The organism is Halobaculum sp. CBA1158, from assembly GCF_021431925.1.
Classification (GTDB): domain Archaea; phylum Halobacteriota; class Halobacteria; order Halobacteriales; family Haloferacaceae; genus Halobaculum.
On sequence record NZ_CP090371.1, the window covers coordinates 500,537 to 553,008 of the forward strand.

72 protein-coding genes (1 of these 72 cut by a window edge) are annotated in these 52,472 nt (G+C 68.5%); 25 read left to right on the forward strand and 47 right to left on the reverse strand.

Annotation, left to right across the window (positions count from 1 at the left end):
- Positions 1-9: 9 nt before the first annotated feature.
- The 4 genes from Hbl1158_RS02505 to Hbl1158_RS02520 all read right to left on the reverse strand — a co-directional run bounded on the left by Hbl1158_RS02505 (position 10) and on the right by Hbl1158_RS02520 (position 3,045).
- Positions 10-1,764: a cbb3-type cytochrome c oxidase subunit I gene (locus Hbl1158_RS02505; protein ID WP_234299452.1), complete on the reverse strand. Its 1,755-nt coding sequence runs from the start codon at positions 1,762-1,764 to the stop codon at positions 10-12.
- A 143-nt stretch (positions 1,765-1,907) separates the two neighbouring features.
- A complete protein-coding gene (locus tag Hbl1158_RS02510) occupies positions 1,908-2,309 on the reverse strand; it encodes a DUF6684 family protein (RefSeq protein WP_321169945.1) in 402 nt (133 codons plus the stop codon).
- Positions 2,310-2,395: 86 nt separating this feature from the next.
- Positions 2,396-2,773, reverse strand: coding sequence for a cox cluster protein (locus Hbl1158_RS02515; protein ID WP_234298501.1), 378 nt, complete (start codon positions 2,771-2,773; stop codon positions 2,396-2,398).
- 71 nt (positions 2,774-2,844) lie between these two features.
- Positions 2,845-3,045, reverse strand: a complete 201-nt coding sequence (locus Hbl1158_RS02520; RefSeq protein ID WP_234298502.1) for a hypothetical protein — start codon at positions 3,043-3,045, stop codon at positions 2,845-2,847.
- Positions 3,046-3,231: 186 nt separating this feature from the next.
- Here Hbl1158_RS02520 and Hbl1158_RS02525 point away from each other — a divergent pair, with 186 nt between their 5' ends.
- Together Hbl1158_RS02525 and Hbl1158_RS02530 are read left to right on the forward strand one after the other, a co-directional pair.
- The gene (locus Hbl1158_RS02525) at positions 3,232-4,341 is read left to right on the forward strand and encodes a GTP-binding protein (protein WP_234298503.1); all 1,110 of its coding nucleotides are present in this window, start codon (positions 3,232-3,234) and stop codon (positions 4,339-4,341) included.
- Position 4,342: 1 nt separating this feature from the next.
- Entirely contained in the window at positions 4,343-4,789 is a 447-nt protein-coding gene (locus Hbl1158_RS02530; RefSeq protein ID WP_234298504.1) for a TIGR04206 family protein, read from the forward strand.
- A gap of 57 nt (positions 4,790-4,846) precedes the next feature.
- On the opposite strand, the gene Hbl1158_RS02535 is transcribed toward Hbl1158_RS02530, so the two are convergent.
- Together Hbl1158_RS02535 and Hbl1158_RS02540 are read right to left on the reverse strand one after the other, a co-directional pair.
- On the reverse strand, positions 4,847-5,347 hold the full coding sequence (locus Hbl1158_RS02535) for a hypothetical protein (RefSeq protein WP_234298505.1): 501 nt from the start codon (positions 5,345-5,347) through the stop codon (positions 4,847-4,849).
- Between the two features lie 66 nt (positions 5,348-5,413).
- A complete protein-coding gene (locus tag Hbl1158_RS02540; protein WP_234298506.1) occupies positions 5,414-6,745 on the reverse strand; it encodes an FG-GAP repeat protein in 1,332 nt (443 codons plus the stop codon).
- A gap of 126 nt (positions 6,746-6,871) precedes the next feature.
- On the opposite strand from Hbl1158_RS02540, the gene Hbl1158_RS02545 reads away from it, so the two are divergent.
- The 7 genes from Hbl1158_RS02545 to Hbl1158_RS02575 all read left to right on the forward strand — a co-directional run bounded on the left by Hbl1158_RS02545 (position 6,872) and on the right by Hbl1158_RS02575 (position 12,798).
- The gene (locus tag Hbl1158_RS02545; RefSeq protein ID WP_234298507.1) at positions 6,872-7,954 is read left to right on the forward strand and encodes a hypothetical protein; all 1,083 of its coding nucleotides are present in this window, start codon (positions 6,872-6,874) and stop codon (positions 7,952-7,954) included.
- Between the two features lie 132 nt (positions 7,955-8,086).
- Complete coding sequence (locus Hbl1158_RS02550; protein WP_234298508.1) at positions 8,087-8,839, forward strand: VOC family protein; 753 nt, start codon at positions 8,087-8,089, stop codon at positions 8,837-8,839.
- A gap of 112 nt (positions 8,840-8,951) precedes the next feature.
- Positions 8,952-9,227, forward strand: a complete 276-nt coding sequence (locus Hbl1158_RS02555; RefSeq protein ID WP_234298509.1) for a hypothetical protein — start codon at positions 8,952-8,954, stop codon at positions 9,225-9,227.
- Entirely contained in the window at positions 9,224-9,415 is a 192-nt protein-coding gene (locus Hbl1158_RS02560) for a hypothetical protein (protein WP_234298510.1), read from the forward strand. The genes Hbl1158_RS02555 and Hbl1158_RS02560 overlap by 4 nt, the downstream gene beginning before the upstream one ends.
- Before the next feature lie 112 nt (positions 9,416-9,527).
- A complete protein-coding gene (locus tag Hbl1158_RS02565; RefSeq protein WP_234298511.1) occupies positions 9,528-10,718 on the forward strand; it encodes an AI-2E family transporter in 1,191 nt (396 codons plus the stop codon).
- An 87-nt stretch (positions 10,719-10,805) separates the two neighbouring features.
- Positions 10,806-11,486: a hypothetical protein gene (locus tag Hbl1158_RS02570; RefSeq protein ID WP_234298512.1), complete on the forward strand. Its 681-nt coding sequence runs from the start codon at positions 10,806-10,808 to the stop codon at positions 11,484-11,486.
- Positions 11,479-12,798, forward strand: a complete 1,320-nt coding sequence (locus tag Hbl1158_RS02575; RefSeq protein ID WP_234298513.1) for a hypothetical protein — start codon at positions 11,479-11,481, stop codon at positions 12,796-12,798. Before Hbl1158_RS02570 ends, Hbl1158_RS02575 begins: the two co-directional genes overlap by 8 nt.
- Positions 12,799-12,980: 182 nt before the next feature.
- Here Hbl1158_RS02575 and Hbl1158_RS02580 read toward each other — a convergent pair whose 3' ends face one another.
- The 4 genes from Hbl1158_RS02580 to Hbl1158_RS02595 all read right to left on the reverse strand — a co-directional run bounded on the left by Hbl1158_RS02580 (position 12,981) and on the right by Hbl1158_RS02595 (position 14,419).
- On the reverse strand, positions 12,981-13,388 hold the full coding sequence (locus Hbl1158_RS02580) for a PIN domain-containing protein (RefSeq protein ID WP_234298514.1): 408 nt from the start codon (positions 13,386-13,388) through the stop codon (positions 12,981-12,983).
- 1 nt (position 13,389) lies between these two features.
- The gene (locus Hbl1158_RS02585; RefSeq protein ID WP_234298515.1) at positions 13,390-13,650 is read right to left on the reverse strand and encodes an AbrB/MazE/SpoVT family DNA-binding domain-containing protein; all 261 of its coding nucleotides are present in this window, start codon (positions 13,648-13,650) and stop codon (positions 13,390-13,392) included.
- A gap of 125 nt (positions 13,651-13,775) precedes the next feature.
- Complete coding sequence (locus Hbl1158_RS02590) at positions 13,776-14,174, reverse strand: PIN domain-containing protein (protein WP_234298516.1); 399 nt, start codon at positions 14,172-14,174, stop codon at positions 13,776-13,778.
- Positions 14,171-14,419 (reverse strand): hypothetical protein, encoded by a 249-nt coding sequence (locus Hbl1158_RS02595; protein WP_234298517.1) that lies wholly within the window; start codon positions 14,417-14,419, stop codon positions 14,171-14,173. The genes Hbl1158_RS02590 and Hbl1158_RS02595 overlap by 4 nt, the downstream gene beginning before the upstream one ends.
- A gap of 266 nt (positions 14,420-14,685) precedes the next feature.
- On the opposite strand from Hbl1158_RS02595, the gene Hbl1158_RS02600 reads away from it, so the two are divergent.
- From Hbl1158_RS02600 to Hbl1158_RS02620, 5 genes are all read left to right on the forward strand, one after another.
- Positions 14,686-17,337: a BGTF surface domain-containing protein gene (locus Hbl1158_RS02600; RefSeq protein WP_234298518.1), complete on the forward strand. Its 2,652-nt coding sequence runs from the start codon at positions 14,686-14,688 to the stop codon at positions 17,335-17,337.
- Positions 17,338-17,435: 98 nt separating this feature from the next.
- Entirely contained in the window at positions 17,436-17,834 is a 399-nt protein-coding gene (locus Hbl1158_RS02605) for a hypothetical protein (protein ID WP_234298519.1), read from the forward strand.
- On the forward strand, positions 17,824-18,219 hold the full coding sequence (locus Hbl1158_RS02610) for a PIN domain-containing protein (protein ID WP_234298520.1): 396 nt from the start codon (positions 17,824-17,826) through the stop codon (positions 18,217-18,219). The genes Hbl1158_RS02605 and Hbl1158_RS02610 overlap by 11 nt, the downstream gene beginning before the upstream one ends.
- A 248-nt stretch (positions 18,220-18,467) precedes the next feature.
- Complete coding sequence (locus Hbl1158_RS02615) at positions 18,468-18,830, forward strand: helix-turn-helix domain-containing protein (RefSeq protein WP_234298521.1); 363 nt, start codon at positions 18,468-18,470, stop codon at positions 18,828-18,830.
- On the forward strand, positions 18,827-19,282 hold the full coding sequence (locus Hbl1158_RS02620) for a PIN domain-containing protein (protein ID WP_234298522.1): 456 nt from the start codon (positions 18,827-18,829) through the stop codon (positions 19,280-19,282). The genes Hbl1158_RS02615 and Hbl1158_RS02620 overlap by 4 nt, the downstream gene beginning before the upstream one ends.
- 137 nt (positions 19,283-19,419) lie before the next feature.
- Here Hbl1158_RS02620 and Hbl1158_RS02625 read toward each other — a convergent pair whose 3' ends face one another.
- Both Hbl1158_RS02625 and Hbl1158_RS02630 read right to left on the reverse strand, forming a co-directional pair.
- Complete coding sequence (locus tag Hbl1158_RS02625) at positions 19,420-19,860, reverse strand: PIN domain-containing protein (protein ID WP_234298523.1); 441 nt, start codon at positions 19,858-19,860, stop codon at positions 19,420-19,422.
- A complete protein-coding gene (locus Hbl1158_RS02630; RefSeq protein WP_234298524.1) occupies positions 19,857-20,132 on the reverse strand; it encodes a hypothetical protein in 276 nt (91 codons plus the stop codon). The genes Hbl1158_RS02625 and Hbl1158_RS02630 overlap by 4 nt, the downstream gene beginning before the upstream one ends.
- Positions 20,133-20,266: 134 nt before the next feature.
- Between Hbl1158_RS02630 and artA the strand changes: the two genes are divergently transcribed.
- Positions 20,267-21,304 (forward strand): archaeosortase A, encoded by a 1,038-nt coding sequence (gene artA / locus Hbl1158_RS02635; RefSeq protein ID WP_234298525.1) that lies wholly within the window; start codon positions 20,267-20,269, stop codon positions 21,302-21,304.
- Positions 21,305-21,337: 33 nt separating this feature from the next.
- Here artA and Hbl1158_RS02640 read toward each other — a convergent pair whose 3' ends face one another.
- The 15 genes from Hbl1158_RS02640 to Hbl1158_RS02710 all read right to left on the reverse strand — a co-directional run bounded on the left by Hbl1158_RS02640 (position 21,338) and on the right by Hbl1158_RS02710 (position 33,922).
- Positions 21,338-21,667 (reverse strand): hypothetical protein, encoded by a 330-nt coding sequence (locus Hbl1158_RS02640; RefSeq protein WP_234298526.1) that lies wholly within the window; start codon positions 21,665-21,667, stop codon positions 21,338-21,340.
- Positions 21,664-22,044, reverse strand: coding sequence for a hypothetical protein (locus Hbl1158_RS02645; RefSeq protein WP_234298527.1), 381 nt, complete (start codon positions 22,042-22,044; stop codon positions 21,664-21,666). Before Hbl1158_RS02645 ends, Hbl1158_RS02640 begins: the two co-directional genes overlap by 4 nt.
- 84 nt (positions 22,045-22,128) lie before the next feature.
- Complete coding sequence (gene dph5, locus Hbl1158_RS02650) at positions 22,129-22,941, reverse strand: diphthine synthase (protein ID WP_234298528.1); 813 nt, start codon at positions 22,939-22,941, stop codon at positions 22,129-22,131.
- Positions 22,942-22,986: 45 nt separating this feature from the next.
- On the reverse strand, positions 22,987-24,678 hold the full coding sequence (locus tag Hbl1158_RS02655; RefSeq protein WP_234298529.1) for a cobyric acid synthase: 1,692 nt from the start codon (positions 24,676-24,678) through the stop codon (positions 22,987-22,989).
- Positions 24,678-25,436: a cob(I)yrinic acid a,c-diamide adenosyltransferase gene (locus Hbl1158_RS02660; protein WP_234298530.1), complete on the reverse strand. Its 759-nt coding sequence runs from the start codon at positions 25,434-25,436 to the stop codon at positions 24,678-24,680. Before Hbl1158_RS02660 ends, Hbl1158_RS02655 begins: the two co-directional genes overlap by 1 nt.
- A gap of 113 nt (positions 25,437-25,549) precedes the next feature.
- Entirely contained in the window at positions 25,550-26,281 is a 732-nt protein-coding gene (locus tag Hbl1158_RS02665) for an adenosylcobinamide amidohydrolase (RefSeq protein ID WP_234298531.1), read from the reverse strand.
- Complete coding sequence (locus tag Hbl1158_RS02670) at positions 26,271-27,311, reverse strand: threonine-phosphate decarboxylase (protein ID WP_234298532.1); 1,041 nt, start codon at positions 27,309-27,311, stop codon at positions 26,271-26,273. Before Hbl1158_RS02670 ends, Hbl1158_RS02665 begins: the two co-directional genes overlap by 11 nt.
- Complete coding sequence (locus Hbl1158_RS02675; RefSeq protein WP_234298533.1) at positions 27,308-28,120, reverse strand: NTP transferase domain-containing protein; 813 nt, start codon at positions 28,118-28,120, stop codon at positions 27,308-27,310. Before Hbl1158_RS02675 ends, Hbl1158_RS02670 begins: the two co-directional genes overlap by 4 nt.
- Positions 28,105-28,890 (reverse strand): adenosylcobinamide-GDP ribazoletransferase, encoded by a 786-nt coding sequence (gene cobS / locus Hbl1158_RS02680; RefSeq protein WP_234298534.1) that lies wholly within the window; start codon positions 28,888-28,890, stop codon positions 28,105-28,107. Before cobS ends, Hbl1158_RS02675 begins: the two co-directional genes overlap by 16 nt.
- Complete coding sequence (locus tag Hbl1158_RS02685) at positions 28,881-29,870, reverse strand: CobD/CbiB family cobalamin biosynthesis protein (protein WP_234298535.1); 990 nt, start codon at positions 29,868-29,870, stop codon at positions 28,881-28,883. Before Hbl1158_RS02685 ends, cobS begins: the two co-directional genes overlap by 10 nt.
- Complete coding sequence (locus Hbl1158_RS02690) at positions 29,861-30,574, reverse strand: HAD family hydrolase (protein ID WP_234298536.1); 714 nt, start codon at positions 30,572-30,574, stop codon at positions 29,861-29,863. Before Hbl1158_RS02690 ends, Hbl1158_RS02685 begins: the two co-directional genes overlap by 10 nt.
- A gap of 1 nt (position 30,575) precedes the next feature.
- Positions 30,576-31,925 carry a cobyrinic acid a,c-diamide synthase gene (locus Hbl1158_RS02695; RefSeq protein WP_234298537.1) on the reverse strand — a complete coding sequence of 450 codons (1,350 nt, stop codon included), beginning with the start codon at positions 31,923-31,925 and terminating at the stop codon, positions 30,576-30,578.
- On the reverse strand, positions 31,922-32,959 hold the full coding sequence (gene cobT / locus Hbl1158_RS02700) for a nicotinate mononucleotide-dependent phosphoribosyltransferase CobT (RefSeq protein ID WP_234298538.1): 1,038 nt from the start codon (positions 32,957-32,959) through the stop codon (positions 31,922-31,924). The genes Hbl1158_RS02695 and cobT overlap by 4 nt, the downstream gene beginning before the upstream one ends.
- 417 nt (positions 32,960-33,376) lie before the next feature.
- Complete coding sequence (locus tag Hbl1158_RS02705; protein ID WP_234298539.1) at positions 33,377-33,697, reverse strand: hypothetical protein; 321 nt, start codon at positions 33,695-33,697, stop codon at positions 33,377-33,379.
- 24 nt (positions 33,698-33,721) lie between these two features.
- A complete protein-coding gene (locus tag Hbl1158_RS02710) occupies positions 33,722-33,922 on the reverse strand; it encodes a hypothetical protein (RefSeq protein ID WP_234298540.1) in 201 nt (66 codons plus the stop codon).
- A 60-nt stretch (positions 33,923-33,982) separates the two neighbouring features.
- Between Hbl1158_RS02710 and Hbl1158_RS02715 the strand changes: the two genes are divergently transcribed.
- The 4 genes from Hbl1158_RS02715 (at position 33,983) to Hbl1158_RS02730 (ending at position 39,552) form a co-directional block, all read left to right on the forward strand.
- On the forward strand, positions 33,983-37,297 hold the full coding sequence (locus Hbl1158_RS02715) for an N-6 DNA methylase (protein ID WP_234298541.1): 3,315 nt from the start codon (positions 33,983-33,985) through the stop codon (positions 37,295-37,297).
- Positions 37,298-37,391: 94 nt separating this feature from the next.
- Positions 37,392-37,751, forward strand: coding sequence for a helix-turn-helix domain-containing protein (locus tag Hbl1158_RS02720; RefSeq protein WP_234298542.1), 360 nt, complete (start codon positions 37,392-37,394; stop codon positions 37,749-37,751).
- A 6-nt stretch (positions 37,752-37,757) separates the two neighbouring features.
- Complete coding sequence (locus Hbl1158_RS02725; RefSeq protein ID WP_234298543.1) at positions 37,758-38,090, forward strand: type II toxin-antitoxin system PemK/MazF family toxin; 333 nt, start codon at positions 37,758-37,760, stop codon at positions 38,088-38,090.
- Positions 38,091-38,265: 175 nt separating this feature from the next.
- Positions 38,266-39,552, forward strand: a complete 1,287-nt coding sequence (locus Hbl1158_RS02730) for a tyrosine-type recombinase/integrase (RefSeq protein WP_234298544.1) — start codon at positions 38,266-38,268, stop codon at positions 39,550-39,552.
- Here Hbl1158_RS02730 and Hbl1158_RS02735 read toward each other — a convergent pair.
- The 9 genes from Hbl1158_RS02735 to Hbl1158_RS02775 all read right to left on the reverse strand — a co-directional run bounded on the left by Hbl1158_RS02735 (position 39,516) and on the right by Hbl1158_RS02775 (position 43,776).
- Complete coding sequence (locus Hbl1158_RS02735; protein ID WP_234298545.1) at positions 39,516-39,680, reverse strand: kinesin; 165 nt, start codon at positions 39,678-39,680, stop codon at positions 39,516-39,518. The genes Hbl1158_RS02730 and Hbl1158_RS02735 overlap by 37 nt on opposite strands.
- Positions 39,673-40,089 carry a hypothetical protein gene (locus Hbl1158_RS02740; protein WP_234298546.1) on the reverse strand — a complete coding sequence of 139 codons (417 nt, stop codon included), beginning with the start codon at positions 40,087-40,089 and terminating at the stop codon, positions 39,673-39,675. Before Hbl1158_RS02740 ends, Hbl1158_RS02735 begins: the two co-directional genes overlap by 8 nt.
- Entirely contained in the window at positions 40,079-40,309 is a 231-nt protein-coding gene (locus Hbl1158_RS02745) for a hypothetical protein (RefSeq protein ID WP_234298547.1), read from the reverse strand. The genes Hbl1158_RS02740 and Hbl1158_RS02745 overlap by 11 nt, the downstream gene beginning before the upstream one ends.
- Entirely contained in the window at positions 40,306-40,803 is a 498-nt protein-coding gene (locus Hbl1158_RS02750) for a ribbon-helix-helix domain-containing protein (RefSeq protein WP_234298548.1), read from the reverse strand. The genes Hbl1158_RS02745 and Hbl1158_RS02750 overlap by 4 nt, the downstream gene beginning before the upstream one ends.
- Entirely contained in the window at positions 40,803-42,134 is a 1,332-nt protein-coding gene (locus Hbl1158_RS02755) for a winged helix-turn-helix domain-containing protein (protein ID WP_234298549.1), read from the reverse strand. Before Hbl1158_RS02755 ends, Hbl1158_RS02750 begins: the two co-directional genes overlap by 1 nt.
- A gap of 109 nt (positions 42,135-42,243) precedes the next feature.
- Positions 42,244-42,384 carry a hypothetical protein gene (locus tag Hbl1158_RS02760; RefSeq protein WP_234298550.1) on the reverse strand — a complete coding sequence of 47 codons (141 nt, stop codon included), beginning with the start codon at positions 42,382-42,384 and terminating at the stop codon, positions 42,244-42,246.
- Positions 42,381-42,599, reverse strand: coding sequence for a hypothetical protein (locus Hbl1158_RS02765; protein WP_234298551.1), 219 nt, complete (start codon positions 42,597-42,599; stop codon positions 42,381-42,383). The genes Hbl1158_RS02760 and Hbl1158_RS02765 overlap by 4 nt, the downstream gene beginning before the upstream one ends.
- Complete coding sequence (locus tag Hbl1158_RS02770) at positions 42,599-42,985, reverse strand: PadR family transcriptional regulator (RefSeq protein ID WP_234299454.1); 387 nt, start codon at positions 42,983-42,985, stop codon at positions 42,599-42,601. Before Hbl1158_RS02770 ends, Hbl1158_RS02765 begins: the two co-directional genes overlap by 1 nt.
- A gap of 641 nt (positions 42,986-43,626) precedes the next feature.
- Positions 43,627-43,776: an antitoxin VapB family protein gene (locus Hbl1158_RS02775; RefSeq protein ID WP_234298552.1), complete on the reverse strand. Its 150-nt coding sequence runs from the start codon at positions 43,774-43,776 to the stop codon at positions 43,627-43,629.
- A 100-nt stretch (positions 43,777-43,876) separates the two neighbouring features.
- On the opposite strand from Hbl1158_RS02775, the gene Hbl1158_RS02780 reads away from it, so the two are divergent.
- The gene (locus tag Hbl1158_RS02780; protein WP_234298553.1) at positions 43,877-44,056 is read left to right on the forward strand and encodes a hypothetical protein; all 180 of its coding nucleotides are present in this window, start codon (positions 43,877-43,879) and stop codon (positions 44,054-44,056) included.
- Positions 44,057-44,058: 2 nt separating this feature from the next.
- On the opposite strand, the gene Hbl1158_RS02785 is transcribed toward Hbl1158_RS02780, so the two are convergent.
- A complete protein-coding gene (locus Hbl1158_RS02785) occupies positions 44,059-44,340 on the reverse strand; it encodes a hypothetical protein (protein ID WP_234298554.1) in 282 nt (93 codons plus the stop codon).
- Positions 44,341-44,546: 206 nt separating this feature from the next.
- Here Hbl1158_RS02785 and Hbl1158_RS02790 point away from each other — a divergent pair, with 206 nt between their 5' ends.
- On the forward strand, positions 44,547-44,924 hold the full coding sequence (locus Hbl1158_RS02790) for a hypothetical protein (protein ID WP_234298555.1): 378 nt from the start codon (positions 44,547-44,549) through the stop codon (positions 44,922-44,924).
- Between the two features lie 10 nt (positions 44,925-44,934).
- Here the strand turns inward: Hbl1158_RS02790 and Hbl1158_RS02795 are convergent, their stop codons facing one another.
- The 10 genes from Hbl1158_RS02795 to Hbl1158_RS02835 are packed head-to-tail and all read right to left on the reverse strand — an operon-like array spanning position 44,935 to position 49,014.
- Complete coding sequence (locus Hbl1158_RS02795; protein ID WP_234298556.1) at positions 44,935-46,020, reverse strand: AAA family ATPase; 1,086 nt, start codon at positions 46,018-46,020, stop codon at positions 44,935-44,937.
- A gap of 59 nt (positions 46,021-46,079) precedes the next feature.
- The gene (locus Hbl1158_RS02800) at positions 46,080-46,364 is read right to left on the reverse strand and encodes a hypothetical protein (protein ID WP_234298557.1); all 285 of its coding nucleotides are present in this window, start codon (positions 46,362-46,364) and stop codon (positions 46,080-46,082) included.
- Positions 46,361-46,597, reverse strand: coding sequence for a hypothetical protein (locus Hbl1158_RS02805; RefSeq protein WP_234298558.1), 237 nt, complete (start codon positions 46,595-46,597; stop codon positions 46,361-46,363). Before Hbl1158_RS02805 ends, Hbl1158_RS02800 begins: the two co-directional genes overlap by 4 nt.
- Positions 46,594-46,917, reverse strand: a complete 324-nt coding sequence (locus tag Hbl1158_RS02810; protein ID WP_234298559.1) for a hypothetical protein — start codon at positions 46,915-46,917, stop codon at positions 46,594-46,596. The genes Hbl1158_RS02805 and Hbl1158_RS02810 overlap by 4 nt, the downstream gene beginning before the upstream one ends.
- Positions 46,914-47,261 carry a hypothetical protein gene (locus Hbl1158_RS02815; protein WP_234298560.1) on the reverse strand — a complete coding sequence of 116 codons (348 nt, stop codon included), beginning with the start codon at positions 47,259-47,261 and terminating at the stop codon, positions 46,914-46,916. The genes Hbl1158_RS02810 and Hbl1158_RS02815 overlap by 4 nt, the downstream gene beginning before the upstream one ends.
- Positions 47,258-48,001 carry a hypothetical protein gene (locus tag Hbl1158_RS02820; protein WP_255764137.1) on the reverse strand — a complete coding sequence of 248 codons (744 nt, stop codon included), beginning with the start codon at positions 47,999-48,001 and terminating at the stop codon, positions 47,258-47,260. Before Hbl1158_RS02820 ends, Hbl1158_RS02815 begins: the two co-directional genes overlap by 4 nt.
- Positions 47,998-48,162, reverse strand: coding sequence for a hypothetical protein (locus Hbl1158_RS02825; RefSeq protein ID WP_234298561.1), 165 nt, complete (start codon positions 48,160-48,162; stop codon positions 47,998-48,000). Before Hbl1158_RS02825 ends, Hbl1158_RS02820 begins: the two co-directional genes overlap by 4 nt.
- Positions 48,159-48,284 (reverse strand): hypothetical protein, encoded by a 126-nt coding sequence (locus tag Hbl1158_RS17135; RefSeq protein WP_255764138.1) that lies wholly within the window; start codon positions 48,282-48,284, stop codon positions 48,159-48,161. The genes Hbl1158_RS02825 and Hbl1158_RS17135 overlap by 4 nt, the downstream gene beginning before the upstream one ends.
- On the reverse strand, positions 48,284-48,724 hold the full coding sequence (locus Hbl1158_RS02830) for a hypothetical protein (protein WP_234298562.1): 441 nt from the start codon (positions 48,722-48,724) through the stop codon (positions 48,284-48,286). Before Hbl1158_RS02830 ends, Hbl1158_RS17135 begins: the two co-directional genes overlap by 1 nt.
- A complete protein-coding gene (locus tag Hbl1158_RS02835; RefSeq protein WP_234298563.1) occupies positions 48,724-49,014 on the reverse strand; it encodes a hypothetical protein in 291 nt (96 codons plus the stop codon). Before Hbl1158_RS02835 ends, Hbl1158_RS02830 begins: the two co-directional genes overlap by 1 nt.
- A 196-nt stretch (positions 49,015-49,210) precedes the next feature.
- Between Hbl1158_RS02835 and Hbl1158_RS02840 the strand changes: the two genes are divergently transcribed.
- The 4 genes from Hbl1158_RS02840 to Hbl1158_RS02855 all read left to right on the forward strand — a co-directional run.
- Positions 49,211-49,486, forward strand: coding sequence for an ArsR family transcriptional regulator (locus Hbl1158_RS02840; protein ID WP_234298564.1), 276 nt, complete (start codon positions 49,211-49,213; stop codon positions 49,484-49,486).
- Positions 49,479-51,302: a hypothetical protein gene (locus tag Hbl1158_RS02845; protein WP_234298565.1), complete on the forward strand. Its 1,824-nt coding sequence runs from the start codon at positions 49,479-49,481 to the stop codon at positions 51,300-51,302. Before Hbl1158_RS02840 ends, Hbl1158_RS02845 begins: the two co-directional genes overlap by 8 nt.
- Positions 51,303-51,473: 171 nt before the next feature.
- Positions 51,474-51,767 (forward strand): hypothetical protein, encoded by a 294-nt coding sequence (locus Hbl1158_RS02850; RefSeq protein WP_234298566.1) that lies wholly within the window; start codon positions 51,474-51,476, stop codon positions 51,765-51,767.
- A 278-nt stretch (positions 51,768-52,045) separates the two neighbouring features.
- Positions 52,046-52,472 carry the 5' portion of a hypothetical protein gene (locus Hbl1158_RS02855; RefSeq protein WP_234298567.1) on the forward strand. The gene runs 35 nt beyond the window's last position, so only the first 427 of its 462 coding nucleotides appear in the window; its start codon is at positions 52,046-52,048; the stop codon falls past the right edge of the window.

The following is a 52,472-nucleotide window of genomic DNA, read 5'->3' on the forward strand; positions in this document are numbered from 1 at the left end:
AGACGCGACTCAGTCGTCGCCGTCGCGTCCGCCGTCGGTCTCGATCTCTTCGCCGCCGTCGGTTTCGATCTCCTCACCGCCGTCGGTGGCCGCCAGCGAGGTCTCGCGCTTGGCCTCGAACCAGTCCCACTCGGCGGTGTTGAGGTCGTACTCGTCGAGCCGCCACGGGTCGCCCGACTGCACGTGCGCGCCCTCCATCCACGAGACGGCGATGTTGTAGATCCAGATGATGCCGCCCACGAGGAGCATGAACGCACCGAGGGAGGCGACCTGGTGGAGCGTCGCGAACTGCGGGAGGTACGTGGCGTACCGCCGCGGCATGCCGCCGTAGCCCAGCAGCACCATCGCGAAGAACGTGATGTTGGTGCCGATCATCCACAGCCAGAAGTGCGCCTTCGCGAGGCGGCGCTGGTACCAGCGACCGGTGACCAGCGGGAACCAGTAGTAGATGCCCGCCATCCCGGCGAAGGTGATCGCGCCCATCACGATGTAGTGGAAGTGGCCGACGACGTAGTAGGTGTCGTGGAGCACGAGGTCGACGGGGATCGACGCCAGGAAGACGCCGGTGACGCCGCCGATGATGAAGTTGCTCACGAAGCCGATGCAGAACAGCATCGGCGCGGTGAGCCGGAGCTTCCCGTTCCACATCGTCGTGATCCAGTTGAACGTCTTCACCGCCGACGGAATGGCGATGGCCAACGACACCGCCATGAACGAGGCGCGCAGGCGCGGGTCTATCCCGGTCGAGAACATGTGGTGTGCCCACACGCCGAACGAGAGCACGCCGATCGCGAGCGTGGAGTAGACGACGAACTTGAAGCCGAACAGCTTCCGGCCGGAGAACCGCGGGAGCACGTAGCTGACGATGCCCATCGGCGGGAGCACGAGGATGTACACCTCTGGGTGGCCGAAGAACCAGAAGAGGTGTTGCCAGAGGATGGCACCGCCGCCCTCGACGGCGAAGAACGTCGTCGCGAAGTTGCGGTCGAGCAGCAGCATGACCAGCGCCGAGCCCAGCAGCGGGAACGCGAACAGGATGAGCCCCGACTGGGTGAGAATCGTCCACGAGAAGATGTCGAGGTTGGCCCAGGTGACCTCCTCGGCGCGCTCGGTGAAGATGGTCGCGATGAAGTTGATCGCCCCCATCGTCGCCGAGACGCCGGTGAGGTGCAGGCCCAGCAGCATGAGGTCGACGCCGACGTTCATCTGGTTACCGTTGCCGACGCCCGCCGACAGCGGCGTGTACATCGTCCAGGCGGTCTGGGCCGGGATGACGTCCGGCAGCGGGAAGAAGCCCGCCCAGATGAGCAGCGCGCCCGGCGGGAGCAGCCAGAACGCGATGGCGTTGATCCGCGGGAACGCCATGTCGTCGGCACCGATGACGAGCGGGATGAGGTAGTTCGAGAACGCCGCGATGATCGGCGTCCCGAACAGGAACAGCATGGTGATCCCGTGGCTCGTGAGCAGCGAGTTGTAGAACGTCGCCGACCCCAGCACCGCGGTGTCCGGGGTGAGCAGCTCCGCGCGCATCAGCATCACCATCAGCCCGCCGACGACGAACGCGATCGTCGCGTACAGGCCGTACAACAGTCCGATGTCCTTGTGGTCGACCGTCGTGAACCAGCGGATGAGTCCTGCGGGCTTCTCCGCGTGCCCGTAGCCGGACTCACCGACTGCGCCGCCGCCGGCTCCGAGGGGCGTGTACGAGCGCCAGTCCTCCACCCGCGAGAGGAACGCCGCCACGCCCAGGAGGAACGCCCCCATGAGCACGGTCAGCAGCAGTTGGCCGGTAATCTCCATACAAACGCCTCAGCGTCGGATCCACAAGAAAGATTCGGGTCGCCACAGCCGGACGACGCCGGGTCCCCGACGACAAGCGTGCGACCGCGACGCGGCCGCGACCGCTCTCACTCCTCGTCAGCGTCGCCCGCGTCCGTCTCCGCGTCGTCGTCCGCCTCGTCGCCCGCGTCCGTCTCGTCGTCGCCGGCGACATCGCCGTTCTCCTCGGCCTCGATGGCGGCCTCGGCCTCGTGTTTCGTCTGCGCGTCCTCCATCGTCGCCTGCCCCTGGAAGAACACCGACGCGCGCTTCTCGTCGCCGGCGATCGCCTTCCCGGAGACGTACGTCAGGATGGCGAGCGCGACGAACGGGAACGCGAGCAGTCCCATCTGGAGCACGCGGCCGTAGAAGTCCAGTCCGCCGAACGGGTCCACGAGGACGAACACCGCGACGAAAAACAGGATGATGCCCAGCGGGATCGCGTTGACCGTCAGATCCAGCAGGGTGTCCCTGTCGAAGATCTCTGCCATAGTCGCCAGTTACACACCGAAACCTAATACCTTGTCCATTCGGTCGATTCCGTCCGGGACGACTGGTGCAACGTGGTTGTCGTCGGTCACAACGCCGCGTCGGCGTCGCGAGCGAACAGGTCGCCTCCGAGCCCCGCGACGAACATGAGCACGCCCGCGCCGATCATCGAGTAGGCGCGCACCCCAAGATCGGCACCGACGGCGGGATCGACGTACAGCAGACCGCCGCCTCCGAGGGCGACAAGCACCGACAGCGCCGCCAGCGCCCGCCACGCCGAGGACGCGTACTCGGCCTCGCGGAGCATGCCCGAGATGGAGCCACAAAACAGGAACAGCCCGCCGACCGCCAGCGGCACCAGCCCGAAGAGGATCCCGATCTCGGCGATGGGCAGACCGAGCGCGACGAACAGCGGCCACGGGCTCGCCCTCCGGTACTCCTCGCTCAACCCGGGGTTCTCGTTCATACTCCACACGAAGGGGCTGTGCGCCCAAAGTCTGTCGGTCGCAACCTCGGTCGGTCGCGATCTCGGTACTCCTACGGCATGTTGACGCCGTGGCGGGCGAGGAACGCCGACAGCCGCTTGATCTCGACGGGACTCCCGATGATCCGGCACCCGTCCTCCGTGTCGACCACGCTGACGGTGAACTCCGACTCGACGGTCGACCGGATCCCGTCCAGTTCGCCCGACTGGAGCACGATCTGCGTGCTGTCACGGAAGCTGGAGGGATCGGACATGCCGTCCGTACATGCGACTGTTCGAGCGTGAGGTATAGTGCTACCGAAGTCGCGTGTTCGGCCGACGGCGTCGCCGTCGGCGGTTCCGACCGGACCGACCGCGGGCACGGCCACCCGTGGCGGTCGCGAACGCGATCGACCCGCGAAGGGAAGCGTTTAGGCGCGCGGCCGGCCGACCGTCTAGCGATGGGACTGGAGGACGAGATCGAGGAACTCCGCGAGGAGATCGCCGAAACCCCGTACAACAAGTCCACGGAGGCGCACATCGGTCGTCTGAAGTCCAAGCTCGCACAGAAGAAGGAGAAGCTGGAGAACCAGTCCTCCTCGGGCGGCGGTCACGGGTACGCCGTCGAGAAGACCGGCGACGCGACGGTCGCGCTCGTCGGCTTCCCCTCGGTCGGCAAGTCCACGCTGATCAACGCGCTCACCAACGCCGACAGCGAGGTCGGCGAGTACGAGTTCACCACGCTGAACGTCAACCCGGGAATGCTGAAGTACCGCGGCGCGAACATCCAGATCCTCGACGTTCCGGGACTGATCGAGGGGGCCGCCGGCGGCCGCGGCGGCGGCAAGGAGGTGCTGTCGGTCGTGCGCACCGCCGACCTCGTGGTGTTCATGCTCTCGGTGTTCGAGATCGACCAGTACGAGCGTCTCAGCCACGAGCTGTACGAGAACAAGGTCCGACTCGACACCGAGCCGCCGAACATCTCCGTCCGGAAGACGCACAAGGACGGCATTCAGGTGACGATGCGCGACGACGTGTCGCTCGACGAGCAGACGGTGAAAGACGTCCTTCGGGCCCACGGATTCGTCAACGCCGACGTGACGATCCCCCACGACCTCACGATCGACGAGCTCATCGACGGCGTGATGGACAACCGCGAGTACCTCCCGTCCATCGTCGCGGTGAACAAGGCGGACCTCATCGACGAGGACTACCTGCCCACGGTCGAGGCGGACCTCCGAGAACACGGGATCGACCCCGACGACGCGATCTTCATCTCCGCCGAGGAGGAGAAGGGACTCGACGTGTTGAGAGAGCGCATCTTCGACGCGCTCGGGCTCATCCGGATCTACATGGACAAGCCGGGCCGCGGCGTCGACCGCGAGGAGCCGCTCGTGCTCCGCGAGGGCGACACCGTCGGCGACGCCTGCGAGAAGCTCGGAGGAAGCTTCGACGAACGGTTCAAGTTCGCGCGCGTCTCCGGCCCCTCCGCGAAACACGACGACCAGCAGGTCGGCCAGAGCCACGAACTCGCCGACGAGGACGTGCTCCGGATCGTCGCCCGCAAGTAGCGTGCTCGACGCCTTCTCCCGCCGTCCGGCGGCGACGCCGCGCCGGGTTCTGCTCGCGGTCCTCGCGTGCGGGCTCCTCCCGTGGTCGATCCAGGTGTTCGCCGACAGCGGCGTTCCCTTCCTCCGGTTCGTGTGGGGCGGGCTCTCGTTCACGCCCGTCATCTACGCGCGGACGCTCCCCGAGTATCTCGCGCTGTCGGGGTCGCCGCTGGTGTTCCCGTGGGTCGTCGCCGCCGCGTGTTGGCTGCTCGCGGTCGCCTCCGCGTCGCTGGCGTTTCTCGACCGCGAGGACCCCCGCGTCACCGCCGGACTGCTTGTGCTCGCGGGTGCGGTGAACGCCTCCGTCGCCGTCCGGTTCGGGATTCAGCCGCTGCGGACGGGCTACCCGGTCGGCACCGTGGCGCTGTGGACGGTCGCGGCGTGGCGCTACCGGGCGTGGACGCGGTGATGAACGGGCCGGCGACGCGCGGCCGGGATCGATCGTCGCGATCGCGTAGGGGGTAACTCACGGTTCCGACACGTCGTCGTCGGCCGCGACGCGCCGGACGTTCTCGTGGTACCGGTCCTGACGCCACACGTCCCAGATCAGGTCGGTGAGGACGTGGACGTACAGCACTACTGCCGTCGCGAGCGCGGCGGCGGTCGCGGTCACGCCGACGCCGGCGGTCGCGAGCGCGTCGCCGACGGTCCACGCCGCGGCCACAGCGACCGGGGCGAGCACGGCGTGGCTGAGGAGTCGATGCAACGGCCAGAGGTCGCCCGGGTCGAACAGCTCCGACTGGTCGAGGACGGCCGCACGCGGGTTCGCGATCGCCCGGCGTGCGTTCGCCCAGTCGCCGCGAACGAGCCGCGCCATCAGGAAGTGGTCGAGGTCGATCGCGACGCCGGCGGCGGTGAGCAGCGCCCACGCGCCGGCCGCGACGGCGGGCGTCGCGCCCAGCGGCAACGCGAGGACCAGTCCGGCCGCGACGACGGCCGAGACCGCCGCGTGGTGTCGGGAGTACACGGGCGATGGGGACGCGTCGGGGCCACAAAACGACCGGGTTCCACCGGCCCGGGTAGCCGAGGCCGGCTACGCCTCGCCGGTCGGGAGAGAGGACAGGTCGTACAGGTAGGCGTCGCTCGCGTCGTCGGACACGGGCGCGCCGACGAGCGCGTCGCCGCCGGCGAGGGCCACGTCGGCTCCGAACTCGGCGTCCGGGTCGGCGTCGGCGGCGAGGCGAACGGGGTCGGACCAGTCGTCGCCACGGACGGCGTACGCCCGGCCGCCCTCGACGGCGTCGGGCGCGGCCGCGACGGCGGTTCCGTCCGCCGCCGCGACCACGTCACCGAACCCGCCCTCCGCGTCGCCGCCGGGCGCGGAGACAACGGTCCGTCGTGCCCACTCGCGCCCGTCGCGCTCGTAGACGACGGCGCTCCCGTCGCCGTCGCCGGGTGCGCCGACGACGGCCCGACCCCCGTCGAGCGCGACCGACTGACCGACGCGCTCTCCCCCGTCGAACTCCCCGGGCGACAGCACGGCACGCCGTTCCCACGCGCCGTCGGTGAACTCGTACGCGTAGACCGCTCCGGTCGTCCGGTCGTCGTCGGGGTCAGCGTACGGAGCGCCGACGAGGAGGGCGTCGCCGTCGACGGCGACGGCGGTCCCGAACAGGTCGGACGCGTCGGTCCCGAGCGACGCCTCGCGACGCCACTCTCCGTCGGCGATCGCGAACACCTCCACGCCGCCGGTCCACGGCACCATCGTGTAGGGCCTGTGCACGTCGCCGACGACGATCCGCGAGCCGTCGAACGCGACCGACCGACCGAACTCGTCGGCGTCGTCGTCGCCGGCGGAGCCGAACCGTCGCTGCTGAGCCCACTCGCCGTCGCTGCGCTCAAAGAGGTACACGGCCCCGCCGTTCGGGTCCGGTCCCGCGGACGGCCCGCCGATCACCGCCCTCGTGTCGACCATCGCGGCGGAGACGCCGTGGCCGCCGAACCCCTCGTCGTCCGTGCCCTCGGGCGACAGTAGCGTCGGTTCCTCCCGCCCGTCGGCCGCGTCGAACGCGTACGCGCCGTCCCCCTCGGCGACGACGATCGCCGCCGCCTCCGAGAGCGCGACCGCGCGGCCGAACCCGTCGACGCCCGCCCCGAGTTCGCGCTCGGAGGCCACGCCGGCGGTCGGAGATCTCGTTCCGGTCGGCGTCGCCGTCGCGGTCCGCGGTTCCGAGGTCGGCGTCGCAGTCAGCGTCGCGGTCGGCGTCGCCGTCGCGGTCGGCGTCGCGTCGGTCGCGGGGGAGTCCGCCGACCGTCCGTCCGTCGGTTCCGCGGGATCGCCGTCGTCGGTCAGCCCGGCGCACCCGGCGAGTGCGCCGACGGCCGACGCGGCGACGGCTCGCAGGAGGACTCGTCTGGGGACCATCTCGTTCGCGGCTGTCCGTCCACGAGTAAGTCTTTTCTGGGCCCGACGAGCGCCACGCGGCCGAGAATCGATCCCGATATTCAGCGCCGAAGCGTTATGCCCGCCCGCCCGGCTCCCTCAGATCGAATGGAGTCCGACGCGCTCGTGTGTTTCCAACAGACTCGTCGGGGCACCGGCGAGCGGTGGTACAAGGTGTACCGCGTCGGCGTCGACTCCCACGACGGGTTCGCCGACCGAATGGAGAAGTACGTCCGTCGGACGCACTTCGACGGCCCGGTCACGGCACCCCACTGGTTCGACACCGCCGACGGTCCCACGATGAAGTGCCGGCTCGCGGAGTTCGGAGAGGAGCTCGTCCCGTTCTCGACGACCGACGTGTTCGTCGTCACGCACAAGGAGGTCCGACCGCTGCTGGCCGTGCCGATGGCGATCGAGATCGTGCCGGTGCTCGCGGAGGGGATCCGTACCCGCGAGTACGACGCGAGCGACTGCGACACCGACGGGTCGGACCCGACGCTGGCTCCGGAGCCGGAGGCGACGCCGACGCGCGTCGTCGACGCCGACGCGTTCGACCCGCCGCTGTCGGGGGAGGCGGCATCGGGCGGTCGGATCGAGTGGTTCCACCTGTTCGCGCTCCAGGCGGCCTACCGGTTGGCCGTCGGCCCCCGAACCGGCGTCGTGGAGACGGATGGCGACCGGCCGACGATGCGCGTCCGCGACGGCGACGGGGTGTTGTGTCTCGACCTGCTCGACACCGGCGCGCTGAAGCGGATCGACCGCGACGTGCTGTTCCTCGATTACGCGCCCGGCGAGGGGGAGGACCGTTCGCTGGACGAGGCGCTCACGCTCGCGTTGCGCGACACGGCGCGACTGCGGTGGCGGTACGCGAGCCACCTCTGGCACGTACGCCACGGCGAGACGGACCGCCGGTTCGCGTCGATCGCGCGAAACAAGACCGAACCGCAGTACGCCGACGAGCGGGCGGCGACCCGCGGGGAGTTCCTCGAGTCGCTGTGTGCGGAGTACGGCGCGTCGCTCGCGCCGTTCTCGGGCGGGGTCGCGGGCGCGGCGCTGCGCTGGGAGACCGGCACGCGCGCGGACACCTTCTCGTTGAACGAGGAGCCGTCGTTCACCCACGACTCGGCGGCGGAGGTCATGGATCGGGTCGGCCCGGACTACGTTCCGGAGGAACGCAAGAAGCGGTTCTGATCGGCCCGCTCACCTCGCGACCCCGTTCGGACCCCCGCCCCTGCGGACGGTCGTCCTCCCATCTGCACGATCGCCCGCTGGGGTCGCTTCCCGTCCGGTATCCTTTTCGACGCCGCGGTCGGTGTCTCGTGTATGGCGTACACGCTCGACCACGTGATGATGCGGATCGAAGACGAGGAGGAGTCGCTCGACTGGTACACGGAGCACCTCGGCTACGAGATCAAAGGCGAGATGGAGGGCGGGGACTTCACGAACTACTACCTCGGCCCCGAGGACGTGCACGACGAGGGGGCGCTGCTGGAACTCACCTACAACCACGGCGACCACTCGTACGAGCTGGGCGACGCCTGGGGACACATCGCGGTCCGCGTCGAGGACGTGGAGGAGGCGTACTACGAGCTGATGGACGAGGGCGTCGAGGACTACCGCCCGCCAGAGGAGAACCCCGGGTACGCGTTCGTGACGGACCCGGACGGCCACGAGATCGAGATCGTCGAGCGCGACCACGGCGCGCGCTGGTCGATCGACCACACGATGATCCGCGTCGAGGACGCCACCGAGGCGCTCGGCTACTGGACGCGCACCTTCGAGTACGAGCACACCGGCCGCTGGGAGGCCGACTCCTTCGCGAACTACTTCATGAAGCCCGAGGGCGCGGCCGAGGAGGCGATGGCGATCGAGCTGACGTACAACTACGACGGCCGCGAGTACACGATGGGCGACGCCTGGGGGCACGTGTGCGTGCGCGCCGACGACCTCGAGGACGACTGGGAGGAGCTGATGATCCGCGAGTCAGAGGACTACCGCGATCCCGAATCGTGCGACTACAACTACGGGTTCACGAAGGACCCGGACGGCCACGAGATCGAACTGCTGGAGCGGTAGAGCGTCGCTGTCGCGTTCGGCTTCCAACGCCGTCAGTTCGCGATCGGTACCGATCCGGATCAACTGTTTCCTCGTGGAAATATTTACTCGCTAGCAACAGTTACTACCAGCTATGACGACCGCGGTCAAGGTTGACGATGACGCGAAATCCCGCCTGGAGGAGTTACAGGCCGAGATCAGGCTCGAAACCGGAACACGCGTCACCCAGCAGGAACTGCTCTCGCGGATCATCGACAACGCGTATGGGTCTCGCGAGGAGGTGATCGACTCGTTTCGGGACACGACCGTCCCGCTTTCGGCGGCGGAGAAGGAAACGATGTCGAGTGGACGGTTCGCCTCGGGCGTCGAGACGGACGAGGACGACATCGACGAGATCCTGTACGGATGAGCGTGCTCGTGGACACCGGCGTGCTCTATACCGACCACGACATCGACGCCGCGAGACACGAGATCGCGGCCAAATCTCTCGAGGCCGTATACGACGGAACGCTCGGACAGCCGTACCTGAGTGATTACGTGTACGACGAGGCAGTCACCCCCACGCTTCGACGAGGGACGTTTTCGACGGCGTGGTGAGCTTCGACGACGACTTCGACGGGCTGGTCGAGCGGTTCGATCCGACGGGCCTGTAGCAACCCCCGCGCCCGTCTCCGAATCAGTTAAGTCAGATCCTTGACCTCCGTCCCACGTGAACGAGAAACGCCTCGTCGTCGCGCTGTTCGGGCTCGCCGTCGCGGTCGTCATCGGTGCGCTGGCGTACCGGTTCATCGCGGCGTTCACCGTCTCGGTGTTTCTCTACTACTCGACGCGGCGGTATCACCGCTTTCTCGCGCGGTTCCGGCTCCCGGCGCGGGTGCGGGCGGGGGTCGTGCTCGCGTCGCTGGCGATCCCGCTTGTCCTCCTCATCAGCTACGCGGCGGTGCTGTTGGTCGTCGAAGCGCGGCAGTTCGTCACCGACACGGCCCTCGTGAGCGCGGCGGCCTCGAACATCGCGTGGTTCGCCGCGATCGAGCGCATCCCCGAGTTCTCCGTGCAGGGCATCTACGAGGCGTACCGGTCCGGAGACCTGGAGCCGTTCGTCGCGTTCGCGACCGACAACGCCACCTTCCTCACGCAGGTCGTCTCGGAGTTCGTGCTCAACCTCTTCGTCGTCACCATCGTCACCTACTACCTCCTCGTCGACGGCGACCGCATCAGCGACTGGCTGCTCCGGTTCGACGACGACGCGATCGTCCGCGAGTACCTGGAGGCCGTCGACCGCGAACTGGAGGCCGTGCTGTTCGGGAACCTCCTGAACGTCGTCGCCATCTCGCTCATCGCGATCGCGACGTTCAGCGCGTACAACGCGGTCGTGCCCGCCGGCGTTCAGGTGCCGTATCCCGCCCTGGCGGGCGCGCTCACCGGGATCGCGAGCCTGGTCCCGATCGTCGGAATGAAGATCGTGTACATTCCGGTGACGGCGGCGATGGCGGTGCCCGCGCTGCTCGACGGCTCGTTCGCGGACCTGGGGTACGTGCTCGCCTTTCTCGTCGTCGCGATCGTCGTCGTCGACACGATTCCGGACCTGGTGCTCCGGCCGCTGTTGAGCGGCGACGAGACCCACGTCGGCCTGCTGATGCTCGCGTACACGCTCGGCCCGGTCGTGCTCGGCTTCTACGGCCTGTTCTTCGCGCCGATCGTGCTCGTGATCGGGCTGACGTTCGCGAACACAGCCCTCCCGCGGCTGCTCGGTGCTGACGACGCCCAGACGACGCTGTCGGCGTCCGACGGGGAGGCCGGCGAGAGCGAGGGGAGCGGGGGAAGCGACGACCGGGTCGACCCCGTCGACGCCGACGATGCCGACGCCGCCGACGCCACCGACGCGGATCCGGCCGCGTGACCGTCGGTCGGACTGCGCTCGCGCGTCGCGGTGTGGGCGGCGCGAACGAACAAGACATATGTCACACTCGCGTACAGATCCGGTCGGATGGTCCCCTCCGAACTCTCTCGACGACGAGCCCTCATCGGCGGCGTCGCCGCGCTCGCCACCCTCGCGGGCTGTAACGGCAGCGACAGCGCCGGCGACCGCGCGACGCCGACGGAACCGAGCCGAGACCCGTTCGACCCGGAATCGGTCCCGCCGCACCGCCGCCTGCGCGCGGGGAGCGACGACCCGCTCGTGTGGCTCCCGGATCCCGACGGGACGGAGGCCGACGTGGAGCCCGTGCGTCGACGGCCCACGTTCCTCACGTCCCGCGAGCAGGTCGAGCGCCTCCGGTTCGCCGACGCCGAGGGCGTCGCGGCCGCCCGGACGTTCCTCGAGGAGACGGCGTTCGACTCGGAGACGATCTTCCTCGAACGGTATCCCGTCCGTCGCTGCTACGAGCTCCAGTTGTGTGACGTGTCGTGGACGGAGACGGAGATCGACACCCAGTTTGGCCGCGTGCTCCGGGACGCCGACGCCGCGTGCGACCCCGACGACCGCGACTCGACGGCGTGGCTCATCAGGATTCCCGAAGCGCTCGATCCGGACCGGATCACGGGATACGGGTCCGGCGTGGGTGGCAGGTCGTGTGCCCGGCGTCCTCGCCCGCCCGAGCGCGAGGAGCCCATCACCGCCGACGCGGTCCCGGCGACGAACGCGACCGCGGAGGGCGAGGATGCGTGAGTCGTCCGGGCGGACGCGACGTGCGGTCCTTGCGGGCGCGGGAGCGGCGGTCACGGCGTCGCTCGCGGGCTGTTCGGCGCTCCCGTTCGGCGACGACGAGGCGACGGTCACGGGTGAGCGGCTCTCGGCGATCCTCGACGACTCGCCGCCGTCGATCCCCGACCGGCTCCCGGTGGCGATGGACGCGACCTACCTCGACGGGGTCGCAAGCGACCTGGCGGAGACGCTGGCGGGCGTTCCCGCGCCGTTCGACGCCGACCAGGTCCCCAACGGAGCGATCCGCGAACAGCTCGACGACGGGTTCGAGACCGCCCGGACCGCGCTCGAGGGCGCAGACGAGGAACCGACGCCCTGGGAACGCGCCGCGAGCCTCCGCCGTGCGCGTCGGGAGACGGGGTACGTCGCCGGCGGCTGGGCGACGATCGACGACGGACGGGCGATAGCCGACGTGCGTGCCGGCGGGGAGACGCTTCGCGACGGACTCGGGGAGTTCCGCCGCGAGTGGGCGTACCTCGGCGCGGACCCGATCGAGTCGGTCGTGGTCAACGCCGCGATCGCGGGGCTCGTGCGGTCGTGCATCGGGGACCTGAACCGCGTGCTGTCGGCGCGCGAGCGCGAGTCGACGACGGCGCTCGACGTCGCCGAGGCCGACGGGCGGTTGGCGTCGGCTCGGGGGGAGTTGCGCGACGCCGAGCACCTCCTCGACCGGCTTCGCGAGCCCGCGGGGTCGCGGGACCGTCGGGAGACGCTCGCGACCGCCGCCGACGCGCTCGTCGACCGCGTGGCCGAGCGCCGCGCCGCCGCGGGGCTCGACGGGGGCGCGTTCACCGCCGAGGCCGACCGGGAGGCGACCCCGGCCGAGCGGGCGCTGCGAGACATCCGCGACGACGTCCGCCGCGACGATATCCGGGAGGCGAGAGACGCCGGGGCGTTGCCGCGGGCGGTCGTCGAGGCACACGACGCGCTCGCGAAGATCGGAGCCGTCGAGACGCTTCGGTCGCGCGTCGACGCCGGGGAGGCGATCGATCCCGCGTCGGCCGAGGACGTCGACGCGATCCGTACCCGCGCCCTGGAAGCGGTCGAGGCGGTCCACTCCGAGGGGCAGCACCCGCGGCTCGATCGGCTTCAGACGCACTCGTTGGCGGCCGTGTTGGGGTATCTCGACGAGCAGTTGGCGGCCGTCGACGCCGGCGACGAGATCGCGATCTCGCGGCTCGACTGGGAGCTGCGCGATTACGTTCGGGTCGAGGCGGTCGCGGGGGCGGTCGACGACGCCAGCGCCGCGGTGGCGCGGGCGCTCGATAGCGAGTGATCGAGACCCGTGGGCGGCCCGTCTGCGATCGGATCGAGATCGAATTCGGGGGAACCGCTACGTCATTATCGCGGTAATCATTATCCACATAATGACGTTCTACGACCGGACCCGCCTCGAGGCCGACGTACTAGACGACGTGCTCGCGGTGGCAGTTCGCCATCGGACAGCCGCCGCATCACTCACGCCCAGAGCGTCCGATACCCGGCGTCGCGAACGGTGCCGTCGGTCGTGAGGATCGCGTCCGTGTCTCGGGCTCGGTGACTCGCGACGACGAGCGCGTCGTGGATGGTGAACTCCTCTGCGATCCGGGCGTACTCGACCAGCGCCGCGTCGTCGACCGGCGCGACAGAGACGGGGCCGTTCTCGACGAGGGCTCGCCGAGCATCTTCGGGGGTCCCCGCGAGCGTGACGCCCCGCACATCCTTATCGTGGGCGACGGCGTACAGAACCTCCGCGAGCGCCGTACTCGGCGCGTGTACGGCCGTTTCCCCGGCTTCGGCCTCGGCGAACACGCGGTCGGCCGCCGCCGGAAGCGCGTCGACGAGATAGACGAGCAGCGAGACGGCGTCGGCGGTGTACGTCGCCACCTCAGGCCTCCCCGTAGTTGCGGTCGCGACGGTCGCGGACCCGGCGTCGCAGTTCCTCGGCGACCTCCTCGCGCTTCTCCTCGGACGTGTCGTCGGGCACCAGCAGTCCCCGTCCGGCGGTTCGCGTGCGCTTTTTCACGACGATACCGTCGTCGGTGTCGATCCAGACGACCTCGTCGCCGGGTTCGAGGTCGTACTTCTCACGCAGCGGCTTGGGAATCGTCGCCTGTCCCTTCTCGGTGACGCGCGTGGACTCGCTCACATCGGGTATTACTCCTCGTATTACCTCAATCTTTGGGGGTTTCCGAGGTCGTCCGTCTCGCATACTGGCTGGGAGGTCGTTGCCCGTCCGTTTTCGGTAACGCGCGTGGATTCGCTCGTCCCGGGTCAGTACGTAACCACGTCCAGCCCCTCGACGTCCTGAAGGTCCGAGTCGTTCGACACCACCGCTTCGTTCAACAGGAGCCCGTGTGCCGCGACCATCGAGTCGGCACCGTCCAGCGTGCGTCGATCGTCGGATCCGCTGTGTTTCCCTCGAAGGGTGCCCGCCCGTCGGGCCGCGTGGTCGTCGAACGGGATCACCGTCGAGGACTCGAACAGCGTCTCGTATATCCGACGCGTGCCGGCGAGCGTGCGGTCGGTCCTCCCGAGTCCGTACATCACTTCCCAGACGACGCCGGCCGGGATTCGGACCGGCGCGGCTCGGTCGTCTAACTCCTCCGCGAGCCGACGTGCGTCCTGGTTCCCGTTCGCGAGTTCCCCGAGGTACTGCGTGTCGAGGATCACAGGATCTGATCCTCCACTTCCGCCCTCGCGCGCTCGTCGGACTCCTCGACGGCCCGTTCCAGTTCGTCGGGCTCGGGGTGGCGCTCGTCGAGTTCCGCCATGTCGTCGGCGAAGTCGGTCAGCGAGTAGCCGTCGACGAGTCGGTCGTAGTCAGCCGCCCAAGCGCGCGCGAGCCCCGACACTCTCGTTTGCGACGCGCCCGAGGCCCTTCGTCGCCACCGACCCACCGTCCCGGCGTCGCCCACGCCCGGCCACGCCGCCGCGGTCGACACAAAGTACTTATTCCCGGTTCGGGCGAGAACTCCCCACACCCCCGATTTCGGGTGTGTGAAGCGTTGACGCGCCATCCGATTTACCACAAGAGATTTATAAGGTCCGATGTTGGGTATGACCGTACCCCTACCCATGGTGACAGCAAAAAGTATCCCTCGCCGAGTCCGCCTCGCGGGCGCTCTGGAGCAGGCTTGGGCGAACCGTGTTGTCGCCGGTTGCAGTGCGGCTTAGACAAACCATGACAGACTATAACGACAAGATCCGCGCCCTGATCCTGGCGGCGCTGATGGTGTTCTCCGTGTTCGCGGGCACCGTCGCGTTTACCGGGACAGCGGCTGCGGCGACTGCCGAAACCGGAAACAGTTCCATTACTCCGGCTACGGTAGATGAGGGAACGACGAATACGCATAGCATCACACTAAACGCGACCGGCGTTGACACCAGCGGCGACGGAAACCAGGTCTTCACCGTCGTCCTCCCTGAGGAACTTGACCTGAGTAGCGGAGCGAGCATCACCGATGCTCAAGTCAATGAAGGGGCTGCGACTATCGGATCGACGAACGTCGATTCGACCACCAACGTGGTCAACGTCACAGTTCAGGACGATACGAGTGCTGGCGGTTCTGGTACTGATGACACCGTTAACATCTCGTACAACCTGACCAACGTCCAAGCGCCTAACGTCGACGGCGACTTTACTGGTCAGGCTCAGTTCGGTGTTGACGCCAATGCCGATGGCAGCTTCGGCGGTGCCGATGACTCTGGCCCGTCCGACTTCCAGCAGCTCACCGTCACCGACAACACGGCTGACGTTGACTTCGACCGCGACGTGAGCGGTACGAACACCCAGCTGGTGTTCCAGGGTCAGACCGTCTACTCGAACGAGTTCGGCAACGGTGAGACCGTCCAGCTCCGCCGGAACACCTCCAGCGGCAGCAGCTTCGTTGAGGAGGGGACCGCCAACGACGACGGCGAGATCACCTTCGAGACTGCTGACCTGCAGGAGTCCAACTACTTCCTGCGCGGAAGCTCCACGGGCGACACGGCCTTCTTCGAGGTCGCTGAGCAGAATATCGACGTGAGTGCTGACGACGGCGAAGTCGACAACGCCGGCAGCACCATCGAGACGCACACCGTCGACACGAACCGTGGCGGCACCTTCTCGGTGCTCATCAGCGCCGAGAACGGTGACGGCGACGCGGTGAGCAACGAGACGCTGGAGGACATCTTCAGCGATTACTCGGTCTCGAACGTCGCTGACGACTCCGAGACGATCAACGTCTCCGGTGTCGAGGACGGCCTCGAGATTGACGCCAACTTCAGCGAAGTTCCCGAGAGCAACTACACGATTTCGTTCGACGTGGCGGACTCCACGGCGTCCGACACCGCGAACGTCAACGTGAACGATGTCGGTGCCGGCGAAGTCTCCTTCGCTGAGGGTACGACCGAGGTGCCCCAGGGTGACGTCGCCGAGATCGACCTCGAACTGAGCGACGCCGCGACGGAAGGTACGCTCATCATCGGTAGTGAGAGTGCGGGTTACCAGGCCAACGTCTCCTTCACCGACGGTGACGGTGACGGGGAGGTTACGGTCCTGTTCAACACCTATGCGGCCGGCAGCACCGGAAACGGTACTGTCATCGAGGCTGCTGGTGAGGACGACTCCGCCACCCTCGACAACTCCGGTAACGCCGACCTGACCGACCTGGACAACCTCCTCGACAACGGTGAGTACGAGCTCGCCGTGAGTACGGGAAGTGCCCAGACCACGACCGACAACCCGACTGACCTCGGCTCGATCTTCATCGCCGAGCGCTCCACCGACGACCAGCAGCTGTGGACCGCGCCCGGCGGTGTCTCTGACTTCGACGCCGACGGCGACGACGACGTCGACGAGGACGACGTGACCGCTCTCATCGAGGACGGTGCCGTCACGCAGGACGACACCATCACCGCTGGCGACTACGTCATCCACCAGGTCACCGCGACCGGCCTGGAGGGTGTCATCGACGCCAACGGCGGTCTCCTCGGTGCCGTGGAGAACGGTAACATCACGGTCGAGATCACGCAGACCAACCCCGGTCGGAACGCCGACCCCAAGGAAGTCAACGTGACCGAGACCGCGGCCAACAACAACAATAACGGCATCCGCGCCATCGAGGGCGACGGTGCCTTCTACCTCATCGTCGACTCCGGTGAGATCGAACTCGAGGACTCCGGCAACAGCGTCGAGCCCGGTGACGAGTTCAACGCGAGCATCACGGTCGCCGACGACCGTCTGCTCGGCTCCTCCGACGCTGAGGACGAGGAGACGGTGACTTCGAGCTTCACCGTTGAGGAAGAGTCTACTGAGCTCGACAGCGACCCGGTCGAGGTCGAGGCCGCTGAGGATCAGCAGGTCTCCGGCACGACCAACCTCGCGCCCGGCACGGAGCTGACAATCCGCGTCCGCTCCGACGACGGGACGCAGCCGCGGTTCTTCAACACGCAGACGGTGACGGTCCAGGCTGACGGGAGCTTCAACGCCTCCTTCGGCTTCGCTGACCAGTCCGCCGAGGACGAGTTCAGCGTGACCGTCCGCCAGGGTGGCAGCACGATCGCCTCCGCTGACGGCCTCGTCGTCGAGTCCACCGAGACGACGGAGCCGCCTGCGGACACCACGGAGCCGCCCGCGGACACGACCGAGCCGCCTGCGGACGACACCACGGAGCCGCCTGCGGACGACACCACGGAGCCGCCTGCGGACGACACGACTGAGCCGCCCGCGGACGACACCACGGAGCCGCCCGAGGACGACACGACGACGTCCACGTCCACGCCCGGCTTCGGTGCCGTCCTGGCGCTCATCGCACTCGTCGGCGCTGCGCTCCTGGCCACGCGCCGCGACTAACGACAACCACGACTGACCGGGCGTAACCCGGTCGCTTCCGCTTCACGCGGACCCATTCTTTCGACGCGCTCGCACCTACCAGCGACAGCTCGGTTCGAGTGTTCGATTCGACGCCGGACCGCCGAGTCCACGACCGTGATGCGCCGCGTGCGGCGCTGGCCGATCTCGGCCGGCATCACTCGCCGTTCCGGAGGGCGGTCGAGCCACCAGACGGTGGATTGATACCGGTACGGCGTTTACGCTCGTTAACGATGAGCTCCGACACCAAGCACATCCGCGTCCCGTCGCGGGTTCACGAGCGGATAACGGCGCTGAAACGGGACGACGAAACGATCGGTGAAACGATCGAGCGGCTCATCGACGGGTACGATCTCGTCGATTTCGCGCGGGAGACCGAGCCGGTGGCCGACGCGGACGAACGGGAGGAACTCCGGGCGGCGTATACGGAGTACGCCGAGGAACTGGAGCGGACGATGGTCGAATCGGATGATACTTGATACGTGTTTCCTCGCTGACCTGCGTGACAACGACGAAGTCGCGGCGGAGAAAGCGGCGGAGTTGGAAGCGACGGGGTTGCCGCTTCGGGTCCCGTCAATCGTCGTCTGGGAACTGTATTTCGGGGTCGGGGCGGGTTCGGAGACGGTGACGAATCAGCGGGAGTACGAGCGGCTCATCGCGAACAAGCCCGTGGTGTCGCTCGGCGGACAACTCGCCCGTCGGGCAGGGGTGCTGATGGGAACACACCGTGTGAGCGACACGAAGCCGACCCTCGATCCGGGCGATTCGATCGTCGCGGCCACCGGGCTGAAATACAACGAACCGGTCGTCACCACCGATCGGGATTTCGACAGCGTCGACGGATTACGGATCGAATCCTACTGACGACCGAGTCTCGGCTGACCGGGCGTACCCCGGCCGCGTCCGCTTCACGCGGACTCATTCGTTCGACGCGCTCGCACCGACCAGCGGCGGCCATCGAACCGCCGGTGTCCGGTGGGTCGGCCGCGCAGTTCGTGTTGTCGAGATCCGTGTTCGGATGGACCGAGCCGCCACTCCACACATCACGTAGTGCAATACATAGCCGCAAAACACCTATTAGTGTACGGTGTACATGAGACGGTACCACGATCATGTCCGAGGGAACCGATCGCGACGACCGCGGCCAGTTCGACTCCGGGATCGCGGACGACGACCTCCTGCGATACTTCACGGAGGGGCGGCCGTTTCACACGGCGGGCGAGGTGGCCGACCGCTTCGACATCGACCGATCGACCGCCTACCGTCGGTTGCGCCAGTTGGCGGAGGACGGGCGTATCGAAAAGGTCACGCTCGGCAGTCGAACCGTGGTCTGGTGGTACACCGCGGACGCTGATGCGGCGACCGCCGAGGAGGACGCCGACGACCCGCTGTTTGCAGCGCCCTCGTTCGCCGTCGACGAACCCGTGGATGACGACGAGATCGACGACGTGCTCTACGGCGAGATCGAGGGATGAGCGGCCCCGGACCGACGCCCCTGTTCGTCGACACGGGCGCGTTCTTCGCTCACTTCGTCGAGAACTCCCCTCGACACGAGCGGGCTCGCGCGGTGATGAACGCGATCACGGCCGGGGACCTCCGATTCCGTCCGTTGTACACCACCGGCTACGTCCTCGGCGAACTGGCGACGCTCGTGCTCCGGAAGGCGGGCCACGGGCACGCCATGGAGACGCTCCGGCGAGTCCGAGACTCGTCGGCGGTGACGGTTCTGCATCCAGACGGGGCACAGTTCGAGGCGGTCTGTGCGGAGTTCGAGCGCTTCGACGACCAACAGATCTCGTTCGTGGACCACACGACGGGAGTCCTCGCCCGCGAACGGAACGTCGACCACGTGTTCGCGTTCGACAGCGACTTCCGAACGCTTGGGTTCTCGCTCGTTCCCGACGACATCGAGATTCCGAAGCGGTAACGCCGGTCGCGTCCGCTTCACGCGGACTCATTCGTTCGACGCGTTCGCACCGACCAGCGGTGGCGCTCTCGCTCGCTCGTCTCCGACTGGTGGTCCATCGATGAATAGGCGGCCGAGACGGCGCGCCGGCGGAGCGACTACTCCGCGACGACCGTTCCAGGGTCGAGGCGGTCGACGACGCCGTCGAAGTCGTCGTCGAAGCTCAGAACCGAGTCGATATCGTGGTGGCCGACCAGCGCGACGGTCATCGCGTCGGTGAAGCTGAGCCCGTGGTCGGCGTACTGCTCGAAGGCGGCGACGGCGTCCTCGAAGCGCGCCGGCGAACTCGAGAGCAGATCGATCGCGTCGGGGTAACCCTCACCGCGGATCCGGCGGCCGAGTTCGACCGCATCCGCCATCCGGCCCGTTCGTCGGTACGTCAGCGTGACGGCTTCGTCGTACACGTACTCGCTCGTGAACACCCGGCCGTACTCCGTCGAACCGAGTACCCGAGTGAGCGCCCGCGCCCCCACGTCGTGGCGACTCGCGTCCGTGTCGTGGTGAGCGTAGAGGACGCCGGTGTCGACGAGGACGCTCATCCGTAGAGGATCTCGTCGATGTCCGCCTCGTCCGTCTCGACGCCCGACGAGACCGTCCCCTCGTTGAATCGCTCGATCTCCGCATCCGAGAGCGCGTTCGTCCCGTCCCGGAAGGAGTCGATGAACGCCGACCGCGAGCGAACGGCCGACTCGACCAGTTCCGTGAGGATCTCCTGTTGGGTGACCTTCTCGCCGGTCTTGAGTTTGATCTCAGCTTGTAGCTCCTCCAGCTTCGATTTCGTCTCCTCGTCCATTCTGACCGCCGTTGCCATACCCGGTGTTTCATCTGCAACTAAATTACAATTGTGATCTGCCGAGTGGTTGGGCCTCATCGACCGCGTCGCCCTCGCACGCCCGGCACACGAGACGACAAGGGCTTTACCCGACAGCGCCGATCCACGACTGAATGGCGAGCATCTACACCGACCTGCTCGGGTGGGCGGTGATCGCGACGTTCCTCGCCGGTGCCGCCGTCGAGTACGTCCGTCGCCGCCCCGCCGACGGGGGCGCGCTCGCTCGACTCCGTCGCCGCCTCGACGGCCTCGCGGTCGCGCCCGACCGCGCGCTCTCGACGGCCGGCTGGGGGCTGTTCGCCCTCTTCTGGTTGGTGCTGTTCCCGCACTTCGCGTTCACGCAGAAGAGCTACGTCGAGGGCGTCCTCTCGCTGGTGGCCGTTCCCGCGTGTCTGTACGCCGGCTGGCTGCTGTGGACCGGTCGCGACTCGCTGCGGGTGCTCTCGCGTGCCGTCGCCGTGATGGGGCTGGTCTACCTCCCGTTCGAGATGGGCCTGCGCGCGACCGGCAGCGTCGAGGCGATCGAACCGCTCAGCCGCGCGCTGATCCTCACCGTCACCGAGCAGACCGGCTGGGCGATGAGCCTGTTCGGCTACACGCCTGAGCGGACGACCGGGCCGATCCTCGGCTATCAGAACGCCTACCAGTTCACCACGCCCGAGGGGCACACCCTCCTGTTCGAGGTCGTCCTCGCGTGTACCGGCCTCGGGAGCATGGCCATCTTCGCGGGGCTCATCGCCGCGGTGCGTGCGCCCCTGGGTCGGAAGCTCCGGGCGCTCGCGGTCTCCATCCCGATCATCTGGCTGCTCAACATCGTGCGTACCACCTTCATCGGGATCGCCTTCGGCACCCAGCGCCTCCAGGTGTTCGTCGACGAGGTGCTGTTGCTGTTCGGCTCCTCGGACCCGTACATGGTGTCCTTTTTCCTCTCCGACCGAGTCATCTCGCAGGTGCTCGCGGTCGTCGCGCTCGTCGGCGTCACCTACCTCGTCGTCCGCGAGCTCCCCGAGCTCGTCACCGTGATCGAGGACGTGCTGTACATGATCACGAACGAGGAGTACGACCTCCTGGAGTCGCTCGACCTGCCGAGGGATCCCGTCGAAACCGACGGCGGGGTGTCGGGCGGCCGCGACGGGACCGACCGGCTGTAGCGGCCGAACCCCTCGCCGCCCCGATCGGTCGCCTCACCGGACGTACCGTCGCAACCGCTCCACGGTGTCGTCGACGAACTCCCCGGTGACGCGCCCCTGCCACGCGACGAGATCCTCGGCTCGGGGGGAGTGAACGGCCCACGGCGACACGAACGATTCCCGCGGGACGCCGCCGACATCCCACACGTCGTCAGCGAGCGGGATCGAGTCCTCGTACCGCCTCGTCGAGACGGCGAGCCCGACGAACTGCTCGTCGGTGAACGGATGTGAGTCGTTACTGATGATGAGCCACGGTCGTTGTCGGTCCTCGCCGAGTTTGAACGGGTCGGAACTGCGAACGATGTCTCCGCGCTCGGGCCTCATCGGGGTTGCTCCTCCCCGCTGGCCGGTCGATCGGGGCGGTCCGAGTCGGGGGCCGCGGCGTCCCACTCGTCCGGATCGATCCCGCCGTCATCGGCGTCGAGTCGCTCGGTGGCGGCGTGAACGTCGTACGCGGCCTCGAGACGCTCTCGGTCGTCCGTGATCGCCCAGTATTCGCCCCTGTGTCGAACTAGGTCGCGGTCCTTCAGCCTGGACAGCGCCGTGCCGACCGTGTTCGGGTCCGCGTCGATCGCGGTCGCGATCTCGGACCTCGTGAACGCCTGCGTCCGGTTCGAGACCAGGTATCGAACCACCTGCTCGGGAACGCTCGGCCCGCGCGGGAGGTCGCCGGACTCGAACTCGTCAATACTGACTGGCATGGGCTGTACTACGTGTACCGATGTAATCAATGTACGGCCACACCCGATCGACGACCCCGGACTGGGGCGTTCCGATATCGAGGCCTACTCAGTCGCCGGAAACGCGTCCCGCGGACACCCGGCCAACTCCGCGAGCGCCTCCGCCTCCAGGTGATGGAGGTCCCCGGGGATCACGAGCATGTGCAGCGGGTCGCCGAACTCGCGCTCGGAGAGCGCCGCGAGCGTGTCGGCGGCGACGACGGGGGTCGGGCTTCCCGCCCGCGCGACCGCGACGCCGACGGCCTCGGAGTCCCAGTCGCGCGCCAGCGCCTCGGCCGCGTGGTCGGCGGTCATGTACTCGTCGGGCTCACCCTCGGCGGGGCCCGCCGGCGACGATCCGGCGACCTTGATGTCGAGATACACCAGCGTGTGGAGGCCGCGCTCGCGGTTCGCCTCGATCCCGTCGATCACCGACTGCGGGGTTCCCTCCGCGCCGTGGGCGTACTCGAACGGGAGCGTCACCGCCTTGCCGAAACGGTAGTTCTGTAGCCCCGTGAGCGACGAGGCGGCCGACTGCGCCGTGACCCCGTGGATCACCCGCGTCTCGATGCCGCGCTCGGCCGCCCGGACCCGGAGATCGGCGTGCGTCGTCGAGATCATCGTGTCGCCGGCGGTGAGGAACGCGACGTCTTCCTCGGCGGCCGCGTCGAGGATCGCCTCGGGATCCCGCTCGACGCCGTCGCGGTCGCGGACCTCGATCGCGACGCCGTGGTGTGACTCGAGGTCGGCGACGGTCGTTCCCGCGAGGCGACTCGTGTAGAACTCCGCGAAGACTCGGTCGGCCGCCCGAAGCGCCTCCCGTCCCTCGACGGTGACCGAGCGCTCGTCCCAGAGACCGAGCCCGATGAAGGTGAGCATGCCGAGGGCGACGCGACGACGGCGCTTCGGGGTTTCGCTCCGCGGCTACTCCCCGTCGCTCGCGACGCCGACGCCTCCCTCGTCGCCCCCGGTTGCCCGGTCGCCCGCGGCCGCGGGGTCGACCCCGAGCGCGTCGAGGTCGACGCCGGCGACGAGGTCGGCGGCGGCCGCGTACGGTGATCGGGTCCGCCCTCGCGAGTCCGGCCGGTCGACGCCCGCGTGCGCGAAGACGCTCGCGAGGAAGGCGTCGCGCGTCGTCGCGGCGTCGAGGACGCCGTGGAGGTACGTCCCGGCGACCGCGCCGACGGCGGCGCTGCCCGGCTCGACGGGCGTGCCCGCGTCGCCGACGCGCTCGCTGCGACCCATGTGAATCTCGTAGCCCGACACGCGGCCGCTCGCGCCCGCCAGCGGCCCGCAGCCGTCGACGGTCGTCTCGGTCCGCCGGACGCGTTTGTCCTCGCGAAAGCGCGTCACGACGGGCAGCAGTCCGAGTCCCTCGACGGCCTCGGCGTCGCCCGTCCCCTCGATGTCGGCGTTCGTGATCCGCTCGCCGAGGAGCTGGTACCCGCCGCAGATCCCGAGGATCGGGCCGTCGAACTCGACGATCGCGTCGGCGAGTCCGCCCTCGCGAAGCGCCAGCAGGTCGTCGACGGTGTTCTTCGTTCCGGGGATCACGACCCCGTCCGCGTCCGCGTTCGCGCCAGCGCCCGCGCCGTCGAGGTCGCCGTCCGGCGGGACGTACGCGACGCGGACGCCCGGCGTCCGCGACAGCGGCCCCAGATCGGTGACGTTGGAGGCTCGCGGGAGCCGCGGAACGGCGACGGTGACGCTCCGCTCGGCCGGGACCCCGTCGTCGTCGCCGACGACGGCGCGCTCGCCGACCGCCGGAAGGGCGACGCTGTCCTCCTCGGGGAGTCCGGGGTCGTCGTACGGGATCACGTCGAGCACGGGGACCCCCGTCCGGTCCTCGAACTCCGCGAGTCCCGACTCTAAGATCGCGGGGTCGCCGCGGAACTTCGTGATGACCGCGCCGGCGACGCGCTCGCGGAGGTCCGCGGGCATGAGTTCGAGGCTGCCGTAGAGGCTGGCGAACACGCCGCCGCGCTCGATGTCGCCGACGAGCAGGATCGACGCGTCGGCGGCGCGCGCGGTCTCGACGTTCGCGAGGTCGCGGTCGTGGAGGTTGATCTCGGCGATCGAGCCGGCCCCCTCGGCGACGATCACGTCGTGGTCGGCCGCGAGCCGCGCGTGGGCGTCGACGACCGCCTCCCGCGCGCGCTCCCAGTATTCGTCGTAGTACGCGCCGGCCTCGTAGTGACCGACCGCCTCCCCGTCGATCACGAGTTGGCTCTCGCCGTCGCCCCGCGGCTTCAGCAACACGGGGTTGTGATCGGTCGTCGGCGTGACGCCCGCGGCCCGGGCCTGCACGGCCTGCGAGACGCCGACCTCGCCGTACCCGCCGTCGGGGTGGACGACCGCGCGGGCGTTGTTGCTCATGTTCTGTGCCTTGAACGGCGCGACGGAGACGCCGGCGTCGGCGAGGCGGCGACACAGCCCCGCGGCGACCGTGCTCTTGCCCACGTGGCTCGCGGTGCCGGCGACGAGCAGCGTGTGGGCCGAGGCGGAGCCGTCGCCGGCGTCGCCATCGGGGCCGTTGCAGTCGTCGGGATCGTCGCCGTCGCCGTGCTCGTCGCAGTCGGCGTCCCCGTCGCGTCCGTGCTCGTCGCGTCCGGCCATCAGTACTCGGTGCCCTTGCGGGCGCGGTGGCCGTCGTCGAACGGGTGGGCCTCCTTGCGGACGTTCGTGATCAGGTCGGACGCCTCCGCGAGGTAGTCGGGCCGCTCGTGCCCGCCCGTGAGCACCAGTTCCAGGCCGTCGGGCGCGTCGTCGATCAGCGCGAGCAGGTCGTCGGGGTCGACGAGGTCGCGGTTCGCGGCGTAGACGACCTCGTCGAGCACGAGCATGTGCGCGCCTTCGGCGGGGTCGCCGTCGAGCGGAAGCGGGGCCGTCAGGTCGACCGAGTTCCACCCCTCGACCAGCTCGCGGGCGCGTTCGAAGCCGGCGCGGGCGCGGGACTCGTGGTCGGCCTCGTCGGAGCCGTCGGGCATGGCGTGCCAGCCGTAGTGGCCGGAGTTCTCGTAGCTGATCCCCGGCATCGCGGCGATCGCGTTGTACTCCCCGCGCACGTCCTCGACGCTGTCCGCGCCGCCCTTCATGAACTGGAGGACGTGCACGCGGTAGCCGTGGCCGGCCGCCCGGAACGCCATCCCGAGCGCGGCGGTCGTCTTCCCCTTCCCGTCGCCCCACCACGTCTGCACCAGCCCGAACTCCTCGGGCGCTGCCGGCTCGATGTCGCGTGCGGCGGGGGTGACGCCTTTCCCCGGCGTGCGGGCGCGGGGGTCGTCGGCGACTTCGGCCTCCTCCGGTCGGTCGTCGTCGCGTGCGCGGTTCGGGTCGTCGGTCGTGTCGTCGGCTGTCGCGTTCGTGTCGGTCATGGTTGGCTTCTACGTCGCGGATCGGCAAACCGTTCGTGGTCGCTGCGGGTCGGATCGGCCCGGAGCAGATCGGATCGGCCCGGACCAGATCGGACCGGCCCGGACCGGATCGCTCACGGCTCGAATACCTCCGTCTCGCGGTCGGTGACGACCCCGTGTTCCGCGTCGGCGACGCTGTCCGGGAGCGTCGCCGTCTCGTCGTCGGCGTACCGGGCGTCGAGGCTGGCGGCCACGGCGTCGCGGACGCACGCGCGGGCGGCGCTCCCGACGGGCGTCGCGCTCCCCGAGAACCGCGCCGGCTCGCCGTCGCGGGCGCTGCCGGCGACGACCGCGTCGGTGGTCGTCCCCGGGAACCCGGTCGCCGACAACAGCGTCGCCGCCTTCGCCTCGGCGGCGACGGCGACGAGGTTCGCGAGCGCGCCGTCGTCGAGGCGGCGGGTCGTCGCCACGAGGACGTTCACCGTGCCGCGGCCGACCGGCTCGTCCGCCGCGGCGTCGTCGCCGGTGACAACGCCGCGGTCCGATTTCTCGGGCCGCATCGGGAGCGCCGCGGGGTTGGAGACGCCCGCGGTCGCGACGGCGACGACGGGGCCGGCGCGGGCGAGGCGGGCGTGGCACATGTCGACGCCCGTGAGCAGCGTCGGCCCGGCGGGCTCGAACCCGGCGTCTGTGCGGCGGCGGGCGACGTACGCGTCGAGGTCGGTGTGCGTCCACCCCTCGGGCACAGAGACGTTGTACGCCGCCGGGGCGTCGGCGAACCCGCCGGCCCAGCCGGTCGAGAGCCACCGCGTGTCGGGCCGTCCGAGCCGGAGGACGCCGTCGGCGACGCGGGTCTCAAACGTCACGTAGCACCTCCAGCAGGCGATCGGTCTCCGCGGGGGTCCGCACGGCGACTCGGACGTGCGAGTCGAGCCCGCGGAAGGTCCGCGCGTCGCGAACCGCGATCCCCGCGTCGGCGGCGCGAGCGAGGACGGCGTCGACGCCGCGCTCTCCGCCGTCGTCCCCGTCGCCGGCCGCTCCGGCGTCGAACAGGAGAAACGGCGCGTCCGACCGGTGCACGTCGAACCCCAGATCGGCGAGGGCCGTCCGCACCCGCTCGCGCTCGTCGGCGACGCGGTCGCGGGTCTCGCGGACGAACTCCGTCTGTCGCATGCAGTACGCGCCGGTCGCGAGCGCGGGCGTCCCGAGGTTCCAGGTCCGGCGGGCGTTCGCGAGCGCCTCGCGCCACGCGCCGGTCGCGACGGCGAAGCCCGCCCGGATCCCGGGCAGGCCGAACAGCTTCGTCAGCGACCGGGCGACGATCACCCCGGGCTCGCCCGCCAGCGACGGCCGGTCGGTGAACCCGAGGAACGCCTCGTCGACCAACAGCGGCGTCCCGGCCTCGCGACAGCGCTCGGCGAACACCCGCAGGTCCCCGTCCGGATACGCGTTCCCGGTCGGGTTGTTCGGGTTGCAGACGATCGCGAGCGCGTGCTCTGCGGGGTCCGCGTCGGTGATCTCCTCCTGGGAGACGAACGCCGGCTCGCCCCCCTGAAGCCGCACCTCGCGGGCGTACTCGCCGAAGCTCGGGTACGGCACGGCGACGGTGTCGCCCGGGCCGACGGCCAGGTCGATCGCGAGCCGGAGCGCCGCCAGCCCGCCCGGCGTCGGGATCACCGCCTCGGCGTCGCAGTCGACGTAGCCGGCGGCGGCGGCCCGGTAGTCCGCCGGCGGCTCCTCGGGGTACGTCCGCGCCGCCTCGAAGGCGTCGCGGTAGACCGCCCCCGCGCCCTCGGGGACGCGCGGGTTCGTGTTCGCGCTGAAGTCGAGGACCGAGGGGTCGTCGCTGCTGCCGTGGGGCGTCCGGTCGGCGTCGCGTGCGGTGTCGAAGTTCATGATCGGCTGTGTGTGTCGGTATCGTGGGTGTCGTCGGTATCGACGGCGGTCGATCCCGTCTCGGGCCGGTCGCGGTCGCGTCGGCCGCGTCCGTCGCGTTCGCGACGCAGCAGCGCCTCGGCGACCCGGAGGTCGCGCGGACGGTTCACGTTCACCGCGAGGCCCTCGTCGGCGAGGACGAGCGATCGCTCGTCGGTCCCGCCGCCGTCGTCGCGGTCGCCGTCGCCGTCGCGGTCGCCGTCGTCTCCGTCGCCGTCGCTGTCGTCGCCGTCGTCATCGCTCCCGCCGACGACGTTCAGCCCGGTCGGGACGACCTCGCGGCCGTCGAGCGTCCTCGTCGTTCCCGGGTCGACGCTGACGCCGAGGTCGCGCTTCAGGGCGACGGGGACGTACGCCGCAAGCGACGCGTCGCCGGCGGCGTTGCCGGCGTCGTTCGCGTCCCCGCCGTCCCCGTCGCCGGCGGCCGCGAGGGCGCGGTCGACCGCGTCGGCCGACAGCAGCGGCAGGTCCGCGGCGACCGTGAGGACCGGCCGGTCGACCCGCGCCAGCGCGTAGCCGAGGTCGGCGACGTAGCCGTCGCCCGGGGCGTCGACGACGGACACGTCCGGCCGGTCGGCGAGTCGCTCCCGGGTCGCCGGGGTGTCCGGCGAGACGGCGGCGTGGACCCGGTCGACCCGGCTGTCGGCGAGCGCCCGACGCACGCGCTCGACCATCGCGACGCCGTCGACGAGCACGAGCGGTTTCTCCGTGTCCGCGCCGTCCGCGCCGAGGCGGGTCCCTCGGCCGCCGCACATCACGAGAGCGTCCACGCGATCACCCCCGCGTGCAGCCCGGCGACGCGGGCCAGTTCGTTCGCCGCGCCGAGCACGTCGCCGCTGACGCCGCCGAGGCGAGCGCGCGCCCACCACAGGACCGCGGCCGCGACGACGACGGCGGCAGCGAGAACGGCGACGCCGGGGGCGACCCGGGGCCACCCGACCAGCGTCGCGGGCGCGGTCGCGAGCGCGACGCCGGCGAGCGCGGTCGGACCGGACTCCTCCGTCAGCGCCGATCCGAGCCCCTCGTGGGGCGCGTCGCCGAGGCACACGAGCGTCGCCATCGCGGCCTTCGCGGCCACCTCCCCGGCGAGGACGACGCCGACGGTCGCGAGGAGGTCGACGCGGGCCAGGTCCGCGAGCGCGAGGCCGGCGGTCGCCAGTCCGACGACGACAAGCGCCAGCGCCAGCGCGCCGCCGACGCCGACGGCGCTGTCTTTCAGCACCTCGTGACGGCGGTCGGCGTCGCCGTGGACGACCGCCGCGTCGCCCAGGTCGGCCACGCCGTCGAGGTGGGTGATCCCGGTGACGACGTACGTCCAGACGACAAGCGCCAGCGCCGCTGTCGGCGTCGGCACAGCGACCGGGACCAGCGCCGGCACCGCGACCGCCGCCGCGAGGAGGCAGCCGAGCGCGTAGCCGGCGACCGGCATTGCCGCCGGGCTCCGGCGGAACGCCTCCCACCCCGGCTCGTCGTGTCCGACCGGGATCCGCGAGAGGAAACCGACCGCGCCGGCGACGGCCGCGAGCGGCCTCACGGCCACGCCGCCACCCCCGTGACTGCCGGCGGTGCGGCCGGCGTCGCGGCCGACGGTCCCGCGACCGCGACGCCGGCCAGCAGGAACGCCAGCGCCCCCGCGATCGCCACCGCCCGCACCCCCGCCCGCGCCGCCGCGAGCGAGGGGAGGTCGGCGTCCGGATTCAGCACGTACGCGCCCGGCTTCGAGAGCCGCACGCCGAGGGCGGCCGCCGCGGTCGCCATCGGCCACCCGGAGTTCGGCGAGGCGGGCACGCGGGCCCACTCGCGGGCGTCGAGGAGCGATCCGGGCGAGCCGGCGGCGACGGCGAGCAACACGGCCGAGACGCGGGCGGGAACCCACATAACCGCGTCGTCGAGGCGGGCGCTGGCGGTGCCGACCGGCGTCCCCGGATACCCGAGCATCGAGTCGAGCGTGTTCACGCCCTTCACCCACGCGGCGGCGGCGACCCCGACCGCGGGCGACGCCTGCGCGCCGACCGCGAACGCCACGAGCGGGGCGACGAGTCCGTCCGCGAGGTTCTCGGCGGCGCTTTCGACGGCCGCGCTGCGGATCTCCGCGGCCGACAGCGTCGACGTGTCCCGGCCCACCAGCGCGATCGCAGACTCCCGAGCGGCGTCGGCGTCGCCCTCGGCCGCCTCGATCACCTCGGTCGCGACCGAGACGAGCATCCGCAGGCTCACCAGCGAGAACAGCGCGACCCCGGCGACGACGGCGGTCGCGACCGCCGAGGGGACCGCTCCGATTTCCGCGTCGGCGACGACGGAGGCCGTGCCCTCGACGACGCCCCACGCGACCGCCGCGAACGCCAGCGGGAGGACGAGCGCGACGGCGACGCCGACGGCCCGCGGGCGAGTCCACTCGCGGTCGACCGCGTCCACGACGCGCCCGAACGCGGCGATCGGGTGCACGCGACTCGGCGGTTCCGCGACCGCGGCGTCGAGTGCCGCCGCCAGCCCGACGGCCGCGAGCGCGGTCAGCCCCATCGCCGTCCGACGACCGCGGGGAGTTCCGCCAGCGACACGCCGTCCGCGTCGGCCCGGACGAACCGACCGCCCGCGTCTCGGATCCCGCCGTCGGTCGCCGGGTCGTCGCCGACGTGGCACAGCCGACCGACCGAGACGCCGAGGCCGTCGGCGACCGCCTCGAACGCCCGCGGGTCCGGCTTGCGCCACCCGCAGGCGACGCTCGCGACGACGGCGTCGAGCGCGTCCGGGTCGAGCCCTGAACGCTCCAGCGACTGCTCGACCAGCCCGGGAACGCTGCAGTTCGAGAGCACGCCGACGGGGCGCTCCGCGGCGAGGGCCGCGACCGCCTCGGTCGCCCCCGGCCGCGTCTCGACGGGCCGATCGAACGCCGCGCGGACGGCCGCCGCGGCGTCGTCGACGAACGCCCGCGGCTCCCGGTCGGGGTCGTCCCCGGCCAGCGCGGCCGCGACGTGGTGGTGGAGCGGTCGCTCGACGCCCGGCGCGTGATCGAGGTGGGGCGTCGCGTACGCCGTCTCCCAGTCCTCCGACACCGACACCCCCTGGTCGCGGAGGGCGGTCGCGATCGCACCCGCGGGATCGCTCGGCCTGTCGGCGTCGACGAGCGTCCCGAACAGGTCGAGCGAGACCGCCGCGACCGGTCCGTCGCCGTCGGTCGACTCGCCGGCGCGCACGTCGCCGGCGCGTGCGTCGCCGTGTGCCACCTCAGATCGCCTCCAGGAACGCGTCGAACGCGCCGCTCTCGGGGTGGACGTGCGCGTACGTGGCGAGCGTCCGGTACTCGGTGAGCCCGTCCATGCCGTCGGCGATGCCGTCGCCGCGGACCACCTCGAAGGCGAACCGGGCGTCGCCGGCCACGTCCGCCGACGAGTAATGGAACTCGTGGCCTCGGAGGGTGTCGCCGCCGGCGGCGGTGAGCGCGTCGTCGCGGGCGCGGAGTTCGACGTGATCCAGCGCCTGATACCGGTCGTGCATCTGCACGTCCGCGGGGAGCACGCCGGCCATCTCGTGGGTGTCGCCGTCGGCGGTCGTCAGCGTCTCCGACAGCGCCATCAGCCCCCCGCACTCCCCGAGGACGGGGAGGCCGTCGGCGGCCCGCTCCCCGATCTCTGCGATCGCGTCGCTGTCGGCGAGGGCGGCCGCGTGGAGTTCGGGGTAGCCGCCGGGGAGGTAGACGGCGTCGCAGTCGGGGAGTGAGTCCCCGCGGGTGGGCGCGAAGGTGACGACCGCGGCGCGCTCGCGCAGGCGCTCCAGCGTCGCCGGGTAGCGGAACGCGAAGGCGGCGTCGTCGGCGACGGCGACGCGGGTTCCGGTCGGCGACGACCCGCTTCCCGGCCCTCCTCGCGACCCGCCTCCCGACCCGTCTTCCGGGCCGCGCTCGCGTTCGGGCGGTCGCGGCGGCTCGCGCGCGAGGTCGGTCAGCGCCTCGCTGTCGAGATGCTCGGCGGCCGACTCCAGGGCCTCCTCGGGGAGCGGCGACTCCTCGCCCATGTGGAGGCCGAGGTGGCGGTCCGGGATCTCGAGATCAGGATCCGGCGGGATCCGCCCGAGGTAGGCCATCCCGTCGGGGAGCGCGTCGCGGATCCCCGCCTCGTGGCGGCCGCCGTGGGCGCGCTGGGCGATGACGCCCGCGACCTCGACCTCGCGGTCCGCGTGGGCGGCGTACTCGCGAAAGCCCAGCGCCGTGGCGGCGACGCTCTCCATCCCCGCTTTCGCGTCGACGACGAGCACGACCGGGAGGTCGAGCGCCTCGGCGACCATCGCGGTGCTGGAGCCGTCGCCGTCGTACAGTCCCATCACGCCCTCGACGACGGCCACGTCTCCCTTCCCGCGGTGGTAGTTCCGCCGGACGCCGTCCTCGCCCTGCAGCCACACGTCGAGCGTCCGCGAGGGGGTCCCGGCGACCGCCTCGTGGTGGCTCGGGTCGATGAAGTCGGGGCCGGCCTTCGCCGGCTGGACCGCGTGGCCGGCGGCCTCGAGCGCCCGGATCGTCGCCAGCGTCGCCACCGTCTTGCCGACGCCGGAGGCTGTGCCGCCGAGGACGAGCCCCCTCATCGGTCCGCCTCCGGCGTCGCCGCTCCCTCCGTCGCGGACGCCTCACGTCCCGCGAGCAGTCGGTCGTACACGTCGGCGATTCGAGCGCGGAGGTCGGCCGTCGACGCAGCCGACTCGTCGATCAGGCGGAGTGCCCCGCCCATCCCCGCGCCCTCCTTCGCCTCGCCCGCGACGTACGCATCCATGGCGGGATGGTCCTCTCGCTCGAACCCGGGGTCCGTGACCGCGAGGTCGACGTCGAGCGAGTCCGCGAGCGACGCGATCCCGGCCGACTCGTCTTCGGCGACGAAGGAGGTCGTCGCGACCGAAAGCGGGGCGTCAACGCCGGCGTGCCGGACGAGCGCCGCCGCCGCGGCCTGCTGGGTTCCGCCGGCGAGCGTCACCGCGGCCCCACTCTCGACGGCCCCGACGGTCAGTCCGGCGACCGCCGCGAGCACGGGGTCGCCCATCGCCGTCAGCGCCTCGACCGGGTCGCCGGCGGCGTCGCCGGCGTCGAGGCCGGCCGCCTCCAGTCCCTCGGCGACGACCCGCCGCTTCAACTCGAGGGGGTTCTCCGGCAGCGACGACGACACCGCCGGCTCCTCCCCGAGCGCTCGGAGGACGCCGAGGGCCGTTGTCGTTCCCCCGGGGATCGTCTCGCCGATCACGAGGCGCTCGTCCGGGAGCGCGCCCCCGAGTTCGCGTGCGGCCTCGTACGTCTCCGCCGCGTGGGGGACCGGCGTCGGCTCGCGCACGTCCAGCCCCGGGCCGCGGCCCACGTCGACGGTGGGCGCGCCGGTGCGCCCCGCGATGCCGGCGTCGACGGCGAGCACGTCGAGCCCCAACAGCTCCCGCGCCGCGCGCGTCACGACCGCCGGCGTGGGACAGCCCGTCGGGCTCACCGGGACGACCGGCGCGAGCGTCGGCCGCCCGTGGACGACCACGTCGAGGTCGGCCCCGGGCGTGTGCCGCATCAGCTCCGGGTCGGCCCCGGCGGCGCTGATCCCCTCGATATCGGCGGTCTCGGTCGTCCCGGCGACGAGGACGAGCCTCACGGCTCACCCCCCGTTCGAGCGATCGAGGCGGGCGCTCCCGGACTCGCTGGCGATGTCCGCGGTCGTGTCGCGACTGGGTGTTTCGGTCTCATCTGTGAGGCGCGGACGGGGCGTCGCCGGCGGCGACCGACCGTCCGCGCTCGGCCTCGCCGGGGCGGCGACCGCGACGGGTCCGCCCCGCCCACCGCCCGATGCACGCTGTGACAAGGCGAAGCGCCGCACATAACAATTCCGTCTGTCCTAGAACAAGTCGGATTGAGCGACCGGTCGGGGGGCATCGCGTTCCGGCCGAGTGCGTGCGTTGGGCTGACACGCACTTCCCGGTCGGAGGTCATTACGAATCCGATCGAATCAGTTTATCGTTGACGCTCCACATATCAGTTCAACCAGGCAGCAACAATTAAGCAACGTGCGTCGTCAGGGAACCCTATGCCTGACGCCGCCGCCGTCTTTGATTCTCTCCAGACGATCCACAACCGATCGGCGGAGGATATGAGCGAGCGCGACGTCGAGAACCTGTTTCTCGAAACCGGCTTCTACGATGCTCTCGGGTACGAGGGGACAGGGACCGACCTTCGCAGCGAGTTCAGCCTCCCGGACGACCGTCGGCCTGACTACATCACGCTCGACTCGAACGAGGCTGTCACGACCGTCTACGAGTTCAAAACGACCGGCGAGAGGCTCCCGTCTCACGAGGACCAACTGTTCGGGTACATGGAGTTCCTTCGGGCAGAGCACGGCGTCTTGACCAACGGAGAGGAGTTACGACTCTACCGACGTGGCGAAGACCGCCCACAGCTTATCGTCTCGTTCGACGCCGTCGCCGACAGCGACGCCCGCGATCTGGTGAGCGCACTCCAGAAACGCGAGTTCGACCTGACGGACCCCGACCAAGTCAATGAGTTCCTCTCGGACCTCGATCCGATCCCCCTGGACGAGCGCGCCGAACTCGGACAGGAGCACTTCTTCGAGACGTTCCGACTCGAGGAAGGGAGCCCGTTCGCCGACCTCGTGACGGGGATGATGGATCTGCTCGAAGAACTCCGCGACGACCAGGAAGCGAAGTTCGTCAAGGGTGCCTACGATTTCTGGGAGGCGACGTACGCGAGCGAGCCCGACGAGGTCCCGGATTCGTGGGAGCCGTTCATCGGCGGGAACCAGTCGCTCCGGGACTTCATGTTCTGTCTCGAAAGCGGGCACGCCCTTCTCGCGCGACTGTTGCTCGCGAAGGCGACCGAGGACCACGACTTCTTCGCCGGCACCGGATACGGCGGGATGGACGACTATTTCCGCGGGCTCCAGGGCTTCGGGGACATGATCAACCTCGACGCGTTTCCCGTCGCCGCGGACAACCTCATCGACGACATGCAGGACAAGCTCGTCGAGGGGCTGTTTCAGGACGACATTTTCGTGTGGTGGACAGACGGGTACGCCGAGCAGTTGTCACGGGGCCACGAGTCCGGTCCGAATCAGTTCCAGGCCGTCGCACGCGAATCCGGCGGGGTCGAACGGATCAGCGAGGCCACCCGGGACCGATTCAGCCGTGCGGTGGCGGAGGTGTTCTTCAACGTGCTTCGGTTCGACTTCGGGGACGTACAAGGGGACCTCCTCGGGGACCTGTATCAGCGGTACTTCGATCCGGAGACCCGGAAGGCGCTCGGGGAGTTCTACACGCCCCAGCCGGTGATCGATTACATCATGGACGGCGTCGGCTACGACCGCGGCGTCACGAACGAGCGGCTCATCGACCCCGCCTGTGGCTCTGGAACGTTCCTCGTGGAGGCGGTCGATCGGTACCTCGCGGACGTGGAGCGGTACGAGGAGGACCCGGACTGGAAGGACCACCTCCAGGACCTGTGTACCAGGCCGCGCGTCGTTGGGCTCGACATTCACCCGTTCGCCGTGCTCATGGCGCAGATCCGGTTCGTCGTCGCGATCCTCCCTGCCTACCGGAAGGCCAAGCAGACGCACCCGGACTACACGATCCGCCGGCTCCCAATCTACCGGACTGATACGCTCCGGAACGAGCGGGAGTTAACCGGGACGGACCTCGGAGACGACGGCTCGCGACAGATGACCTTCGACGCGATGACCGACGACGATCAGGACGTTCGGATCCCTGTTCCCCTCCCGGTTGAGGTAGACGAGGACGAGGTGTCCGAGACCGAGGACGGCTTCTTGGTTCGGCGCGTGCGGATGCCCCTGTTCGACACGATCCAACTTGAGACGGGCGTGAGCAACTTCGGGGAGTACTTCGCCGCGTTGCAGGGGGTTCTCGACACGGTGAAGGACCACATGGCGCTCGCGGAGGAGTTCGGCGGGGACTTCGATTGGACCTACCAGAGCGGACTCGAGGAGCGGATCCACCACCACACGGACCGCGAGTACGACGGCGTCGAGGAGTTCTTCGCCCCGTACGTGAACGACATGCTGGAGAACGTCCGCTACCTCAAGGAGGAACACAACGACGGGCGGCTGTTCAAGATGTTCGAGGACACGGTGCTGGCGCTCGTCGTGAAGAACTACATGGAATACGATTACGTGGTCGGGAACCCGCCGTACGTTCGTATTCAGAACCTCCCTGACAGCCAGAAGGCGATGATGGACACGCTGTACGACGCGACGACCGGGAACTACGACATTTACTGCCCGTTCTACGAGCGCGGGCTCGACTGGCTCGCCGAGGACACGGGCAAGCTCGGGTTCATCACGCCGAACCAGTTCATGGTCACGGACTACGGGGAGGGGCTCCGTCGCGTGCTACTCGAAGACAGCCGGATCGAGGAAGTGTACGACTTCCGGGATTCAGGTGTTTTCGAGGACGCCACCAACTACCCCGCGGTCGTGATTCTCGAAGACGAACCGGACGAAGCTGAGCGTAAGGAGAACGAGATCCGGTCTGTCCGGGTGAAGGCGAACACGGACGACGAGGACGACCGGGAATTGGACGAGGCTATCGTGACCTCGGTGCGAGAGAACCGCGGGTCTCCGGGTTACTCGGACGACTTCATAGACGTGTTCGACTATCCCCAATCGAAGCTCTCTGCTACGGGATATTGGGGGCTGATGCCGCCCGAGGAGTTGCAGGTGTTCGAGAAGCTGGAGGACAATGCCACGGCAAACTTCGGCAATATCACCGATGCCGTCTTCGCTGGCACGCAGACAAGCGCAAACAAGGTCTACCTGGTAAAGCCAGTCAATGCCGACCGAATCGAACCTGAGGACTGCGGTAGTACTGTTAGGGTCGTTCCGACTGGAGAGAACCAGGAGTACGAGATAGAAACGGATCTACTCTGTCCGTGGCTGAGGGGTAAAGACGTGGAGCGGTGGCGTGGAGAGTGGTCGGGTCTCCATGTTATCCTCCCTCATTATGTTGAGAGAGATGGTGAAGACACGACGACAAAAGCGTACGACGCCGAGTACCTAAGAGAACAACTTCCCTTAACGTGGGGATACTTCCAGAAGCACCGCGAGGCCCTGGAAGGTCGAGAGAGCGGCCGGATGGAGGGGCGCGAGGACTGGTATGCGTTCATCTACCCAAAGAGTCACGAACGCTTCGAGAAGCCGAAAATCATCGGTGCTCACATTTCCGAGAACGCCCGATTCATGATGGACAGCGAGGGCGTTTGGTATTTCAAAACCGCATACGGTATCGAACTCGATGACCCCTACCGAGAACTCACAGAGGAGATGGCCTGCCAACTCAACTCGAAGGCTCTCGATTTCTACTTCAAGCATATCACGACGGTCAAGATGGGCGGATACTACGAGTACCGTTCACAGTACGTTGAGAAGCTTCCCTGTCTGACCGAGGACACCGCCGGCGTATTCGACGTGATGCAGGGGACCGCCGAGGAGATCGTGGACACCATTGACCTCGATAGCAGGACCGACCGCTTCCCGGAGGCATATCTCGGCAACTACGACGGGGAACTCGATTACATCACCTACGAATGGCAGACGCGCCGGTACCCTGTGAGCGCCGAGGTGCAGGGCGACGTGGACGGGAACTTCACCGTGCAGGCCGGGCGGTCCGACACGATCAACGACCCGGCGATGTACTCTGACGACCGCGAGGCCCGGAAGCGACGCGCCGAGTACGTTTACGCGGCCGTAGATGGCCGGAGCGTCAAGAGCGGCGAGGAGACGACCATTCCTATCCCCCGGAGTGACGCCGGCGTAGTGGAGCTTCTGGAGCGTCTGGAAGCGGATCGGGAGGAGGTCGCCGCGACGGACATTGCCGAACTCGAAGCCGAGATCGACGACGCCGTGTACGACCTGTTCGACCTAACTGCGGAGGAACGCGCGGTCGTGGAGGACTACCTCGACGTGTTCTAACTCGACTGTTCCGTCGATTCAGTATCGTTCCGTCGCCACACGAGGGGGGTCGGGCGGTACGCTTATGACATTCAATGACGAGCTTTGACATACGATGCCCGTCGAGTTCGAGGACTACCGCGAATCGAGTGACGGTGACGGCTTCGACTGGACGCTTCGCGAGGGGTCGAACGCTCACACGATACTGTCGTTCCTCGCCGAGCATCCCGAACAGGGGTTCACCCCGAAGGAGATCCACGAGGCGACCGGCGTGACGCGCGGGTCGGTCGGCAAGACACTCCAACGCCTCGAGGAACGCCAGTTGGTCCGTCACGCGGAACCGTACTGGGCCATCGGGGACGACGACCGCGTCGGTGGGTATCTCGGGATGCTGTCGTCGCTCGACGCCGTCGCCGAGCGCGAGGGAACCGAGGACCGCGACGAGTGGCGCGAGGCCGCTGACACGGGGCAGTAGCGCCGGATGGCTCCGCACACGCGCGGCGACGTGGTGTGGCATCCGGCACCGTTTCGAGACGGCGGGCGACCCTACGTCGTCCTGAGTGACGACGACCACCCGTTCTACGGCGAGGAGTACGTTGTGGTCGGCGTGACGACGACCGAGCGCGAGCGAGCGGTCGCGCTCCCACCGGAGACGTGGGCCGAGGGCGGCGCGCCGAAGCCGAGTTGGGCGTCACCGTGGTACGTTCTGACGGTCAAAGACACGACCATCAGCGATCGTCTCGGGCGGCTCACGGCGGAGACGACAGACGAGATCGCGACAGCGGTTGCTGGGATCCTCGGACTCGATATGTAGTCTCCGAGGCGCAAACTGGTGGAGGGATCATGAACCACGCCCGGACTCGCTTCGTTCGCCCGATCTACCTCACATCTCTCCACGCGAGGCTCCTTGGCCTCATTTCGTTCGGCAGGAGAGCCGGTGGAGGGATTTGAACCAAACCTTTACCATCCCAAGCGCCGCGCCTAGCCTCATGCCAGGAGACCCCAGCCGGGCCGTCGACACCCTCCGCGAGCAACTCCGCTCCGGAGACCGCGGCGGCTGCGAAGACGACCGAGATCTCCTCCTCGACTTCAGCGACGAGCTGAAGATCCGGCGGGAGGACTACGGGCATCACCGACACGAGAAGCTCCTCCGACACACCGTCCGCATCAGCGAGAACGCCGACACGTGCATCCACGAGAGTATCCTCGAGGAGGACGTCGACGAGGAGAGCGACGCCTTCTACGCCGCGAAGGACGCCGCGAAGGCGGCCGTCCGCTGGATCCACGACACGTACGACGTCGAGGACGGCAGCCAGGAGACAAACCGCGACTACCGCGTCGCGTTCCGCCTCGTCGCGAAGCACATCACCCGCGGCGACGAGGTCCCCGACACCCACGACTGGATCTCGACGAAGACCACTCGCGACTACCAGCCTGAGCCCGACGAGGCTGACATGCTCACCCTCGAGGAGGCCGAGGCGATGGCCGAGGCCGCCCGCAACCCCCGCGACCGGGCGCTCATCATGCTCCAGTTCGAGGGTGGATTCCGCGGCGGGGAGCTGTTCGAACTCGCTGTCGACGACATCACCGATGGCGAGCACTCGATGAAGGTCCGCGTCGACGGGAAGCGCGGCGAGCACGACGTCCACCTCATCAAAGCCGTCCCGTTCGTGAAGCGATGGCTCGCCGAGCACCCCGGCGACGGCGACGATCCGCTGTGGTCGAAGTTGAACACGCCCGAGGCCGTCTCCTACCAGCGGTACCTCCAGTGCTTCAAGGAGTCCGCTGCGCGCGCCGACATCGACAAGCCGGTCACGCCCACGAACCTCCGGAAGTCGAACGCCTACTGGCTCTCTACGCGCGAGAAGTCCCAGGCGTTCATCGAGGACCGGCAGGGTCGCGCCCGCGGCTCCGTCGTGATCGGCCGCTACGTCGCGAAGTTCTCTGGCGAGACCCAGGAGAAGCAGTACGCGGCGATGCACGGCGTCGATATCGACGAGGAACCCGAGGCCGAGGAAGTCCCGCCGGTCCCCTGCCCCCGATGCGAACTGAAGACGCCGTCGGGGAAGGACTACTGCATCCACTGCAACTTCTCGCTCGATCTCGAGGCGAAGGAGCTGCTCGACCGCGTCACCGAGCGGATGGAAGACAAGGCGCTCGAGCACGGAGACCGGGAGTTGCTCACCGGCGCTCGGACGCTCCGAAAGAAGCCGAACATGATGGACAAGGACGACCTGCATCAGTTGGCCTCCTCGCTGTCGGACGCGAACGACTGACGGGCGAGCTCGCAGATCCGCGCGACCTCCTCGTCGGTGTCCTGGTAGCGCTCGTAGAGCCGGTCGAACAGCTCTTCGTCCTCGTCGCTCGGCTCGTGGGTCGTGGGTGGGGTGGTCGCCTCAGTCATGGTGATAAAAGGTCGCGATGTGCTCGTTGTGCGGGCTGTACTGCGCCTCGTCAATGGGGCCGCCCGCCCGCTCGACCTCGCGGACGACCCGATCGTACACCTGGTAGTGCTCGGGCTGGTACGCCGTCACGATCGCCGAGCTCCCGTCGGGCTGGTCGACCTCGAGGAAGACGACGTAGTACTCGACGCCGCACCAGGCGACGCCGCCGTATCCGTAGACGGCGCTGGCTTTGTGGTCGCCCTGTCCGCGGATCCACGAGTGTCGGTGGAGCCCTCGGATGTGCGTCGAGAGGGCGAGTGCATGCCAGGGGTCGATCGTGTCCGGGGGCGTACGGTCATCCCACTGGTCGCGAGCGTGGCCGGTGAGGTGGGCGGGGCCCATGCCCTCGGGGTCGGCGCTACTCGCCATCGCCACACCCCCAGTCAGTCCACGTCGTCTGCCCGCGTGTGTCCGGGCGCTCCACGTCGCCGGCGGCCTCGAGCTCGGGCACGCCGACGGTCTCCTCGCGACCGGCGGGGTCGGGCGTCGCGTCGACGGTCTCGCCGTCACTCCCCAGCGCGGCCGGCCGCTCGGTGATGTACTGGACGGTGCCGTCGAGCGCGGGGCCCTCGTACGACCGCCCGCTCATCGGTCGCCTCCGTACCGTTCGAGGGCGTCCTCGACATCACGGTACCCCCGCGCCCGGCGGAGGTCGTCACCGTCGAGATTGCCGTCGTAGATCGCCTGCGACAGATCGGTCACCAGGTCACGGTAGGCCTGGTTGTTCGCCGCCTGTCCGGCAAACAGCCATACGATGGTCACAACCAGGCTGACAGCGGTCGCCGCAACGGGCCTCGCCACACCGACGCCCACAAGGCACCAGGCGGCTCCCATGAGCAGGAGCCACGCAGTCTCTCGCCGGTGCGACCGCGGGTCGTCCCACGGCGAGACGGGCTCGGGGGACTGCTCGCCGTCGATGTCCTCACCACCGTCGGTCATCGGCCGGTCGACGCCGTAGTCGTCGAGGACTCGGTTGACCCCGCTACGCAGCACGTCGCTGCGGTCGCGAAAGTCCGACGTGTCCGCGAGCTCGTCGACGGCCTCCAAGTCGTCCTTCGAGAGGCGGAGCGTGACCCGGGGCATCAGGCGGTCACCTCCTCGCGGATCTCCGCGATCTGCTCACCCAAAGCGGGCTTCTCGAGCAGCTTCGAGCTACCCTCTTGCTTGAGACCGAGTAGCGATAGCGCATCGCGTGCCTCGTTATCGCTGACGCCGAGCTCGGCGGCGACATAGCTCGTCCACGCGCTGGGGCCCTCTGACTCGACGGCGTCGAGGACCTCCGGGAGCCCGACCCGCGCGGACATCCGCGACTCGTCGAGCTTGCGGTAGGGCCACGCCTTCTCCTCACCGTCGTCGTCGCCGTCGGCATCGTCGCCGTCCGGCTGCGGCTCCTCATCGAGCAGCGGGCCATCGTGATCAACGACGGCCGGCTCGAGGGCGTCCCAGTCGACGGACCGTGGCTCCGGAGTGGGGCCGGAGGTCTCGTCGACGCTCTCGTTGGTCTCGGCGAGTCGGTAGAGCACCCGGCGACCGTCCTCGGGATCTTTCCGCGTCGAGACGCGGCCGTCGTCGACGAGTTCTCGCAGCACCTTGCGGTAGTAGCTCGAGGATGTCTCCAGCTCCTGGCTGATCTCGTCGGTGGTCGACTCCCCGCGCTCCTCAAGCACGGCGAGGATCTGACCCCGGATGTCGCCCGCAGTAACGTGGATGTCGTGCTGTACGAGGCGGCTACGGACGGTGTGGTAGCTGACTCCGAACTCCGCGGTGGCCTCCTTGATCGTGTCGTGAGCGTCGTACGCCCACCGGAGGTGGGCCTCGTCGGTGTGGTCCAGCTCCTCGCCGTCGGGGAGCGGCCGCCCGTCGACGGCGTCGCCGTCGGTAGTATCGCCGCGATCGTCCGCGTCGGCAACCTCCTCACTCCCCGTCGCGACCGGCTCGATCCGGCTGTCGGATCGCTCGACAACGGCGGACTCGGTGGTGTCCAGCGATAGTTCTCGCGGCTTGGCCGCCGCCTCCGAGGGCGCGTCCTCCCTCTCGCGATCGCCGTTTGATACACCGTCATCCGCTTTATCAACCGCCTCATCGCGCCCGGACTCGGCCTCGAAGAGGACGGGACGGCCGTCGTCGTCGACGCGACCGTCACTCGACGCCGGCATCGCCCCCGCGAGCCGGTGGGGCTCCGAGCCGTCCTCCGCGTTGGCCTCCGGCTGGGTCTCGGAGTGGGCCTCCAGGTCGGCCTCGGCGGGGATAGTCAGCGTGAGCTGCACGCGAGCGGCGCGACCGTCGCCGGCGGCCACGGCATGGTCGACCTCGTCGACGTCGATGCCGAGCGCTTGGAGCTGGTCGACGACCTGGGCAGTCCGCTCGAGCGCGACCGGGAGGCTGAGCGTGTCGGCCTCGTCGGTGGTCGCCATCAGGCCACCTCCGTCAGGTCGACCGTGAGGCTACTGCCGATCCAGGCGTCGCCGCCGGCGTCGAACACGAGACCACCGCCCCAGCGCGGGTAGGCGTCCAGGTGCTCCATCAGGCACCACCCCCGTACCGGCAGCCGGGACACTCGCCGTCGACGAGCCAGCGCTCCGAGACTCGCTCACCACACCCCGTACACGACCCGTCGCCGGCGACGAACGCCTCGAACGACGGCGGGAGCGAGTCGGCGCTCACGCCCGGTCACCCCGGCGGTCGATGAGCGGCTGCCAGTCGGGGAGCACGGTGTTGCCCTCCTGGCTCGGGGCTTTGATGCCGGTCCAGGAGAGCTCACACTCGAGCAGCTCGGGGGGAGCGTCGACGAGCGACCCCTCGCTGGCGCGGGCGTCGCGCTCGCAGGGGCGGCACAGCCGATTCGACGTCGGGGAGCCGCAGTTGCGACACCCCGACATCACGCCTCACCCCCGAGGGCCACATCCAGGAGGTCGTACACGTCGTCGACGCGCTCGGGCTCGGTGACGTAGTGCGAGAGCACCCACCCCAGGCGATCGCGGACGACCGCCTCGCCGGCGTCGGTCAGCGCGTACTCATTGGTCCGCTTGTCGAGTTCGCTCTTCGCGACGAGCCCCTCGTCGACGAGGGTGTCCAGGTTGGGGTACAGCCGGCCGTGGTTGACCTCGGTGTCGTAGTAGTCCTCGAGGGCGCGCTTGATCGCGAGCCCGTACAGCGCCTCCTCCGAGAGGATGGCGAGGATGTTGGTCTGGAACGCCGTGAGGTCGAGCGGGCCGACGCGCTCGCCCGGCGTCGACGCCGTGGCCGTGCTGTCGGCCTCGCCCATCGGCGTCCCCTCGTCGGCGGGCTTGCCGACGGCGTCCACGTCGACGCCGACTCGCTCGCCGCCATCGGTCGCGACTGCCCGCCACTTGTCGAGCGCCTCGGTGTGGATCTCCAGGCCGAGGATCTGCTCGCCATCGTGGTGGATCGTCGCGACCTCGGGTGCCCCGATCTCCCCCTCGCCGTGCTCCTCCTCGAACTCGCGGCCCCACTCGGTGTGGAGTAGCTCGTGAACACGCCCGTCGCTGTCGAACGTCTCCAGGAGCTTTGCCTCGACCCACTCCTGCGCCCCTTGCGAGCTCCCGGGGACGTGCTCGGGGACCGCGTCGGGGTAGTCGGCAAAGATGAAGTCGCCGACGCCGTCCGGTGCCGCATCGCGGTGCAGCGTCGCCGTCGCCGTGTGGGGCGCGTCGACGTCGACCTCGTCGGTCCCGCCGATGACGACGTTTTCATCCGCGGTAGGTGCGGCTTTCGTCTCAGTAGCCGGTGTGTTACAATCAGCATCGCTGTCGGTACCTTCATTCGTCGTGCGGGCATCATCCCGCGTGTCTCGTTGCGTTGGCATCCTTGATCGGGATTCGCATCGGGACGGCGGCCCACGCGGCCGGATTCAATTGGACCTGAGGCCGGGCGCGTGGGATACCGTTAGTTCTGTGCCGGTGCATCGCGATGGGCATCCTCGACCTCATCGAGGAGGCCGTTGATCACGTCGTCGAAGGAAACACCCGGCTCACGCCTGTCATTCAGACGCTTCCAAGTGTCCCGACTTATCCGGACGGTAGTGTCATCGCCCATCGTACTTCACCATGTATGCATGCATAATAAGCACTTTGGAGCCTAAGCTACTTGCATCCTTGGGGCACCGTATATATGCACACAACTTCCAGAACATCGTATGTCCGAAGACGGAGACGGCGACACGTCCATCCGGATCAAGATCGAAACGTGGCGTCGGCTGAAGGACCGGAAGACCATGCCTGACGACTCGTTCGACAGCGTGATCAACGAGCTGCTCGACATCGCCGAGGAGGCTGAAGAGGGAAATCCGAGTAAGGTCCCCGCTTCTGCCGACTGACGTCACGCTCTCTCCTCCAGTTCGACGTCGACGTTCACGTGTTCGAGCGCCGCCCGAACCCACGGCGGGATGACGACCACTTGCGCCGGCGTGATCCGCTCGGCGACCCCTTCGTGATCAACGCGATAGCGCCACGTCTCACCGGCGTGTGAGAGCCGGACGCACTGGCCGTCGCCGTCGGCCTCGACTTCGATCGTCGCGTGACGATCGCCGGTCGACACGTCGAGCCCGGCCTCGTAGAGATCGAGCTCGAACGTGGACCGGCGCGATTTGCTCTCAGGCACACCCCGACCGACGCGCCGAACCACGGAAAAACGGGGGGTCATTTCCGGCCCCACATCGGTCGAGTTGCAGTAAGTATATTGCACCGACACTATGCATTGAACCCGTGTCGTCAACGAAGTATTGCGTCTCGTGCGGGTCTGAGATCGATGCGTCCGCGCAGTTTTGCCCTGAGTGCGGGCACGAGGTAGGAGCGTCGTCGACGAGCATGGTCAAGTCGGGCGACGCTGAGACACGCAGCCGCTCAGAGACGGTGGCCGACGACGAGTGGGACGACCCCGCGGGCGTTGGGCGGTCGTCGGGCGGTGGCGGGTGGGGGCTCCGTGGTCGAGAGACGATGTTCTATGTCGGGCTCGTCCTCGGGATCGCCGCCGTCATCTTCTTCGGGTGGGTGTTCTTCCTCATCGCGATCCCCGAGGCGCTGCTGGCGCTGCGGGGAAGCACGCTGCAGAATTCGTTCCCGTCGGACGCGCGGGACAACCCAGCCGTCGAGGGCTCGCTCCTCGCGATGCGGCTGTACGGAAACTTCATATTGTTAATGATGGCATTGGGGTTCATCGCGGGGATCCTACTCGTCGCGTTGTAGGAGACCGCGATCACTCCGGCGTCGCGCCCTGACCTACGTCCCCGAGTGGGTCGACCGGCGACTCGAGATCCGGGTCGAGCGGGACGTAGCGAACACCGCCGCCATCGCCGATCCGGTTGATGAGGTCGTAGTCGCGGAGCTTCTGCAGCTTATTCCTGCGCGATCGCTTCGAGATCGGGTGGCTGTCGGTCGTGTAGACGTCGTCGGTGACCTCGTCGTAGCGGTTGTGCAGCGCGCCGGCGTCGATCCCGCCCGCCCCCGCCTCTTGAATGAGTGCGTAGAGGACCTGATGGTGGTACGGGAGGCTGTTTAGATTCGCCTTGCGGATCTCGTCGCGAGCGCGCTCGCGACCGATCTCGATGTGGCGGTCGGAGATCTCCCGGGCCTCCTGCTCGCCGGCGACGACAGCGGCATACCGGAGCGTCTGGATCCCACGCCGGGCCGCGCCGGCTGCCTTGTCGGCGACGCGCTCGAGCGTACTGCGGTCCCACGCTTGCGGGGGGAGTCCCTGCTGGGCCCGCGGCTCGAGGATGTCCGCGAGCTCGTCGACGCCGTATCGCGTGAGCTCGATCTGGTTGCGAGAGTGCCACGGCTCGCCACCCACCTGGTCGGCCTCGTGGCGGACCAGCCACTCCTCGAGGTCGTGGATGATAACGATCGCGGCGACGCCCGGCGCGCGCTCGACCGCTTGGAGGACCTCCGTCTCGTGGAGGTCGTCGGCCTCGTCCAGCAGGAGGACGGCGGGCCCCTCAAGGGACCGGAGTCGCTGCTTGCGTTCGTCGATGGACAGCGCGCGGTGGACGTCGCCGTCGACGGGCAGCTGCTCGAGGGCGCGCAGGAGGATCCCGCCAGTCGTTTTTCCGAGGCAGCGGATCTTCGCGACGTTGAGGGCGGCCTCCTCCTGGTAGCGAGTGAGACAGTGGCGCGCGAGGGTGGTTTTCCCGACGCCGGAGGGGCCGTGGATGAGGACGTCGTTGTCGGTGTACCCCCGACTGATCGATGAGAGGCGCGAGAAGAGTTTCTCGGTTGGTTGCTCGCGATGCTCGAGCCGCCGCGGCAACCAGTCGTCGCGGAAGACGCGTCGGTCCGACAACATACCCGTCTCGTCGCTGACGTGTGGAGGTGATATAAACCGGAGGGTGACTTCCGGCCGCTTTAAGAGTTGGTAGAAATCAACGACTCGAATTCGTCCCACTCAGCGCCCAGCACCTGGTATCGCCAATACAGCGTGTGGGCGTAGGCCTGCCGGCACCGGTCGCCGTCAACCTGGTTGTGGTCGATGTCGTCGATCCCACGCCCGCGGCCGTGACAGATCCCGCAGCAGATCCACCCGGTCGGCTCACCCCTCGCGATCCCGTCGACGGTGACCGGCGTGTGTGATACCTCGATGTGGTAGTACGTGTCCGGGTCGAGCGGGCTGGGGCCGGCTGGCTTCTTCATGGTCCGGCCTCCGCGTCGACGACGCCATCGCGATCGCGACGCCCGAACTCGCCGTGGAGATCGGCCTCGACCCACACCGCGGTGACGCGCTCGTTGCCACCGCCGACCCACTCGCCACCTTCGCGGCGCTCCTCGAGGAGATCCCACGCACCGTCCGGTCGGCGCTCGATCCTCGTCCGCCGGCGCACGCCGTCCGACTCGGTCCGCGCGAGGATGAGCGACTCGGGGATCATCGGTACACCTCCCAGCGGGCGTCCGCACGCATCGTCGCGATGCTCTTCGCGAGCTCGTCGTCAGGGTCGGGACACCGGTAGTGCCGGTTGCGGAGCGTCACCGTGGCCGCGACGTAGTCGCCGTCGCGCTCGTCGACGACCGCGCGGAACCGCGGGAGCTCCGGCTCCAGCTCGGAGGTGTCCTCACGGACGGGATCGCGCGCCTCGGTGCAGCGGAGCACGTCGCCCGGCTCGAGCGCGTCCCACCGGTCGGGCCGCGTAACCGCCTCGCCGGTGCGGTCGCCGGCGGCGCTGTCGTCGGCGTCGGTCGCGACGGTCACGCCTCGAGCACCTCCGTCGTGCCGTCGACGCGCTCGATGCGCGGCGCGCCGGACACGTGCTGGCCGAGCAGCGGGTCGAGTCGCGAGCGGTCGACCCAGGCGGGGATCGTCCGCTCGCCTCTGGCGTACTCGGCGCGGCGGATGTGACGACACCGAACGCCACGATGCAGGCAATCAGGGCAGTCGCAAACCCCGGCCCGCAGATCGACGGCGTAAATTCGACCGGAGTCGGAGACGACTTTGAAACGCTCAGAGTCGTCGGTGGGGAGGACGACCATCGCCGACGTAAGCGCCGAAGCGGAACGCTTGTTGAGAGACGACTCGATTGACGGCGTCGTGCTCATGCTGTCACCTCTTGCTTGAGCTCGTCGTACTGTTCCCGTGAACGGTGCTCCCACTTGTACTCGAACCCAGGCGGAGCTGGGCCCATCCACGAGAGTAGTTGCTTTGTGCCGTCGAGATCGAACCGCACGAGTGGCTCGCTCCAGTTCGGATCGAAGCCGTGGATGCGGAACAGCCGGCAGAGAAACTCCGCACGATCGGCTTCGTTGTGTGTCCCGAACGCTGCGAACGCATGCTCGCGATCGCTCCACGAGAGCCCACCGTCCGAGCAGTACCAGGCCTTCGTGATCGTCGGGTTGAGATCCAGCGTAGAGGGGTACCGGATGGTGTCGTCCGGATACCACTCCTCACGGATCTGTGTTAGCGCTGGGTGTGCACGGATCCGGAGCATGTAGATGTCGCTGTACTCCCACTCCCCGCCAGAGTTGTCGAACTTAGGGTACTTTGCGGCGTTCTCTTGCAGTTCTGCACCGGTTGATTTGAGCACTGGCTCAACCGCGAGCCGCTCTCCAAATCTCGAAAACAGCCACCGAAGCCAACGCTCGTTCGTACTTGAGACGGTCATCGAGGCATGTCCTCCGTCTCTGCGCGCTTTCTGTACGCACCCGTCCCCCATTGTGAGTCCGATGAGCAAATTGTGCTGCTCCTCGGTCAGATCGGGGTACGTGCACGACTGCGACTTGCTGTAATGCAGATTGATTACCTGGAACTCACGACCGCAAGAGTGGCACTCGACTGTCATCGGTCGCCCTCCACGGCAGCGCGCACGCAGTCGAGACACCGCCCCCAGCGCCGGTGGATCACGCCGTGAGTCTCACAGCGCATGAGTTGGTCGTCGGGCGTCCCGCGCTCGTCGTGGGGCGCGCGGTCGGCTGCGTGGGCGTTGGCTGGGGAGAGACTCACGCCGAGCCCTCCGTGACCGCGGTGACGCGCAGGCCATCAGTCGCGAACGCTTCGGCGACCCACGCGATATCGGTCGTGTAGACGCCGGCGGCACCGTGGACGCGGTAGGTCGTCGTCGCCATCACGCGAACACCTCGGTGTTCTCGGCGAGGATGTCGTAGACACCAGCCCGCTCGGCGGCGTCGCGATGCTCGCGCATCCACTCGGTCGCTTCATCGACGGCCGCCTGTACGTCGTCGGCGTCGTAGGGGTCGATCCACGCATCGTCGTCGATGATGACGTTCGCGAGCTCGTCGGCGATGACCTCATCGACGATCGCGTCGGTCTCTTGCAGCAGATCCTCGCCGGCGACGAACGCGGTGTCACGGATCGACTCCGGCTGAGAGCCATCCTCGGCGAGCGCGTGTGCCCGCTCGGCGACGTCGACGACATGGAGCAGCTTGTCGGACTGCCCGATCGTGTCGTGGACGGTGTTGTGGAGCAGCGGCGAATCGAACTGCTCGGCGGCCACGCGCTCCAGCGTGCTGACTTTCTTCCGGGCGCTCCGGTTGAGATCCCGCATCACGCACGCACCTCGATGCCGTCCGCGAGGTCGTCGACGAGCTCCTGCATCGAGCGGCCGTCGTACTGGAGGTCCTCCCAGCCGCCGGCGACGTCGCGGACGTGGGCGACGTACTCGCCGAGATCGGCGACGCGCTGGGGCATCTGGATGTCGCCGTCGTCGTCGACGATCCATGCGACGTGGCGCGTGCTGTACCAGTAGTGGTCGTTGCCGTCGGCGTCGGTGCCGAGGTAGGTCGAGTCGCCGGTCAGGTCGGTGAGCCTTTCACGGCTCGGGGTCGTAGCGTTCATCGCTGGTGACTCCAGCACGGTCGGGGGCGTGCCAGCGCCCCGGGCCACCCCTCTTGGTGGCGGCCACGTCCCGTGCTCAGTTACGTCTACAACGGGCTCCACCTTATAGCTTGTGCATACTGCATAGTTAGATAGCCACCTTGTTACTCCCGTGCTGTCCAAAACGGCTAAGTGCGCATGGTGGGTTACTTTGCACATGGACGGTGCACAGTCCATCGACGAGATGGACGCAGATGACCTGACGCGGACCGACCGCGCCATCCTCGATGTCCTCAAAGAGGGTCGGGGTGGTGACGAACCGTGGGGTATCGCGACGAAGGGACGCCTCGTCGACGAGACCGACTTCTCGCGAAACTCGGTCTACAACCGGCTGGAGATCCTCCAGGCAGCGGGCCACGTCAAGCTGATACACGAGGGAACTCGGGAGTTCAAATTCGTCGATGACCCTCGCGAGGAGGTGGACGATGAGTAGCGCCCAGGAGCAGCTCGCCGATGGAGCCGGCGACACCTCCGACTCGACCGTCGAGCTCGGCGATGTCGCGTTCGACCCGGTGACGATCCAGGACTTCCGCCTCAGCGTCGAGGGGAACTCCAGCACGGGCAAGTCCAACACGCTGGCGGTGATCCTCGAGGACCTGGCGGACGTCCCGGTGCCGACGTTAGTCGTCGAGCGACTCGGCGCGCTCGCGCCGGTCCGCCTCGTCGACGAGGACATCGTCGTCGTCGGCGCTCGCGAAGAGGAGGGTGTCGACCTGGCGGTCGCCCTCGAGGACCTCGACCAGATCGGCGAGTGGGTGCTCGACCGCGGGATGAAGGTGCTGCTCGATATCTCGACGTACGCCGACTACGAAGACGACAAGAGTCGCGTCCACCTCGCCGCGGCGACGGCGATCCGGTCGCTGAACGACCGCGCTCACGAGAAGTACCGCGCCGGCGACCGGACGAAGAGCCTGCTCGTCGCCGACGAGTGCCATTGGCTCGCGCCGAAGGACTCGGCCCCGGAGCCGCAGATGGACGAGTGGGTGAAGCGCTGCCGCGGTCAGCTCATCAAGGCCAGCACCGAGGGCGGCAACAAGGGGATCTCCATCATCGCGGGCTACCAGCGCCGGGCGTTCCTGCACAACGGCGTGATCCAGCTCGCGCAGGACTTCATCGCCCACCGACCGGGCGACGAGGATATCGCGCGCACCGCCGACGCGCTGCGCTGCTCGGAGGAGGACCTCGCCGAGCTCACGACTGGCGAGATCCTCGCTCTCGGTGAGTCGATCACCGAGGGCGACCTCGCTGGCCCGACGCAGGTCCGCAAGCGCTCGTCGCCCGACCCGCGCGAGGAGACGTTCGACCTCCCCGAGACGCCGGACGCGCTCGCCGACGTCCTCGACGAACTCCAGGCGGAGGTGCAGGCCGAGCAGGAGCGGCGCTCCGAGCGCGAGGACGAACTTGAGCGCCTCCGCGAGGAGAACGAGCGCCTCCAGGAGCGTGTCGACGAACTGCAGCAGGAACTCGACGACACCGAGCGCCTGTCCGAAGCGCTGTCGAACCTCCAGGGTGGCGGTGGAGCCGCCGCAGACGTCGGCGAAGGAGTGGCCGACCTCCAAGAGCGCGTCGACGAGCTGAAAGGCGAACGCGACGCGCTGGAGGCCGACCTGGCCGACGAGCGCGAGGCGCGCGAGGCCGCCGAGTCGGAGGTCACACGCCTGGAGGATCGCGTTGCCGATCTCGAGGCCGAGCTGCAGGAGGTCCGCGCGGCGTTCGAGGGCGCGACCGAGCACGTCCGCGGGCTCGCGGAGACCTTCGACGTGGACGTCGACGTCGTCGAGCCGGTCGCAGCCGGCGAGGGGGACGACGGTGAGCTCTCGGAGGCCCGCGAGGAGCGCGACCGGTTGCGCGAGCGCGTCGCCGATCTCAAAGAGCGCCTCGCCGACGCCGGCGAGCCGTCGGTGCCGACCGACTACGAGGACTTCCTTGAGGACGAGATCGTACAGACGGCGATCGAGGACGCGAAGTCAGACGGGAGCGTCTCCGAGAAGTACGTCCGAGCGGTCGTGGCGGCCATCCTCGAAGAGGGAGAGCCCGTAACGATGGATCGCGTTCTCGAATTCCCGGGCGTCACCGAGACTGGAGGGCACGCCAAGCGAGCTGCAAAGGCGCTCGAGAACCGCCGAGTCGTAACCGTCGACGATGATGGGGACTCGATCCAGGTGGACTTCCACGTCGACGGCGTCAGAGAGATTAAAGCCGAACAGCAGCGTCGAGAGCGACGCGAACAAATCATGGATGACATCTGAGCCCAAACGGCGCGAGAGCGCGTGAGCCGATCGGCTCCTCGGGGTTTATCACACACCTGCGAGTCGTGAGACTATGGCTGCTGCCGAGGGTCGATACACAACGCCGCTGTTACTGTTGACAGGTGCCGCGTTTCTCGTCTGGGCCATCGGGACGGGCATTCTCCTATTCGGATGAGCGACCGCGAGTCGCTCGGCCCGATCACGTGGCGTCGTCCACCGGATCCAAACGACGGGGCGCGCATCGCTGTCGAGATCGTCGCGACCGACGACGGGGCCCGGATCGACGTTGACGTCGGCGACCAGGAGACGACCGCCGAGCTCGCCGGCGACTCGGACGATCGCCCGGCCGTGTTGCTCCTCGAGGATGCCGTCACGCTGGACGGCGACCGCGTCGAGGCGATTCGGCTGCCGAGCGGGACCGATGACGCGGTGACGCAGGCGGTGGCGTTCGTCGCGAACAATTGATCGAGGGAAGCAATCAGGTCGAGATCCGGTCGAATCGCGGGTATTTTATCAAATCGACACAAGCTGTGAATGTCTAAATGGATGCTTTCGGGGACGCGTCTGGAGATCTGAGAAGCCTTCTCACAGAACACTGTGATGTTTTTGTTGCAGCTGTGGTGTGGGGAGATCGGATGTCTTGTGCACGGTGTGCGAATAAATCAGTTCGCCAGGCAGACGACGTCCCAGAGGCGAAGTGGAGAAATATGGATGATGTACAGAAGAGACGAATAATGGAGTGCATGTCTGACAATGATCATCTCCAATTCGGGTATGCAAAATTTGAACGCGGACAGCTTCTGTCGCTGAACTTGAGTCACTTGTTGTACGAGAATGTTGACTTGCCCCCGTACTGGAATTTAGCTCTTGAAGGCTACGCTTATGGCGAAGTGTTGCACGAAATGGGTGCACAAAACGAAGCCCGTTCGACATTCACATTTGACCGCGTCAATTCAACAAACCAGTCCGAAGCGGTCAAACAGCACATCTCCGATTTCGTCGGGGATGTTGATATCACGTACAAAGGCTCCCGGAAAGAAGGAGGGATCCAGACCGCGGACTGCTTTGCCGGTGCCGTCGCTGAAGATCTAAAACGTGGTACTGACTGGCTTTCGAACATTAGTGACAGTCGGATCACCGAGTCGAGTTATTCCTCTCTGGTGCAGCTTG

Coding starts and splice junctions, on each gene's coding strand:
- dph5 (WP_234298528.1), bottom strand. CDS start 22,941: ATGCTCACCTTCATCGGGCTCGGTCTCTGGGACGAGCGCTCGGTCACC.
- Hbl1158_RS02775 (WP_234298552.1), bottom strand. CDS start 43,776: ATGGGCGATGACACTACCGTCCGGATAAGTCGGGACACTTGGAAGCGT.
- Hbl1158_RS02670 (WP_234298532.1), bottom strand. CDS start 27,311: ATGAACTTCGACACCGCACGCGACGCCGACCGGACGCCCCACGGCAGC.
- Hbl1158_RS02695 (WP_234298537.1), bottom strand. CDS start 31,925: ATGAGGGGGCTCGTCCTCGGCGGCACAGCCTCCGGCGTCGGCAAGACG.
- Hbl1158_RS02720 (WP_234298542.1), top strand. CDS start 37,392: ATGCCCGTCGAGTTCGAGGACTACCGCGAATCGAGTGACGGTGACGGC.
- Hbl1158_RS02770 (WP_234299454.1), bottom strand. CDS start 42,985: ATGGGCGAGGCCGACAGCACGGCCACGGCGTCGACGCCGGGCGAGCGC.
- Hbl1158_RS02850 (WP_234298566.1), top strand. CDS start 51,474: ATGAGCGACCGCGAGTCGCTCGGCCCGATCACGTGGCGTCGTCCACCG.
- Hbl1158_RS02750 (WP_234298548.1), bottom strand. CDS start 40,803: ATGCCCCGGGTCACGCTCCGCCTCTCGAAGGACGACTTGGAGGCCGTC.
- Hbl1158_RS02830 (WP_234298562.1), bottom strand. CDS start 48,724: ATGCGGGATCTCAACCGGAGCGCCCGGAAGAAAGTCAGCACGCTGGAG.
- Hbl1158_RS02600 (WP_234298518.1), top strand. CDS start 14,686: ATGACAGACTATAACGACAAGATCCGCGCCCTGATCCTGGCGGCGCTG.
- Hbl1158_RS02640 (WP_234298526.1), bottom strand. CDS start 21,667: ATGAGGCCCGAGCGCGGAGACATCGTTCGCAGTTCCGACCCGTTCAAA.
- Hbl1158_RS02815 (WP_234298560.1), bottom strand. CDS start 47,261: ATGAGCACGACGCCGTCAATCGAGTCGTCTCTCAACAAGCGTTCCGCT.
- Hbl1158_RS02845 (WP_234298565.1), top strand. CDS start 49,479: ATGAGTAGCGCCCAGGAGCAGCTCGCCGATGGAGCCGGCGACACCTCC.
- Hbl1158_RS02625 (WP_234298523.1), bottom strand. CDS start 19,860: ATGAGCGTCCTCGTCGACACCGGCGTCCTCTACGCTCACCACGACACG.
- Hbl1158_RS02730 (WP_234298544.1), top strand. CDS start 38,266: ATGCCAGGAGACCCCAGCCGGGCCGTCGACACCCTCCGCGAGCAACTC.
- Hbl1158_RS02655 (WP_234298529.1), bottom strand. CDS start 24,678: ATGGCCGGACGCGACGAGCACGGACGCGACGGGGACGCCGACTGCGAC.
- Hbl1158_RS02660 (WP_234298530.1), bottom strand. CDS start 25,436: ATGACCGACACGAACGCGACAGCCGACGACACGACCGACGACCCGAAC.
- Hbl1158_RS02735 (WP_234298545.1), bottom strand. CDS start 39,680: ATGACTGAGGCGACCACCCCACCCACGACCCACGAGCCGAGCGACGAG.
- Hbl1158_RS02515 (WP_234298501.1), bottom strand. CDS start 2,773: ATGAACGAGAACCCCGGGTTGAGCGAGGAGTACCGGAGGGCGAGCCCG.
- Hbl1158_RS02805 (WP_234298558.1), bottom strand. CDS start 46,597: ATGATCCCCGAGTCGCTCATCCTCGCGCGGACCGAGTCGGACGGCGTG.
- Hbl1158_RS17135 (WP_255764138.1), bottom strand. CDS start 48,284: ATGGCGACGACGACCTACCGCGTCCACGGTGCCGCCGGCGTCTACACG.
- Hbl1158_RS02505 (WP_234299452.1), bottom strand. CDS start 1,764: ATGGGGGCGTTCCTCCTGGGCGTGGCGGCGTTCCTCTCGCGGGTGGAG.
- Hbl1158_RS02765 (WP_234298551.1), bottom strand. CDS start 42,599: ATGTCGGGGTGTCGCAACTGCGGCTCCCCGACGTCGAATCGGCTGTGC.
- Hbl1158_RS02510 (WP_321169945.1), bottom strand. CDS start 2,309: ATGGCAGAGATCTTCGACAGGGACACCCTGCTGGATCTGACGGTCAAC.
- Hbl1158_RS02555 (WP_234298509.1), top strand. CDS start 8,952: ATGACGACCGCGGTCAAGGTTGACGATGACGCGAAATCCCGCCTGGAG.
- Hbl1158_RS02755 (WP_234298549.1), bottom strand. CDS start 42,134: ATGGCGACCACCGACGAGGCCGACACGCTCAGCCTCCCGGTCGCGCTC.
- Hbl1158_RS02685 (WP_234298535.1), bottom strand. CDS start 29,870: ATGGGGCTGACCGCGCTCGCGGCCGTCGGGCTGGCGGCGGCACTCGAC.
- Hbl1158_RS02560 (WP_234298510.1), top strand. CDS start 9,224: ATGAGCGTGCTCGTGGACACCGGCGTGCTCTATACCGACCACGACATC.
- Hbl1158_RS02790 (WP_234298555.1), top strand. CDS start 44,547: ATGGTCAAGTCGGGCGACGCTGAGACACGCAGCCGCTCAGAGACGGTG.
- Hbl1158_RS02780 (WP_234298553.1), top strand. CDS start 43,877: ATGTCCGAAGACGGAGACGGCGACACGTCCATCCGGATCAAGATCGAA.
- Hbl1158_RS02520 (WP_234298502.1), bottom strand. CDS start 3,045: ATGTCCGATCCCTCCAGCTTCCGTGACAGCACGCAGATCGTGCTCCAG.
- Hbl1158_RS02570 (WP_234298512.1), top strand. CDS start 10,806: ATGGTCCCCTCCGAACTCTCTCGACGACGAGCCCTCATCGGCGGCGTC.
- Hbl1158_RS02645 (WP_234298527.1), bottom strand. CDS start 22,044: ATGCCAGTCAGTATTGACGAGTTCGAGTCCGGCGACCTCCCGCGCGGG.
- Hbl1158_RS02610 (WP_234298520.1), top strand. CDS start 17,824: ATGATACTTGATACGTGTTTCCTCGCTGACCTGCGTGACAACGACGAA.
- Hbl1158_RS02630 (WP_234298524.1), bottom strand. CDS start 20,132: ATGGCAACGGCGGTCAGAATGGACGAGGAGACGAAATCGAAGCTGGAG.
- Hbl1158_RS02745 (WP_234298547.1), bottom strand. CDS start 40,309: ATGAGCGGGCGGTCGTACGAGGGCCCCGCGCTCGACGGCACCGTCCAG.
- Hbl1158_RS02740 (WP_234298546.1), bottom strand. CDS start 40,089: ATGGCGAGTAGCGCCGACCCCGAGGGCATGGGCCCCGCCCACCTCACC.
- Hbl1158_RS02795 (WP_234298556.1), bottom strand. CDS start 46,020: ATGTTGTCGGACCGACGCGTCTTCCGCGACGACTGGTTGCCGCGGCGG.
- Hbl1158_RS02800 (WP_234298557.1), bottom strand. CDS start 46,364: ATGAAGAAGCCAGCCGGCCCCAGCCCGCTCGACCCGGACACGTACTAC.
- Hbl1158_RS02840 (WP_234298564.1), top strand. CDS start 49,211: ATGGACGGTGCACAGTCCATCGACGAGATGGACGCAGATGACCTGACG.
- Hbl1158_RS02835 (WP_234298563.1), bottom strand. CDS start 49,014: ATGAACGCTACGACCCCGAGCCGTGAAAGGCTCACCGACCTGACCGGC.
- Hbl1158_RS02620 (WP_234298522.1), top strand. CDS start 18,827: ATGAGCGGCCCCGGACCGACGCCCCTGTTCGTCGACACGGGCGCGTTC.
- Hbl1158_RS02725 (WP_234298543.1), top strand. CDS start 37,758: ATGGCTCCGCACACGCGCGGCGACGTGGTGTGGCATCCGGCACCGTTT.
- Hbl1158_RS02540 (WP_234298506.1), bottom strand. CDS start 6,745: ATGGTCCCCAGACGAGTCCTCCTGCGAGCCGTCGCCGCGTCGGCCGTC.
- Hbl1158_RS02545 (WP_234298507.1), top strand. CDS start 6,872: ATGGAGTCCGACGCGCTCGTGTGTTTCCAACAGACTCGTCGGGGCACC.
- Hbl1158_RS02615 (WP_234298521.1), top strand. CDS start 18,468: ATGTCCGAGGGAACCGATCGCGACGACCGCGGCCAGTTCGACTCCGGG.
- Hbl1158_RS02575 (WP_234298513.1), top strand. CDS start 11,479: ATGCGTGAGTCGTCCGGGCGGACGCGACGTGCGGTCCTTGCGGGCGCG.
- Hbl1158_RS02820 (WP_255764137.1), bottom strand. CDS start 48,001: ATGACAGTCGAGTGCCACTCTTGCGGTCGTGAGTTCCAGGTAATCAAT.
- Hbl1158_RS02525 (WP_234298503.1), top strand. CDS start 3,232: ATGGGACTGGAGGACGAGATCGAGGAACTCCGCGAGGAGATCGCCGAA.
- artA (WP_234298525.1), top strand. CDS start 20,267: ATGGCGAGCATCTACACCGACCTGCTCGGGTGGGCGGTGATCGCGACG.
- Hbl1158_RS02550 (WP_234298508.1), top strand. CDS start 8,087: ATGGCGTACACGCTCGACCACGTGATGATGCGGATCGAAGACGAGGAG.
- Hbl1158_RS02715 (WP_234298541.1), top strand. CDS start 33,983: ATGGATCTGCTCGAAGAACTCCGCGACGACCAGGAAGCGAAGTTCGTC.